This window comes from Flavobacterium sp. KS-LB2 (assembly GCF_036895565.1).
Taxonomy (GTDB): Bacteria; Bacteroidota; Bacteroidia; order Flavobacteriales; family Flavobacteriaceae; genus Flavobacterium.
Genome location: NZ_CP145904.1, coordinates 3,229,599 through 3,287,269, shown reverse-complemented (window position 1 = coordinate 3,287,269; position 57,671 = coordinate 3,229,599). Strand labels below are relative to the sequence as shown.

The 57,671-nt window shown below is 35.1% G+C and carries 47 protein-coding genes and 1 tRNA gene (2 of these 48 cut by a window edge); 24 read left to right on the top strand and 24 right to left on the bottom strand.

Annotation, left to right across the window (positions count from 1 at the left end; translation table 11 throughout):
- Both V5J73_RS14090 and V5J73_RS14085 read left to right on the top strand, forming a co-directional pair.
- Positions 1–463, top strand: the 3' portion of a protein-coding gene (locus tag V5J73_RS14090; protein WP_338646609.1) for an OmpA/MotB family protein. Its footprint begins 479 nt before the window's first position; only the last 463 of its 942 coding nucleotides appear in the window; its start codon lies off the left edge, out of view; the stop codon is at positions 461–463.
- A 238-nt stretch (positions 464–701) separates the two neighbouring features.
- Positions 702–1,739 carry an aldo/keto reductase gene (locus tag V5J73_RS14085; RefSeq protein ID WP_338646607.1) on the top strand — a complete coding sequence of 346 codons (1,038 nt, stop codon included), beginning with the start codon at positions 702–704 and terminating at the stop codon, positions 1,737–1,739.
- Positions 1,740–1,787: 48 nt separating this feature from the next.
- Here V5J73_RS14085 and V5J73_RS14080 read toward each other — a convergent pair whose 3' ends face one another.
- The 8 genes from V5J73_RS14080 to panC form a co-directional block, all read right to left on the bottom strand.
- The gene (locus V5J73_RS14080; protein WP_338646605.1) at positions 1,788–3,755 is read right to left on the bottom strand and encodes a biosynthetic peptidoglycan transglycosylase; all 1,968 of its coding nucleotides are present in this window, start codon (positions 3,753–3,755) and stop codon (positions 1,788–1,790) included.
- A 200-nt stretch (positions 3,756–3,955) separates the two neighbouring features.
- Complete coding sequence (locus tag V5J73_RS14075; protein WP_338646604.1) at positions 3,956–4,390, bottom strand: hypothetical protein; 435 nt, start codon at positions 4,388–4,390, stop codon at positions 3,956–3,958.
- A gap of 43 nt (positions 4,391–4,433) precedes the next feature.
- The gene (locus tag V5J73_RS14070; protein WP_338646603.1) at positions 4,434–4,838 is read right to left on the bottom strand and encodes a hypothetical protein; all 405 of its coding nucleotides are present in this window, start codon (positions 4,836–4,838) and stop codon (positions 4,434–4,436) included.
- Positions 4,839–4,956: 118 nt separating this feature from the next.
- Positions 4,957–5,481, bottom strand: coding sequence for a hypothetical protein (locus V5J73_RS14065; protein ID WP_338646602.1), 525 nt, complete (start codon positions 5,479–5,481; stop codon positions 4,957–4,959).
- A 15-nt stretch (positions 5,482–5,496) separates the two neighbouring features.
- Positions 5,497–6,858, bottom strand: coding sequence for a DNA repair protein RadA (gene radA, locus V5J73_RS14060; protein ID WP_338646601.1), 1,362 nt, complete (start codon positions 6,856–6,858; stop codon positions 5,497–5,499).
- Positions 6,858–8,006, bottom strand: a complete 1,149-nt coding sequence (locus tag V5J73_RS14055) for an alpha/beta hydrolase (protein WP_338646600.1) — start codon at positions 8,004–8,006, stop codon at positions 6,858–6,860. The genes radA and V5J73_RS14055 overlap by 1 nt, the downstream gene beginning before the upstream one ends.
- A 303-nt stretch (positions 8,007–8,309) precedes the next feature.
- Positions 8,310–8,660: an aspartate 1-decarboxylase gene (panD, locus tag V5J73_RS14050; RefSeq protein WP_338646599.1), complete on the bottom strand. Its 351-nt coding sequence runs from the start codon at positions 8,658–8,660 to the stop codon at positions 8,310–8,312.
- Between the two features lie 14 nt (positions 8,661–8,674).
- Positions 8,675–9,523, bottom strand: a complete 849-nt coding sequence (gene panC / locus V5J73_RS14045) for a pantoate--beta-alanine ligase (RefSeq protein WP_338646598.1) — start codon at positions 9,521–9,523, stop codon at positions 8,675–8,677.
- A gap of 108 nt (positions 9,524–9,631) precedes the next feature.
- Between panC and V5J73_RS14040 the strand changes: the two genes are divergently transcribed.
- The 7 genes from V5J73_RS14040 (at position 9,632) to V5J73_RS14010 (ending at position 20,823) form a co-directional block, all read left to right on the top strand.
- Positions 9,632–10,438: a glycogen/starch synthase gene (locus V5J73_RS14040; protein WP_338646596.1), complete on the top strand. Its 807-nt coding sequence runs from the start codon at positions 9,632–9,634 to the stop codon at positions 10,436–10,438.
- Between the two features lie 20 nt (positions 10,439–10,458).
- Positions 10,459–12,060, top strand: coding sequence for a DUF4270 domain-containing protein (locus tag V5J73_RS14035; RefSeq protein ID WP_338646595.1), 1,602 nt, complete (start codon positions 10,459–10,461; stop codon positions 12,058–12,060).
- Positions 12,061–12,066: 6 nt separating this feature from the next.
- A complete protein-coding gene (gene glmS, locus V5J73_RS14030) occupies positions 12,067–13,914 on the top strand; it encodes a glutamine--fructose-6-phosphate transaminase (isomerizing) (protein ID WP_338646594.1) in 1,848 nt (615 codons plus the stop codon).
- Positions 13,915–14,303: 389 nt separating this feature from the next.
- A complete protein-coding gene (locus V5J73_RS14025; protein ID WP_338646593.1) occupies positions 14,304–17,111 on the top strand; it encodes a TonB-dependent receptor domain-containing protein in 2,808 nt (935 codons plus the stop codon).
- A gap of 29 nt (positions 17,112–17,140) precedes the next feature.
- On the top strand, positions 17,141–18,694 hold the full coding sequence (locus tag V5J73_RS14020) for a G-D-S-L family lipolytic protein (RefSeq protein WP_338646591.1): 1,554 nt from the start codon (positions 17,141–17,143) through the stop codon (positions 18,692–18,694).
- 255 nt (positions 18,695–18,949) lie between these two features.
- Positions 18,950–20,461: a F0F1 ATP synthase subunit beta gene (gene atpD, locus V5J73_RS14015; protein ID WP_035668832.1), complete on the top strand. Its 1,512-nt coding sequence runs from the start codon at positions 18,950–18,952 to the stop codon at positions 20,459–20,461.
- Between the two features lie 80 nt (positions 20,462–20,541).
- Positions 20,542–20,823, top strand: a complete 282-nt coding sequence (locus V5J73_RS14010; RefSeq protein WP_338646590.1) for a FoF1 ATP synthase subunit delta/epsilon — start codon at positions 20,542–20,544, stop codon at positions 20,821–20,823.
- Between the two features lie 50 nt (positions 20,824–20,873).
- On the opposite strand, the gene V5J73_RS14005 is transcribed toward V5J73_RS14010, so the two are convergent.
- The 6 genes from V5J73_RS14005 to V5J73_RS13980 all read right to left on the bottom strand — a co-directional run bounded on the left by V5J73_RS14005 (position 20,874) and on the right by V5J73_RS13980 (position 26,807).
- Positions 20,874–21,416, bottom strand: coding sequence for a GNAT family N-acetyltransferase (locus V5J73_RS14005; protein WP_338646589.1), 543 nt, complete (start codon positions 21,414–21,416; stop codon positions 20,874–20,876).
- Between the two features lie 93 nt (positions 21,417–21,509).
- Positions 21,510–21,977 carry a DoxX family membrane protein gene (locus V5J73_RS14000; protein ID WP_338646588.1) on the bottom strand — a complete coding sequence of 156 codons (468 nt, stop codon included), beginning with the start codon at positions 21,975–21,977 and terminating at the stop codon, positions 21,510–21,512.
- Positions 21,978–22,100: 123 nt separating this feature from the next.
- The gene (locus V5J73_RS13995) at positions 22,101–23,657 is read right to left on the bottom strand and encodes a phosphatase PAP2 family protein (RefSeq protein WP_338646587.1); all 1,557 of its coding nucleotides are present in this window, start codon (positions 23,655–23,657) and stop codon (positions 22,101–22,103) included.
- Positions 23,647–24,570 (bottom strand): hypothetical protein, encoded by a 924-nt coding sequence (locus tag V5J73_RS13990; protein ID WP_338646586.1) that lies wholly within the window; start codon positions 24,568–24,570, stop codon positions 23,647–23,649. The genes V5J73_RS13995 and V5J73_RS13990 overlap by 11 nt, the downstream gene beginning before the upstream one ends.
- A gap of 81 nt (positions 24,571–24,651) precedes the next feature.
- Positions 24,652–25,779: a hypothetical protein gene (locus tag V5J73_RS13985; RefSeq protein ID WP_338646585.1), complete on the bottom strand. Its 1,128-nt coding sequence runs from the start codon at positions 25,777–25,779 to the stop codon at positions 24,652–24,654.
- A gap of 488 nt (positions 25,780–26,267) precedes the next feature.
- Positions 26,268–26,807: a hypothetical protein gene (locus V5J73_RS13980; RefSeq protein WP_338646584.1), complete on the bottom strand. Its 540-nt coding sequence runs from the start codon at positions 26,805–26,807 to the stop codon at positions 26,268–26,270.
- Between the two features lie 294 nt (positions 26,808–27,101).
- On the opposite strand from V5J73_RS13980, the gene V5J73_RS13975 reads away from it, so the two are divergent.
- The 5 genes from V5J73_RS13975 (at position 27,102) to V5J73_RS13955 (ending at position 32,020) form a co-directional block, all read left to right on the top strand.
- On the top strand, positions 27,102–28,241 hold the full coding sequence (locus V5J73_RS13975) for an aminotransferase class I/II-fold pyridoxal phosphate-dependent enzyme (RefSeq protein ID WP_338648626.1): 1,140 nt from the start codon (positions 27,102–27,104) through the stop codon (positions 28,239–28,241).
- Positions 28,242–28,248: 7 nt separating this feature from the next.
- The gene (locus V5J73_RS13970) at positions 28,249–28,659 is read left to right on the top strand and encodes a DUF2007 domain-containing protein (protein WP_338646583.1); all 411 of its coding nucleotides are present in this window, start codon (positions 28,249–28,251) and stop codon (positions 28,657–28,659) included.
- A 56-nt stretch (positions 28,660–28,715) separates the two neighbouring features.
- The gene (gene bioD / locus V5J73_RS13965) at positions 28,716–29,333 is read left to right on the top strand and encodes a dethiobiotin synthase (protein WP_338646581.1); all 618 of its coding nucleotides are present in this window, start codon (positions 28,716–28,718) and stop codon (positions 29,331–29,333) included.
- Between the two features lie 84 nt (positions 29,334–29,417).
- A complete protein-coding gene (gene bioA / locus V5J73_RS13960) occupies positions 29,418–30,689 on the top strand; it encodes an adenosylmethionine--8-amino-7-oxononanoate transaminase (RefSeq protein WP_338646580.1) in 1,272 nt (423 codons plus the stop codon).
- A 155-nt stretch (positions 30,690–30,844) separates the two neighbouring features.
- Positions 30,845–32,020, top strand: coding sequence for a beta-ketoacyl synthase N-terminal-like domain-containing protein (locus V5J73_RS13955; RefSeq protein WP_338646579.1), 1,176 nt, complete (start codon positions 30,845–30,847; stop codon positions 32,018–32,020).
- Between the two features lie 15 nt (positions 32,021–32,035).
- On the opposite strand, the gene V5J73_RS13950 is transcribed toward V5J73_RS13955, so the two are convergent.
- The gene (locus V5J73_RS13950) at positions 32,036–32,515 is read right to left on the bottom strand and encodes a regulatory protein RecX (protein WP_338646578.1); all 480 of its coding nucleotides are present in this window, start codon (positions 32,513–32,515) and stop codon (positions 32,036–32,038) included.
- Between the two features lie 301 nt (positions 32,516–32,816).
- Here V5J73_RS13950 and V5J73_RS13945 point away from each other — a divergent pair, with 301 nt between their 5' ends.
- The gene (locus V5J73_RS13945) at positions 32,817–35,621 is read left to right on the top strand and encodes a T9SS sorting signal type C domain-containing protein (RefSeq protein WP_338646577.1); all 2,805 of its coding nucleotides are present in this window, start codon (positions 32,817–32,819) and stop codon (positions 35,619–35,621) included.
- 224 nt (positions 35,622–35,845) lie between these two features.
- The gene (locus V5J73_RS13940) at positions 35,846–39,703 is read left to right on the top strand and encodes a T9SS sorting signal type C domain-containing protein (RefSeq protein WP_338646576.1); all 3,858 of its coding nucleotides are present in this window, start codon (positions 35,846–35,848) and stop codon (positions 39,701–39,703) included.
- A gap of 65 nt (positions 39,704–39,768) precedes the next feature.
- Here the strand turns inward: V5J73_RS13940 and bioB are convergent, their stop codons facing one another.
- The 8 genes from bioB to V5J73_RS13900 form a co-directional block, all read right to left on the bottom strand.
- Positions 39,769–40,854 (bottom strand): biotin synthase BioB, encoded by a 1,086-nt coding sequence (bioB, locus tag V5J73_RS13935; protein ID WP_338646575.1) that lies wholly within the window; start codon positions 40,852–40,854, stop codon positions 39,769–39,771.
- Positions 40,855–40,919: 65 nt separating this feature from the next.
- Positions 40,920–41,357: a hypothetical protein gene (locus V5J73_RS13930; protein WP_338646574.1), complete on the bottom strand. Its 438-nt coding sequence runs from the start codon at positions 41,355–41,357 to the stop codon at positions 40,920–40,922.
- Positions 41,358–41,490: 133 nt separating this feature from the next.
- The gene (locus V5J73_RS13925) at positions 41,491–41,940 is read right to left on the bottom strand and encodes a hypothetical protein (protein ID WP_338646573.1); all 450 of its coding nucleotides are present in this window, start codon (positions 41,938–41,940) and stop codon (positions 41,491–41,493) included.
- A gap of 116 nt (positions 41,941–42,056) precedes the next feature.
- Positions 42,057–43,010, bottom strand: a complete 954-nt coding sequence (locus tag V5J73_RS13920; protein ID WP_338646572.1) for a bifunctional riboflavin kinase/FAD synthetase — start codon at positions 43,008–43,010, stop codon at positions 42,057–42,059.
- Positions 43,011–43,106: 96 nt separating this feature from the next.
- Positions 43,107–45,149, bottom strand: coding sequence for a M43 family zinc metalloprotease (locus tag V5J73_RS13915; protein WP_338646571.1), 2,043 nt, complete (start codon positions 45,147–45,149; stop codon positions 43,107–43,109).
- 150 nt (positions 45,150–45,299) lie between these two features.
- Positions 45,300–45,926 carry an aminoacyl-tRNA hydrolase gene (gene pth, locus V5J73_RS13910; RefSeq protein ID WP_338646570.1) on the bottom strand — a complete coding sequence of 209 codons (627 nt, stop codon included), beginning with the start codon at positions 45,924–45,926 and terminating at the stop codon, positions 45,300–45,302.
- Between the two features lie 308 nt (positions 45,927–46,234).
- Positions 46,235–46,846 carry a 50S ribosomal protein L25/general stress protein Ctc gene (locus tag V5J73_RS13905; protein WP_338646569.1) on the bottom strand — a complete coding sequence of 204 codons (612 nt, stop codon included), beginning with the start codon at positions 46,844–46,846 and terminating at the stop codon, positions 46,235–46,237.
- 104 nt (positions 46,847–46,950) lie between these two features.
- Positions 46,951–47,892: a ribose-phosphate pyrophosphokinase gene (locus V5J73_RS13900; RefSeq protein ID WP_338646568.1), complete on the bottom strand. Its 942-nt coding sequence runs from the start codon at positions 47,890–47,892 to the stop codon at positions 46,951–46,953.
- A 291-nt stretch (positions 47,893–48,183) separates the two neighbouring features.
- Between V5J73_RS13900 and V5J73_RS13895 the strand changes: the two genes are divergently transcribed.
- Positions 48,184–48,263, top strand: a tRNA-Leu gene (locus V5J73_RS13895).
- 91 nt (positions 48,264–48,354) lie between these two features.
- On the opposite strand, the gene V5J73_RS13890 is transcribed toward V5J73_RS13895, so the two are convergent.
- Complete coding sequence (locus V5J73_RS13890; RefSeq protein WP_338646567.1) at positions 48,355–49,353, bottom strand: GntR family transcriptional regulator; 999 nt, start codon at positions 49,351–49,353, stop codon at positions 48,355–48,357.
- A gap of 144 nt (positions 49,354–49,497) precedes the next feature.
- Between V5J73_RS13890 and V5J73_RS13885 the strand changes: the two genes are divergently transcribed.
- The 7 genes from V5J73_RS13885 to V5J73_RS13855 all read left to right on the top strand — a co-directional run.
- Positions 49,498–50,508, top strand: a complete 1,011-nt coding sequence (locus V5J73_RS13885) for an aldose epimerase family protein (protein ID WP_338646566.1) — start codon at positions 49,498–49,500, stop codon at positions 50,506–50,508.
- Position 50,509: 1 nt separating this feature from the next.
- Complete coding sequence (locus V5J73_RS13880) at positions 50,510–51,610, top strand: glycoside hydrolase family 53 protein (RefSeq protein WP_338646565.1); 1,101 nt, start codon at positions 50,510–50,512, stop codon at positions 51,608–51,610.
- A 6-nt stretch (positions 51,611–51,616) separates the two neighbouring features.
- The gene (locus V5J73_RS13875) at positions 51,617–52,666 is read left to right on the top strand and encodes a glycoside hydrolase family 53 protein (RefSeq protein ID WP_338646564.1); all 1,050 of its coding nucleotides are present in this window, start codon (positions 51,617–51,619) and stop codon (positions 52,664–52,666) included.
- A 193-nt stretch (positions 52,667–52,859) separates the two neighbouring features.
- Positions 52,860–55,283 (top strand): DUF4982 domain-containing protein, encoded by a 2,424-nt coding sequence (locus V5J73_RS13870; RefSeq protein ID WP_338646563.1) that lies wholly within the window; start codon positions 52,860–52,862, stop codon positions 55,281–55,283.
- Positions 55,284–55,336: 53 nt separating this feature from the next.
- On the top strand, positions 55,337–56,512 hold the full coding sequence (galK, locus tag V5J73_RS13865; RefSeq protein WP_338646562.1) for a galactokinase: 1,176 nt from the start codon (positions 55,337–55,339) through the stop codon (positions 56,510–56,512).
- A 65-nt stretch (positions 56,513–56,577) separates the two neighbouring features.
- Positions 56,578–57,645 carry a UDP-glucose--hexose-1-phosphate uridylyltransferase gene (locus V5J73_RS13860; RefSeq protein WP_338646561.1) on the top strand — a complete coding sequence of 356 codons (1,068 nt, stop codon included), beginning with the start codon at positions 56,578–56,580 and terminating at the stop codon, positions 57,643–57,645.
- A gap of 3 nt (positions 57,646–57,648) precedes the next feature.
- On the top strand, positions 57,649–57,671 hold the 5' portion of the coding sequence (locus V5J73_RS13855; protein WP_338646560.1) for a sodium:solute symporter family transporter. Its footprint extends 1,648 nt past the window's final position; the window shows 23 of its 1,671 coding nt (coding positions 1–23); the start codon lies at positions 57,649–57,651; its stop codon lies off the right edge, out of view.

Sequence of the window (57,671 nt, the reverse complement as noted above, 5' to 3'; positions counted from 1 at the left end):
CTTATCTAAAGCCTTGAACAGTTTTGAAGGAAAAGGGTTGACAGTAGAACAAAAAAACGGAAAAGTGTATGTTTCTATGGAGAACAAATTACTTTTTAATTCGGGAAGTTGGGCTGTAGGTTCCGAAGGGAAGAAAGCAGTTGTAGAATTGGCAAAAGTTTTGGGCGACAACCCAGATATTTCCGTACTTATTGAAGGTCATACGGATGATGATGCGTTTACAGCTTCAGGTCCAATTGCCGATAACTGGGATTTATCAACCAAAAGAGCGACAGCAATAGTTGCTATTTTGAGTGAGAACAAAAAAATCAACAAGCAAAATCTTACTGCGGCTGGAAGAGGAGAATTCTCCCCATTAGCAAGCAATGCAACCGCTGATGGAAAAGCTAAAAACCGTAGAATAGAAATCATTCTTACGCCAAGATTAGACGAAATCGCCGAAATGTTGAATGAGATAAATTAAGGTTCAAAGGTTCAAAGATAGAAAGGTTCAGAGTTTTACTTTGGACCTTTTCTTTTACCGCTAATTCGCAAATTCTATGTTTCGATGGAAGGTTTTTTAATTGGCGAATTAGCGGTTTATTTTTTTAAATATCGAATTTAGTCTTAAATAAACGTTTCTCAATTTTCTGTTAACTGTAAATTTAAACCACAAACTAATTTTATCTTTGTTTTCGAAAATATAATATAATTTCCTTAAAATGAAATACACAACTTTACCCAATACTGATCTAAAAGTCAGCAAAATTTGCCTTGGAACCATGACTTTTGGACAACAAAACACAGAAGCTGATGGACTTGCCCAAATGGATTTTGCTTTAGAAAATGGAGTTAATTTCTTTGATACTGCCGAAATGTATTCGGTTCCGGCGCGTCAGGAAACCTATGGAAGCACTGAGAAAATCCTTGGAACTTGGTTTAAAAAAACTGGAAAGAGAGAAGAAATAGTTTTGGCGTCGAAAATTGCCGGACCAAATCCAAATTTTGGATACATGAGAGAAAAGTTAGATTTCTCACCAGCCAGTATCAAATTTGCATTGGATAATAGTTTACTGCGCTTACAAACGGATTATATTGATGTGTACCAATTGCACTGGCCAGAACGCAAAACCAATTATTTTGGACAACGCGGTTTTAAAGTACAGGATGATGCTTGGGAAGATAATATTCACAATGTGTTGGAAACATTAGACGGGTTTGTTAAAGAAGGAAAAATCAAGCATATCGGTCTTTCAAATGAAAATCCTTGGGGAATTATGCGTTTTTTAGAGGAAAGTAAATACAATAATTTACCAAGAGTGAAAACGATTCAAAATCCATATTCCTTATTAAACCGACTTTTTGAAAACGGTTCTGCCGAAGTTTGTTTGAGAGAAAATGTAGGTTTGTTGGCATATTCGCCAATGGCTTTTGGGGTTTTGTCCGGTAAATTCCTTACTGGTGAAGCGCATCCAAATGCCAGAATCAAATTGTTTCCACAATATTCTAGATACAATAGCGAGCAATCTACTGAGGCTACAAGATTGTATCAGGAAATCGCCAAAAAAAATGGATTGACTTTGACAGAGTTGTCTTTGGCATTTATAGAACAGCAACCGTTTGTAACCAGCACGATTATTGGCGCCACAACTTTGGAACAATTAAAAGAAAATATAGATACAATTCAAGTGTCACTTTCGGATGAAATTCTAAAAGCAATTGATGAAGTGCAAGCCGTTATTCCTGATCCGGCACCGTAAAGTAATAAACCCTGTCAGAGTTCAAAACTCTGATAGGGTTGTTTTTAATTAAAGATCAAATTCCTCATCAACGGCTAAAGAATCCACCTTTATTTGCGTGGAGTCTTGTACTTTGAATTTGATAAAAGATTTTGCAGGCCCCGAAATTAATATGGGTAATGACTTATAAATAGTGTCTTCTGGAGTCAAAAGTCCTCTTCGAAACATGATATTTGTTAAGAACGATTCTTGTTTTACAGCAAAATCTTTCAACATCCCTTGATCATTGAACTGATACATGAATTTCTTGGGACTTGGAATAATTCGAGCGAGATACAAGCATTCGTTCAGCGATAATTCCGAAGGTGTTTTTTGGAAATAAAACTGACTTGCTTCACCAATTCCATATACATTTGGACCCCATTCGATAATATTAAAATACACTTCTAGCATGCGTTCCTTACTTACAATCCGGTTATTTTCCAGAATGTAAACCAATAAAATTTCCTCCAGTTTGCGGGATACGGTTTTCTCTCGACTCAGAAAAGCATTCTTTACTAATTGCATGCTGATCGTGCTGGCACCGCGTGAAAACTTTTTGGTTCTTATGTTTTTGACTATGGATTGTTTGAATGCTTCGCTGATGAAACCGCGGTGCGAAAAGAAAGAAGGATCTTCTGTAGTTAAAACGGATTTTCTTAAATATGGTGAAATTTGATCTAATGGCGTATAATTTGGATTGGCTGAACCAACTAAGATAGGACGTTGCAACACATTTTTTATAAGTGCCCGATACACAAATTCGCCATTAAGTTTGTTGAGATTCGCTTCGCCGTATTTTGTAATTTTCAGATTTTCTTTCTTCAATTTACTGTCAAAAACCAGCTGATTCGGTTTGTTTTGGTTGAAGGCAAAATCCAATTTGTAATCAAAAGTACCACTGGCTTCCATTCCCTGAAAGTGGGTGAATAAACCGTCAGGTAGCGAGGTTATAAAGTCCTGCGCTTTCATTTTTGGGATAGTAACCTTGAGTTTGTAAATCGTATCTTTTTCCGTTTCGTAAGCTACGTAAGGATGAAATTTTATCTTGTTCAACTGAACTGTTGAGCTACTGTCAATCGAAATAAAATCGGAACCCAATAAGAATCGATAATCAAATTTAGCATTCTTAAGAATAACATCTTTGCTGGCAATTTTCGGGTGGTTGAGTTTTAAATTGGCAATAGCCATAAAGCCATCAATATGCAATTCGTCGCCATCTCTATCTATGTTTTGAATATTCAATCGAATAGAGTCAAAGCTTGATTTCAGGTTGAAACGCTCGTCTAAATACGGCATTTGGATGGCACCCGAATCAATATTGACGAAACGGATATCGGCTTTTTTATTTCTTGGATCAGCAAACCCTTTGATTCTCCAGCGTTGTGAAATGGTATTGGTTTGAACTTGAATAGATGTTTCTAGTTGTTTATTGACCAATCGCAGTTTTTGGAAATTAATGGTTGCTTTTTTTCCGTTATCATTGAGTCTAAAAGACAGATTGTCCAAGATCATATCCGTAGGGACTAAATTCAGTGCTTTTGAGATTATTCTGTAGGCAAACTGTGCGTAATCTCTTTTCTCGTCTCGTATTTCTGTTTGATTGTCTTTTTTTAGAAAAGCATCAAAATTTCTCACTTTCCCTTTTTTTACTAACTGGACAAAACCGTTCTTGACTTCTAAAGTTCCAAGTTGAACATCTCCCGTTATGAGATGCCATAAATTGACACTGGTTTTTAGTTTTTGAATTTTAAAAAGGGTATCGGCATTTTTTGGAACCAGAATTATTTCGGTAAGATTCAGCCCGGATAATCCGTCAAATGAAGCTTTTTTTATTGTAAAAGAGCTGTTGTAATCCACTTCCATTTCATTGGAAACTTTTGCCAGTGTTTGTTGTAAAACGGCATCTCGAAAGATATAAAAAGCAATAATTAAAGTGACAAACAATACAAAAAGTATTTTTGCTGCTAGAATTAATTTTTGTTTTCCGGTTTTCATAAACAGTTTAATAAGTAATACAATCTAAAATACAACGCGCTTGGAATCTCAGCCATAAAGAAAAGGAAAATAATACTAAAGGAAAGATTTTTATGGTTTTCTTTAGAATATTGATTGGGGAAAATGATTTTTTAAATAAAAAAACTACAACCAGTAAAGCGTTGTAGTTTCTAAAATATTGTATAGCCGCTAAATTAGTGTTATGGCTTTGGTTCTTTATACTCAAAAGGGTTATAAAAGCGTCTTACTTTTTCCACAATCTGGTTTAAGGTCATTTTATCTGCTGTTTCTACGGCTTTTAGTTTTCCGGGTTCAATTAAATGATCCGTCATTAATTTTTGTTCTAGTTTAGTTTTTGTTTGCGCCGGACCAAAAACAATAAGTTCATCCGATTTTTTGACATAAGACAGCACTGATTTTATAAAATAATCCAGCTCTTGTTTTTTTCGGTCGTCAAATTTTTTGTCACTATTGCCATGATGCACTCCTGATGAAGTTCCTTTATAACCTTCATCATTATGATGTACATTGTTTTCAACCTCAGAATCTATCTCAGTAATTTTTTCTGTATTACCATCAAGAGCTACAATTATCGCTTTTGAAGAATCTATCCAAATGCCAGTTTGTCTTTTCATGTCTTTGATTTTTTAAAATTAAAGTAGATTATTTTTTACTGTTTTATTGTAAAAGAATTGCGCTTAGTTGACTTATTAAAACGTGTTCTGATTTATTTTTTCCTGAAAAAGAAGTAGCTATAGCATTGGCAGTTTTTAGAATTAGAGCATTCATTTCTAGCGTGAACAAGTGTTGATGTTCTGCTTTGAAAATTTTAAAGTCGGGAATCACCTGTTCCAATTCCCATTCATTGGCGACAAGCCAGTCAAAAACAATTTCGATTTCATACGCAGTGTCATCGCCAAATTCATTATAGCTGTTTTCCAGCGGAAGCCATTCTGTTTTTATAATTTGTTTCAGTTTATCGATTTCTTCTTTACGAATGGTTTTGTCTATGGCCGCAATAGTATAGAACACTTTGCCTAAGTGTTCGTATAAATGAGTCATAGTTTGGTGTGAAGGTTTCATTTTTGTAAAGTATTGTAATACATAAAGTTACAAATAAATAACGAATCCTTTTTCTGATTTGTTGTTTTTTATTTAAAATAAAAAAACAGTTAAAGTTAAGCTAAGGTGGTGTAAAGATTTATTTCGTTTTTGCATCCAAAAACGACAGGAGATTGTCTATTTCCAGTTTTTGATTGGCGTATTGTAATTGAAGTTCAGAACCTTCGCCCATCCGATTATAGTATTCTAATGCTTTTTTTGCAAAGAAGCGTTTGTGAAAATCAGAAAGCTCAGGAATTTGAGGAAATATTTTGTGAAAAAGCATTTCGTAATAGGCTTGCCATTCTCTTTCATTTTTATCTTCAATCCAGTTTTCTTTCGTTTTTTGACTTACGTGAATCATTTCATGCGCCAGTAGATTGAGCATTAATGTCAGCGGATATTCGAATGTGTTTTCTGGAATTCGGATGATTTGAGGTTCTCCAAAAACGCCTTCGGTGGTCATCAAAATAAATTCTGGTTTTGCTTTTTCTCTTAATTCAAAGCCTTTAAAATTTGGATTTTCTAAACCATATTCTTCAATTAAAAATTGAGCGGCTGCAATGGTTTCTCCTAGTTCATGAAACGTATTGATAATTTGTAAGTGTTCAGGATAAGACTTCATTTTAATAGTTTTATATTATCCAAACAACTCACTCGCCACGTCTTCAATTTTGGCTACTAATCTAATTTTGATTCCAGTATTTTTCAACGCAATTTTATTGTATTTGGATACGAAAATGGTCGAAAAACCTAGTTTTTCGGCTTCTTGAATGCGTTGGTCCACGCGGTTAACCGGACGAATTTCGCCCGAAAGTCCCACTTCGCCTGCAAAACAAAAATCTTTATTGACTGCAATATCTTCATTCGAAGATAAAATGGCGGCCACAACAGCTAAATCTATCGCTGGATCATCTACTGAAATTCCTCCCGTTATGTTGAGGAAAACGTCTTTGGCGCCAAGCCTAAAACCGGCTCTTTTCTCTAATACGGCCAAAATCATATTGAGTCTTTTGGCATTATAACCTGTAGTGCTGCGTTGTGGCGTTCCATAAACTGCGGTGCTTACCAATGCTTGGATTTCAATCATCAACGGACGCATGCCTTCTAATGTGGAGGCAATCGCGGTTCCGGATAACTCCTCATTTTTATGTGAAATCAATATTTCTGAAGGATTAGAAACTTCTCGCAGACCATTGCCTAACATTTCATAAATGCCAATTTCTGCAGTAGAACCGAAACGGTTTTTTAGTGAACGTAAAATGCGATACACGTGATTTCTATCGCCTTCAAATTGCAAAACAGTGTCAACCATGTGTTCCAGGATTTTTGGACCTGCAATATTTCCGTCTTTGGTAATATGACCAATTAGAATCACGGGGATGTTGGTTTCTTTGGCAAATTTGATCAGTTCGGCTGTGGTTTCCCTGATCTGAGAAATACTTCCTGGAGTGGATTCGATATAATCCGTATGCAAGGTTTGAATGGAATCAATAATTACGATTTCCGGTTCAATCGATTCAATTTGCTTGAAGATATTTTGGGTTTTGGTTTCGGTAAGAATATAGCAATTATCACCGCTGGGCGTAATTCTTTCCGCACGCATTTTTATCTGCTTTTGACTTTCTTCACCTGAAACATATAAAGTTTTATACGGTAACTTTAAGGATATTTGAAGCAAAAGTGTACTTTTTCCAATGCCGGGTTCACCGCCTAAAAGAATCAATGAGCCAGGAACAATGCCTCCACCCAATACGCGATTGAGTTCGGAGTCAGTAGTATCCATTCGGATTTCCTGAGCCGAATCAATTTCGTTTATTCGCAACGGTTTTGGTGCTTTATTGCTGGAAGTAGTTTCGCTTTTCCAAGCTGTTTTTTCTTGTTTTTGTATAATTTCCTCCGCAATGGTGTTCCATTCTTTGCACGAATTGCATTGTCCTTGCCACTTGGCATATTGAGCGCCACAGTTTTGGCAAAAAAAAGTTGTTTTTACTTTTGACATTATTTTTTTGGTGTTTGACTGATCATGTCATCGTATTTTTCCATCATCATGTTTTTTGTAAGGTCGCCAATTTCCTCTAATTGGGAAGCGCTTTGGTAGCGTTTGGCTGCTTTTTTTAGATCTCCCATTTTTTCATACATCAAACCCAATTCATAATCGGCAAGCATTGATTTTGGATAATTTTTATTGGCAATCTCAGCTAATTTGTCTAATTCGGGGTAGGCTTTATTTTTTAGAATTGCTGCTTCTATAGCTTTGAAATCGTTGACACGAATGGGTATTTTTAAACCTAAGCTTTTGGACAAAGCGGCATATTTATTGATTAAATAATCCACATAACCGGATGGAAGTATAGCAATTTTGTCGCTGTATTCAGTAGAAGAAATAGGTTTATAAGCATCAAAAAATTGGTATAAGGCATTTGGAATCGAATACAGCACGAGCGAATAATGAGAGGCGCCTTTGAAATTATCGAACTTGTAGTTCAACATAGGATTCGTAACTTGTTTTATGTTTTCGTCCATTTTTTTTATAGATTCTTGGATTCTTTTTATGTCGCCATCTCCATTGGATTGGTAATAAAAAACAGGCTGTTTTAAATTTGAAAGTTTTTCTGGAATTTGGTTTTCCATGTCGGGAGCTAGTTCTGGACTCATTGAAATGTATCCATTGAATATGGGATTATCCTTGTACAGAAAAAAGTTTAAAAATCCTGCTGTAGTATCATGTCCAGCAATAATTCGGAATGGTGCAACGGGATATTTTTTCTCGATGTAAGGAAGTAACTCGGCACCAATAAACTCAAAGAATTTTGCCCCTTTCCCTGAAGGAACTCCATCTGCTTCGTCATAAGTGCTGTCGTCAATGCGTTCGTTATTTTTGTTTTGGCTTATGCCTACGACGATCATTTCAGGTAAATCATCCCAATAGGCACCGTAATTCAAAGCACCGTAAAAAGGATCAAATAAGTAGTCGCCATCAAGTAAAATAAGTAACGGATACTTTTTATTTTGATTTTTTTCGAAAGAAGGAGGTAAACCAATTGTGATTTCCCGGGTTTCGCCTAGTGCATTTGAATCGAATGGTATTGTAGTTTTTTGTGAAAATGCTGTAACAGAGAAGAATAAGAATAGTAGTAGTTGTTTCATAATTTGAAGCGTTTAGCAATTAAAATACATCTAAATAAGAAAGCAATATAATACTTTATTTACTTCTATTTAAGAAACACCAAAAGTTAAGGTATTGAAAGCACAGTTGTTTCTTTGGAAAATCAAATGAGATGTAGTGCGTTAAAATTACGAAATGAAAGAACATTAACATATCTGATTTGAGTTAAAAAATCAGATATGCTGTGTCTTGTGAAATGAAATACATTTGCTTTTATTTTTAAAATAGAGAATTTATCTTTTTCAAAAAAAAAGCAGATTTGTATAGGTGTATTCTTTGAGCAATTAAGTCAAAGAGTTGTCATTTTCATTAGGGAAAATAATCCAAGGTTGGAAGGTTTTAGCTTCTTCAAATTCTAGTATTGCATAAGAAATGATAATGATGATATCATCTTTTTGCACTTTTCTAGCTGCTGGACCATTTAAGGTTATGATACCTGAATTTTTTTCACCTTTGATGGCATAGGTATCAAAGCGTTCGCCATTGTTGATGTTTACGATGAATACTCTTTCTCCTTCAATGATATTGGAGGCTTCCAGTAAAGCTTCATCTATGGTAATGCTACCGATATAATTTAAATCAGCGCCAGTTACTTTTACTCGGTGTATTTTTGATTTTACGACTTGAATTTGCATGCTACAAAAGTAAATTAATTTAATGATATGGTGTCAATCAATCGAATATTATTGACAAGTACCGCAATGAAAGCACGGTATTTTTTATTTTTATTTTTTCGGGTACACGGTAAAAGTGTTGCTTCGTCAGCAATTACAAAATATTCTAATGAGAAGCGAGGATTATTGTCGAATGATTTTTGAACCCATTCTGAAATAGCGGTAGTGCTATTGGTTGCAAATTTTTCTTTTGCCACGATAAGTGTTTTGTAGATAATAGCAGCTTCTTTTCTTTCCTCTGTCGATAAGCGTTCGTTTCTGGAGCTCATGGCAAGATCGTTGGCCTCTCTAAATATAGGGCAGCCAATTACATTTACTTGTAGGTGGTTTTTAAGTACCATTTTTTTGACAATTTGCAATTGTTGAAAATCTTTTTCGCCAAAATAAGCATTTGTTGGTTCCACTATTTCAAAAAGACGTTTTACAATCGTGCCTACACCATTAAAATGTCCAGGTCTGAATTTGCCTTCCATTTGGTTTTCTAATCCATCAAAATCGAAAGATTGAGAAAGCGGTTTTCCATCATAAATATCTTCAACAGATGGTGCGTATAGAATTATATTTGGATTTAAATCAGTAAGTTTTTTTACGTCTTCTTCCAATGTTCTTGGGTATTTTGCCAGATCATCAGGATTGTTAAACTGTGTTGGATTTACAAAAATACTCACAACGGTAGAGTCGTTTTCTAGTAATGATTTTTGCATTAATGCCAAATGACCTTGATGTAAAGCGCCCATAGTAGGAACAAACCCAATAGTGGAATGGACGGTTTTTATTGATTTCAAATAGTCGATTAAAGATGCTTTTCCGTAGAAAATAGGCATGGCAGTATTATTAAAATTAAATGCAAACTTACTATTTTAGTTAATAACTGCATAAAATTTTGTAATTTTGCATGGTTTTTATTGCCAATAAATTAAGTAAATTACAATATGAAAGATAAGAGGATATTATATGTATCATCTGAAGTGGTGCCTTATCTCGCTGAAAATGAGGTCTCTTTAATGTCTTATGACGTGCCGAAAATGATTAATGATCAAGGCGGACAGATAAGAATTTTTATGCCAAGGTATGGAAATATTAACGAGAGAAGACATCAATTGCACGAAGTAATTAGACTTTCGGGGATGAATTTGGTGGTGAACGACTTGGATATGCCTTTGATTATAAAAGTGGCTTCCATTCCAAAAGAAAGAATACAAGTTTACTTTATTGATAACGATGAGTATTTCAAAAGGAAAGCCACATTTGCTGATGAAGAAGGTGTGATGTATCCTGATAATGACGAACGTGCTATTTTTTTTGCAAAAGGAGTAGTTGAAACCGTAAAAAAACTCAATTGGGTTCCTGATATTATACACGTTCATGGATGGATGGCCGCCATGTTGCCTATTTACATGAAGCATTTTTATAAAAATGAAGCATTGTTTTCAGAGACAAAGATTGTTACTTCTGTTTACGGGCAATCTTTTGATGGCACTTTAGATGTAGAGATGATTAATAAAGTCAAATTTGACGGTATTCCTGATGAAGCAATTTCGGATCTGGAAGTTCCTGACTACGAAAATATCATCAAGGCAACTATTAAACATTCGGATGCAGTCATTATTGCCTCAGAAAACCTGACTCCAAGTTTAACAAAATATATAGAATCTTCAGGAAAACCTTTTTTACCTTTCGCACCGAAAGATGCATTCGCAGAAGCGTATACTAATTTCTATAGAAACGAGGTTCTTTAAATTAAACTTTTTTATTAAATATGTACAATAATTCTTTTTTTAAGAAAATTCTGGTAGTTGCGAGTGTTGTTTTTTTATATTCTTGTGATAAAGATTATAATGAAATTGGAGGAGATTTAATTGGTGAAAACAATTTTGATCTCAAAAAAGAAACGTACGATGTTTTAGCTTATAATCAAAAAACAGGACCTATACAATCCAATGGTCTTGAGGTAAATCCTTTGGGAATTTATAATAATCCAAATTTTGGTGAAACTACAGCAAATTTTGGAACTCAATTAACTTTGTCAACCTTTATAACAACAATAAGTACGAGACCTTATATTGAAAGTGTTGTTTTGACTGTTCCTTATTATTATGATGCATCAAAAACGGTTACAAAAACAGATGGTAGTCATGAGTATGTGCTGGATTCTATATATGGACCAGACAAGGCCGAAATGAAACTAAGTGTTTTTGAGTCCGGTTATTATATGAGAGATGCAGATCCTATTGGTGGATTTTTGCAGCCTCAAAAATATTTTACAAATCAAAATGCAGAATTTGACAACATTAAAATTCCGAGTCGTTTAAACAACGATTCGAATTTGGCTCAAAACGATAAATTTTTCTTTGATCCAGCAGAGCATGTAGTAACTAGTACAGATTCAATTACTAAGGTGGTTACGACTACAAGAACTCCTCCGGGGATGCAATTGAATTTGAATAAAGGTTACTTTAAAACGAAAATAATTGATGCTGTAGCAAGTGGAAAATTAGCTTCAAATGATGTTTTTAAAGAATACTTTAGAGGGCTTTATTTTAAAATGGAGAAATCAGGAAGCAGCGCAGGAAATTTAGCAATGTTGAATTTTAAGGAAGGTAAAATCACTATAAAATATAATGAGGATTTGTCAACTACAACGGCTGGTGTGACCACAATTACACGAGTTAAGAAAACCATAGTTCTTAATATGACTGGAAATTCAGTGAGTTTATTGAATACTGATTTTGCAAATAGTGGACTTGCTTATAATGCTTTGCCAAATACTGGAAATACTACTGAAGGTGATGATAAATTGTACCTAAAAGGGGGTGAGGGGTCAGTTGCCGTAATAAGTCTTTTTGATACACCAGGCCAGTTAGAAGCGATTAGAAATAGTGGATGGTTGATTAACGAGGCAAATTTAGTTTTTCATATTGATGCAGCTACAATGGCGAGCAATTATGAGCCACAAAGGATTTATTTGTATGATTTTAATAATAATCGACCTATTGTTGATTATTATTCAGACGCTACAACAAATAGTGCTAATGCTAAGAAATCGAAAACTATTTTAGATGGTAATATAAATATAAACGCCACTAGCAAACGAGGATTAACTTATAAAATTAGGGTTACAAATCAAATAAGAAATCTTGTTAAGTATAAAGATTCAACCAATGTAAAGTTGGGATTGGTAGTTACTGAGGATATTGGAACAATAGCTTCTCATAAACTAAGAACGCCAAACGCTTTTATTTCTGGAGCTCCAAAAGCATCTGTCATGAATCCTTTAGGAACTATTTTGTTTGGTGGTAAATCAACAGTTGCGGATGATAAGAGGTTGAAGCTTGAAATTTATTATACAAAACCTAATTAAATAAATATGTGTGGAATCGTTGGTTATATCGGTTATAGAGAAGCTTATCCTATTGTAATAAAGGGATTAAAGCGTCTTGAGTATAGAGGTTATGATAGTGCTGGTGTGATGTTGTATGATGGAGAAGAATTGAAACTTTGTAAAACAAAAGGTAAGGTTTCAGATCTTGAAGATAAAGCTTCAGCAGCAATTACAACAAACGGATCTATAGGAATTGGGCATACACGTTGGGCAACGCACGGTGTTCCAAATGATGTTAATTCTCATCCCCATCTTTCTAATTCAGGCGATTTGGCAATAATTCATAATGGTATTATTGAGAATTATGCGCCTTTAAAAGAAGAGTTAATAAAACGTGGGTATATTTTTCATTCGGATACTGATACTGAGGTATTGGTAAATCTTATTGAAGAAGTACAAAAAAAAGAGCATTTAAAACTAGGGAAAGCAGTTCAAGTGGCTTTGAATCAAGTAGTGGGAGCTTATGCGATTGCTGTTTTTGATAAAAAAAATCCAGATGAAATTGTTGCTGCCAGATTAGGAAGTCCATTAGCAATTGGTGTAGGAGAAGGAGAATATTTTATTGCTTCGGACGCTTCGCCTTTTATCGAATATACTTCTAATGCGGTCTATCTTGAAGATGGTGAAATGGCAAATATTAGATTGCACAAAGCAATGAAAATTAGAAAAATCAAAGATGATTCTTTGGTTGATCCGTATATTCAAGAGCTTCAAATGAATTTAGAGCAAATTGAAAAGGGTGGGTACGATCATTTTATGCTTAAGGAAATTTATGAGCAACCAAGTGTTATAAAAGATACCTATCGCGGAAGACTTCATGCTAATGAGGGTATTATTCAAATGGCGGGAGTTGAGGATAATTTAGAAAAATTCCTTAATGCGGAGAGGATAATCATTGTAGCTTGTGGAACTTCATGGCATGCAGGTTTAGTTGCAGAGTATGTTTTTGAAGAGTTTGCACGTATTCCAGTTGAAGTAGAATATGCTTCAGAGTTTAGATATAGAAATCCAATAATAAACAGTAAAGATGTAGTTATCGCTATTTCGCAATCTGGGGAAACAGCAGATACTATGGCAGCTATAAAACTGGCTAAAGAACACGGTGCATTTGTATTTGGTGTTTGTAACGTAGTGGGTTCTTCTATTTCTAGAGAGACTCATGCAGGAGCTTATACACATGCTGGTCCTGAAATAGGTGTAGCATCTACAAAAGCATTTACAACTCAAATTACGGTTCTGACTATGATTGCTTTGCGTTTAGCAAAAGCTAAAGGAACTTTATCAAACAGTGATTTTCATACCTATTTGCAAGAATTAGAAATCATTCCTGAAAAAGTTAAAGAAGCTTTGGAGACTAACGAAAAGGCAAAAGAAATTGCTTCTACTTTTAAGGATGCTCCTAATTGTCTTTATTTAGGAAGAGGATATAACTTTCCTGTTGCTCTTGAAGGTGCTTTGAAGCTTAAAGAGATATCTTACATTCACGCTGAAGGATATCCTGCGGCTGAAATGAAACACGGGCCAATTGCATTAATTGACGAACATATGCCAGTAGTGGTTATTGCGCCAAAGCAAGGACACTATGACAAAATTGTAAGTAATATTCAGGAAATTAAATCCAGAAGTGGGAAAATTATTGCTGTAGTAACTAAAGGAGATACACAAGTGCGTGAATTAGCAGATTATGTTATTGAAATACCAGAAACATCAGACGCTTTATCGCCATTAATTACTACAATTCCTTTGCAGCTTTTGTCATATCATATAGCTGTTATGCGTGGTTGTAATGTTGATCAGCCTCGTAATCTAGCAAAATCAGTAACAGTGGAATAGTTTTTTTTGCAAAACATATTTTTTACACTATTTTAAATTATGCCTCGAAAGATTTTCTTTTGGGGCTTTTTTTTGAATATTTTTTTAGGTTTTTGACTTTTTTAAATGCTTTAAATGATTGAATAAAACGTTAAATTTTATCTCATTTATCACTTTTATCAAATATCTAATAATTAATAATTTTTTTGTGATTAATGTATTTTTTGTATGCATGCATAATGATATTATAGTATTATTACATAATTTTTAACATATAACAATAAAAAATAAATATAGAATAAGAGCTAATGAGGTAGAAAAACTGATAAATATGAATTTTTTTAGTCGCTTTTTTATTAATATCAAAAATATTTGTACTTTGGCATCATAAACCAACAAATTATAACCGAATGAGAGTGTATTTACTTTTTTTGTCATTGTTTTTTTGCAGCCTAACTTTTGCTCAAAATTCAATTTCAGGTATTGTTACAGACAGTAACAACCAACCTATTCCTGGAGCCAACATTAAAATTGTTGGAGATACTTCAGGTACTATTACTGATATCGATGGTTCTTTCGTTTTGCAATCGTCTAGAAAACCACCTTTTACCATTGAGGTTACGAGTGTTGGGTTTACATCTCAAAAAATTAATGTTTCTTCTGCTGGTCAAAAAATTTCTGTAAAGCTTTTAGACGAGGAGAATAAATTGGATGAAATCGTAGTTTCTGCTTCAAGGACTCCTGAGAGAGTTCTGGAGTCGCCAGTTACTATCGAAAGAATGGGAATTGCTGAAATTAAGAAAACAGCTTCTCCTTCTTTTTATGATGGATTGGAAAACTTAAAAGAAGTTCAAATGAATACTTCAAGTATGTCATTTAAATCTATAAATACGCGTGGATTTGCATCTGTTGCAAATACTCGTTTTATGCAATTGGTTGATGGTATGGATAATTCATCACCATTGTTAAACTTTGTTTTGGGGAATTTAATTGGAGTGTCTGAAATTGATGTACAAAGTGTTGAATTACTGCCTGGAGCTTCGTCAGCTTTATATGGTGCTAATGCATTCAATGGTATTTTATTTATGTCTAGTAGAAGTCCTTTTACAAGTCAAGGAATAACCGCTTATGCAAAATTTGGACAGACTACTCAAAAAGCAGCGGGTACTAATGATTATATTGATTATGGTGTGCGTATGGCAAAAGCATTTAACAAGTATGTTGCAGGTAAAGTTAACTTTACATACATGAGGGGTACAGAATGGCATGCTGTAAATTATGATGATAAAACGCGTGAAGGTATAGATAGAAATTCAATAGATTATGATGGTATTAATATTTATGGTGATGAAGTTGCTACTAATATAAAAGGTGTTGGTTCTGCTTTAGCGGCACAAAATTTAATACCGGCTTCTGCTGTTAATTTATTGCCTAATACGAATGTTAGCAGAACGGGATACAATGAAGTAGATTTGACAGACAATAAGGTTTCTAATACCAAAATCGATGCCTCATTGCATATACGTCCATTTGGAGATGAGAGATTAGAAGTAATTGTGCAAAGTAAATTTGGCTTTGGTAATACCGTATATCAAGGTGCTAATCGTTATTACTTGAATAATTTCTTTATGCAACAACATAAAATTGAATTCAAAGGTAAAAACTTCTTTTTAAGAGGATACACTACAACTGAAGATGGTGGTCAATCGTATGATATGTTGTTTACAGGTATTAATGTGAATAGAAAATGGAAAAGTGATGCTACTTGGTTCGGTCAATATGCAGGAGCCTATGTACAATCTACTTTAGGAGGCTTTACTCCGGAGCAATCTCATGCTCGCGCTAGAGCTACGGCAGATACTGGAAGGTTTTTGCCAGGTTCCCCTGAGTTTAAAAATGCATTCAATCAAGTGGTTAATGATCCAAGTGTTTTGACAGGTTCTAAATTAGTTGATAATTCAAGAATTTATCACTCTGATGGAAATTACAATTTTAAAGATTTGATCAAGTTTGCTGAAATCCAAGTTGGAGGTTCATACAGACAATATGAGTTGAATTCATTTGGTCGTATTTATACTGATGCAGATGGTCCAATTCGTTATGATGAATACGGAGCTTATACGCAGGTGATGAAGAAAATGATGGATGATCGTTTAAAGTTTACGGGATCTATTCGTTATGATAAAGCACAAAATTTTAAAGGAAATATTTCTCCGAGAATCTCTTTGGTGTATTCTGGAGGTCAAAATAAAAATCATAATTTCAGAGGCTCTTTCCAGACTGGTTTCAGAAACCCTTCTACTCAAGATCAATATATTGGATTCAATGTTGGAAGTGCTATTTTGTTAGGTTCCGCACCGGATAACTTAACACGATTTGTAGAAACATTGCCAATTGCTACGGCTGTCGGTCAAGCCTTTGCAGGAGGAAATACAGTAACTATTAATGGGACAAATGCTTATAATAATTCTTATACTGCTACTTCAGTTAGAGCTTTTGCAGCAGCGGCGAACCCTGCTTTATTGCAGAAAACTAACGTAGATTTAGTGAAACCAGAAGAGGTAAAGGCCATTGAATTAGGATACCGTTCTTTTATAAATAAAACATCTATCGATATCAATGGATATTATAACGTTTATAATAATTTTATTGGTAATCTAAATGTAGTTACTCCTTTGTATGGTTCTGCTATAGATGGTGGTGGATTGGCAAATCCTCAAGGGTTACAAGCGCTACATGCTTTGCAAAACGGTAATACGAGGGCTTTTCAATTGTATACTAATACTCCTTTGGAGATTGAATCACTAGGTTTTGGAGTTGGTTTGTCTAGAAAGGTTTACAAAGACTTTGAAATAGGAGCAAATTACAATTATGCTGAATTTAATTTTGATCAATCAAAAGATGCAAGTTTTGAAGCTGGTTTCAATACGCCAAAACACCGTGTAAAAGCATCTATTGGTAATGAAAAATTATTTCCGAATTTTGGATTTAATGTAAGTGGTAGATGGAATAGTGAATACTTGTGGCAGTCTTCTTTTGCTGATGGAACAATAGAATCGGCTACAGTTATAGACGTACAATTAAACTATAATTTCCCTTCTTTGAAATCAACTTTAAAAATAGGTGCTTCAAATATTGGAGGTAAAGAATATGGTCAAGTATTAGGAGCAGGTCTTATTGGACAACAATACTTTGCTTCTTGGACAATCAACCCGTAAGGAATCATTCATATTAAAATAGAATAACAATGATAAAAAATTTCAAATGGTTACTTTTTGCTTCATTAGCATTTGTAGCGTGTAATAATGAAGACGAAGTAGTAGTAGATGCAAATTCATCTGACGGACAACCTTTAACTGCAGGTACTGCAGTTGTAACTAAGTATGTAGCTTTAGGGGATTCCTACGCTGCTGGATTTAGTGATAATGCTTTGTTTAGATTAGGCCAAGAAGGTTCTTATGCTAATATCATTTCACAGCAATTTGCTTTGGCTGGAGGCGGAGAATTTAAAACGCCTTTTATGGCTGATAATGTTGGTGGACTTTTACTAGGTGGAAACGTAATCCTTGGTCAACGTTTGTTTTTTAATGGAACTGCTCCAGTTCCTGTTTCAGGAAGGCCCTCAACAGAGGTGACTACTAAATTAACAGGTCCGTTTAATAATATGGGGGTTCCCGGTGCTAAAAGTTATCATTTAGTAGCTCCAGGTTATGGCAATGTTGCAGGAGTTGCGACAGGTCAAGCTAATCCTTATTTTGCAAGATTTGCCTCAACAGCTTCAACAACAGTTTTGGCTGATGCGGTTGCGCAAGCTCCTACTTTCTTTTCGTTATGGATAGGTGGGAATGATATTTTAGGTTATGCAACCTCTGGAGGTTCAGGTGTAAATAGAACTGGGAATTTAAATCCAGCTACTTATGCAAGTAATGATATTACAGATCCAACTGTTTTTGCTAGTGCATACACAAACATAGTAAATGCAATGACGGCAAATGGTGCAAAAGGTGTTGTGGCTAATTTGCCTTACGTAACAGCGTTGCCTTATTTTACCACAGTTCCTTATAATCCGCTAACAATTTCTGTTTTGGGTGGTGGTAATGTAGCTGTCGGTCAGGGTACTGTGACGGCTTTAAATGCTCAGTTGTATGGGCCTTTAAAACAAGCGTTAACGGCTTTTGGTGCTGGTGATAGAATTAATTTAATGTCTGCTACAGTGGCTAATCCATTGTTGATAGTTGATGAAAGTTTGCCTAATTTGTCGGCTCAATTGACAGCTGCTTTTACGCCGACCCTAGGAGTAGCTACTGCAACTTTTTACGGTCAGGTTTTTGGACAAGCTAGACAAGCTACAAAAGATGATTTAGTTGTATTAGTAGCTCAAACGGTTATTGGTTCAGCACCAACAGGTATTCCAGCGCCCTTAGATAAATTTGGCATAACGTATCCTATGCAAGATAAGGATGTGTTAACTAAAGCTGAAATTGCCGAAGTAAAAGTAGCTACTGATGCTTACAATACAACTATTAAGGCGGTTGCTGATGCAAAAGGATTAGCTTTTGTAGAGTTGAAAGGTGTAACTGATCAATTGGCAAGTGGTGGCATAACGTATAATGGCTATACTACTACTTCTGCTTTTGTAACAGGAGGGATGTTTTCTCTAGATGGAGTTCATCCAAGCCCAAGAGGATACGCTATTATTGCAAACTTATTTACAGATGCTATAAATGCGAAGTATGGGTCTAACTTCAAAAATATAAATGTTGGCTTGTATCGTATTTTGTATCCAGCAACTATTCAATAATTATAATTTTATTTTTTTATAAAAACCATCCGTTTTTTGACGTGATGGTTTTTTATTTTTGAGGATATTGCTATCTTTTGTCTGTTTCTAAGTCATTTCACCATTATCGATTAAAAATATCCTTTTTTTATAAAAAAATAATTGATTTTATATTTTAAAAAATTATCTTTGCGCTCTGAAAAAAGCATTTAATCGATACGATTCGGTTGGTACTATTTCATAAACCTAAATAGCTATTTAATAAATACATAAGTAATGTCAAAAGTAATAGGAAAAGTTGCCCAAATCATTGGACCAGTAGTTGATGTAGTTTTCAACGGTAAGGATGTTGAACTTCCGAAAATTTATGATTCGTTAGAAATCACAAAAAAAGATGGTACTTTATTAGTACTTGAAGTGCAATCTCACATTGGTGAAAACACAGTACGTACCATTTCGATGGACTCAACAGATGGTTTGAGTAGAGGTTATGAAGTAGTTGGAACAGGAAACCCTATCCAAATGCCAATTGGTGCCGATGTTTACGGTCGTCTATTCAACGTAATTGGAGATGCAATTGACGGTTTAGGTAATTTACCAAAAACAGGAGAAAACGGAATGTCTATTCACAGACAAGCACCAAAATTCGAAGATTTATCTACTTCTTCTGAAGTTTTATTCACAGGTATTAAAGTAATCGATTTAATTGAGCCTTACTCAAAAGGGGGTAAAATTGGATTGTTCGGTGGTGCTGGAGTTGGTAAAACAGTATTGATTCAGGAGTTGATTAACAATATTGCAAAAGGTCACGGTGGACTTTCAGTATTCGCAGGAGTAGGAGAAAGAACACGTGAAGGTAATGACTTACTTCGTGAGATGTTAGAGTCAGGAATTATAAAATACGGTGATGAATTTATGCACTCTATGGAAAATGGAGGATGGGATTTATCTAAAGTTGACATGCCAGGAATGAGAGAGTCTAAAGCTACTTTCGTTTTCGGACAAATGAATGAGCCTCCAGGAGCTCGTGCTCGTGTAGCACTTTCTGGATTATCTATTGCAGAATATTTCCGTGATGGAGCAGGAACTGATCAAGGTAAAGATGTATTGTTCTTCGTGGATAATATCTTCCGTTTTACACAAGCAGGTTCTGAGGTTTCGGCACTTTTAGGTCGTATGCCATCTGCGGTAGGATACCAACCAACATTGGCTACTGAAATGGGTGCGATGCAAGAGCGTATTACTTCAACAAACAAAGGTTCTATTACATCTGTACAAGCGGTTTACGTTCCTGCAGATGATTTAACTGACCCGGCTCCGGCTACAACTTTTGCTCACTTAGATGCAACAACAGTATTATCTCGTAAAATTGCTGAGTTAGGTATTTATCCTGCGGTTGATCCATTGGATTCAACTTCAAGAATTCTTACTCCTCAAATTTTAGGTGATGAGCACTATGACTGTGCGCAAAGAGTAAAAGAAATTTTACAAAAATACAAACAATTACAAGATATCATCGCGATACTTGGTATGGAAGAATTATCAGAAGATGATAAATTAGCCGTTTCAAGAGCGCGTCGTGTACAACGTTTCTTATCTCAACCTTTCCACGTAGCTGAGCAGTTTACAGGATTAAAAGGGGTGTTAGTTGATATTAAAGATACTATCAAAGGATTTAATATGATTATTGACGGTGAATTAGATCACTTGCCAGAATCGGCTTTCAACCTTAAAGGTACTATTGAAGAAGCTATCGAAGCTGGAGAAAAAATGTTAGCGGAAGCTTAAAATTAGTTTAAAAGTTTAAAGTTTAAGGTTCACTCGTAACTTTAAACTTCTAAACTTTAAACTTTAAACTAAAAAGAAATATGTTATTAGAAATAGTATCACCCGAAGCAAAATTATTTTCAGCAGAAGTAACTTCAGTTACATTGCCAGGAGTTGATGGAAGCTTTCAGATTTTGAATAACCACGCGCCAATCGTTTCTATTTTAGGAAAAGGTGTTGTGAAAATTACAGCTTCTAATTTTGCTTTCGCAAAAGAAGTGGCGAGTAAATTCACGAAGCTAGATGCTCAAAATTATTCGCTGGCTATCAATTCAGGAACAATTGAAATGAAAGACAATAAAGTTATTATTTTAGCAGATTAAAGTAATAACTACAATACAAAATGAAAGCCTAACGTAATGTTAGGCTTTTTTTATGTCCAATCCCAAAGCATGATATTCCAAACAATCCCATCTTCTTGATAAGTGTCAATTATTTTGAATCCAATGGCTTCGTGTGCTTGCATGGAACGAAGGTTTATAGTAGCAACTTCAGTGATTAAATAATCAAATTCATGGTGCAGTTCCTCTTTGTAAAAATGATAAAGTCCTCGGAATATCCCCTGTTTTCTGTAGTTTTTATCTACGCAAATTTGCCCCATTACAACATAGGTGTTGTCTTTAGGTACTAATTCATCGATTCTTTCAAACATTGGAATAAGAACCTCAATTTCGTTCCTAAAGCTAGAAAGCATTACCAATGCAAAACCTACTACGATATCATTGTCTTTGGAAACAATGTGAGCGCAGGCAGAATTCATTTGTTCTAATAACGCTACGGAGTGTTGTACAGTAACAAATCCTTCTTGAAGTTTTTCTTCAGAACTTATATTCTGTGAGCTATTTTGTAATTGTAGTGTTCTGATTTGTTCCAGTTCGTCTAGAGTTGACGCTCTTTTATAAAGTATAGCTTTCATTTGATTATATTGATCACTGATTAATGAATGGTATTTTACTATCTGTAATTATAAAATTAAGGAATCTTTGATTGATTGAAATGGATTAAGATTTTATTTTTCGCTTAATTCCAAATTCATTTCGGTATAATATTTTTCATTGTATTTCCCTGCAACCACAAGAGCTCCAGAAATCAGAATCAGATTTTTGATAATGTATTGTCCAGCCAAAGTAGGACAGTAAGGAAAAGCATCAAAACAGATGGTTTTTAGAATAAAAATAGGGAAAAATGTAGCTGCCATATGCATTAACAACAATACAATGGTATAAGGAATGAGCCGTTTTATAAGTAAACCAAGACCTATAAGTACTTCGCAAATACCAAGAATTGGAATGAATATTTCAGGTTCAAACCAATAAACGGTTTGTTCTACTAATTCGCCGGCGGGACTCATGCCGAAAATTTTTAAAGCACCAAACCAAATGTAAACAACAGCGAGAGAAATCCGCATGATATTGATGCTGTGTTGCTCCATCTTGTGACTAAATCTAAAATATAAGCCTTCAAATAGTATTTTCATAATATAGTAGTTTTAGTTTTTTATAAAAAAGCCTAACAGGTTTCCAACGTCTGTTAGGCTTGAGCTGATAAAGAATTTTTAAAACAAACCATTAAAACAAAGTATCAACTTAATTATTTTATGTTATTCGGCACCATCAGTAAGGGCTCTTGCTACAGCAAAACCACCTACTTTTTCGCCTAATTCAAGTCCTTTTTCACAATCGCTTCTGTAGTGAATGCATCCAAACATTCTAGAATTTGACGCTTCTGTTGCCATGGCTTCATATGCTGCTTTTTTGGTTGGAATTATGTGCGATAAAACCGTACAAGCTGCACCGCTAAAAGTAGAGTGTCCTGATACATAGGAAGGGAAATTTGGAGTTCCTGTCAATGTTTTTATTGACGGATCTACTTGTGACGGTCTTGGATTAAAGTACGTATATTTAGCATCCCAACAGCTGATAGCAGCATCCATCATAGCAATATTTAATAAAGCAAGATTTCTTGCCCATCGTACTTCGCTATAATTTTGTGCTACAAACGAGTCTGAGGCAATTGCATTCCAGTGTCCGGGTGGCGTATAAGTTCCCACACCATCAGCCCAAAAAGTAACGATTTGCATGTTCTTTTTGGTGGCATTTTTCCCATAGCTTTTTACTTCAGCTAATTCTTTTGCAAATTGTTCTGATTTTGTAGAAGGCGGTGGAGCTGGGCGACTGGCAACAACCATTTCTGGAGTCATTAAAAATGATTTTACTTTTCCAAATAATGGTAGCATAGGTGGTCTTACGGGTAATTCCAAAGATTTCCATGGTGTTTCTCCAGTGGCAGCAGTTTGACTTTCCAGTTGAGTCCAAAGCGCTTGATTGCCTATAGCTGCTCCAGTTCCATCAGAAGCCGCTCTGGCGATAAATTTGCCTGCAATTTTTCTGCCTAAAATAATTCCTGCATCAACATCACTTCGAACATTGGCACCACTGATAATGCGATATAATTTTTGTTCCTCTGCCTTTTCTTGTATGTAAGCGATTTCTGTTGGGAACAATAATTTTAATAATTCAACCGTAACTCCTGCTAAAACAGCATCTTCAGATGGATATGATGGTAAGGTGCTTTTTGGAATTAAAACCGGTAAAGTAGCATCAACTGTAAAAGGTGCAGCTCTATTATATAGTTTTTTATAATGCCAAGTTGCAATCATCGCATCGTATTGTGCCGCACTTACATAAGCATAAGCTCTGGCTGCATATGGAGGATTTGAAAAAGGAAATTCAGGATTCGAAAATGGATTTGCCGCAGATGGTGCAGGATAAGTTCCGTCTTCATTTTGATATGGCGGACGATTGTGTCTTGCCACTAATGTTCGCATGATTTCATTCCAACGTAAAACACCTCCAGCACTCCAGTATTTTATTTTTTTTTTCTGCTCTGGCGTTATGCTTGCCTGATAGCTTTTTATTTCGTTAATTTCTCTTGTAAATGCAGCTGCGGTAGTTGCGATTGGTGCATCCAAAGAGAATTCATCCGGTGTAGTCAATAGGAATGTTTTCCAAGTTCCCGCTAATTCGTCTGTATTTGCTGGATTTAATTGAGGAAATTGTTCGTTGCGTTCTGTTAACTCATCACTACAAGAATAGTTCAACGTAAGAAACAAAACCAAAAGACTGTTATAGACTATTTTTTGTATTTTATTTTTCATTTTCTTGAGTTGTTTTTTTTAAATTAAGGATATAAAATAAACCACCATAAAAGGTATTTGATTGTCCAATATTTCTGCCCTCTGTAACAAAATTGCATCCTCCAATAATAGATAATGCCGGTATTTTCTTGAGTGTATATTTACTGTTCACGCCTACTTTTAACGCATTCATAGTGTTGCTTGGAAAAGGCATATTGTTTGTTGTAATGTCAAATCCTCCAGATTGTGTAACCCAGTTGTCCAGTATAGCTTCGGCAATTAACCTATTCGAGCGATATCCTACTCTAAAGTTTACCGAAATAACGTCAGGCATGTCAACTTCATTAGTGTAGTGCATTTCGTTTGTGTAATAGGAGTCTCTCTCAATAGTAATATTGGCTCTTTTTACATACGCTCCAGATAGCGTGGTGAAAAAATGACCTCTTTGATAATCACCCATCAATCGTAAAGACGCTGTCTTGCTTTTTAGACCAAGACTTAAAGGCAAATAATCAGCTGAATAATCAGAAACCGGAGCCGAAAGACCTCCTAAAGCATATAAAGAGTAGGTGGCTTTTCCAATTGTTTTTTCAAAAGGCATGTATTTTATTGTTAACGATAGATCTTGTAATCCTTTTTGACCTTCCATTGTTCCTGCAGAAGCTTTTGTTTCTACATAAGGAAGACTGAAAATGATATTCAATTTATCAGAAACACCATAGTTTCCATTTAAGGTAACTGATTTTGTAGTAACAGTACCCAGATTAAGATTTTCTCTTTTAAATGTTCCTTCCCAATATTCGTCCCAACTGCTATGTTGGTATACAGCTCCAAAACAAAAATTGTTTTTGCTCATCATAATGCCGTCAATCTCAGTTTGAGCATTTATAAACAAAGGTGCCAACAGCAGGCAACTCAGATAAATTTTTTTCATCAAAAAAATGGTTTTTGGTTAATGGTTTGGTGTTTTATTGTTTCAAAATATATTGTTTATATTTTGCTACTACAACTAATATTAAAATCTGGTCGATATACCAATGTTAATGGTATAATCAGCAAATGCTGCATCACCTTGAACATGAGTACCTGTTGTTACAGAATTTTCTTTGTCGGTTACACTTTGCGTACGGTTGCGAACCACTGCAAACGGTACTGATGCAAACAGGATAACTTTTTTATATTCATAGTTTACGGAAGGTTCTACAGACCAGATGTATCCCGGACGACGGAAGTCTCCGCTTCCACCAACAAGGTCATAAACGGGAATCCCTTCTAATCGAGCACCAGCAGCTACAGACAAACCTTTTACTTGATTGACAGCATAATTAAAACCAGCTCTAAACATGTATTGATCTGGCACACTCATAATCGCTTCGTTAGCAAGTCGTGATGCTAGTGTTTCTCTGTAGGTTCTCGTTCCGTTTTGTTCACGTGGATTTATCAAATAATAGAAATTACCGTAAACTCCAAAGTTTTCTATGAAGTTGTAAAAGGTGTTTACTTCAAATGTAAATCCGGTACCGCCGTCTCCTAACTGGATAGATTGATCTACAGGACGCAACTCTTTTGTTCCGTTTGGACCTACATTGTAAAAATAATCTTTGTAGTTATAATCACCGGTTGGTAATTTTATCCCTAATCCTAGTTGTATGTTTCCTTTGGTGCTTTTTGCCGGGTCTAAAATCCATCTATAAGCTGCAAATCTAATATCGCCAATACCAAATGAACTTGTTGAATTTCGTTCTCTTTTTACATAAGTGCCGTTTACCAAGCCATGTTCGTACAACGAAGAGCGAACATTGTTTGAAATAGGAAGATCGACCATAACGGACCAACGGTTATTTAATATTCTGGTGAGTGAAAGATTGAAAACGGAGGTGTAATTGATAACTTCTGTTTTTTGCACTAATCTGTCTTTGTTTTCCTCTGTTCCAGAAAAGTGTCTGAATGATCTAAAATAGCGTCCGCTACTGGCAAATTGCCATCCAGAAACGTTAGTGCTGTCAGCATGAATCGACATGCAACTTGTCGCATTACCTTTGATAGCGACACATCCTTGTGCTGATATGTTTTGGGTGTTAAAAGCAATTGTGAGGAATAGGATAAAAATACAAACGGATTGTATAACGGATAAATTTTTCAAGTTTTTGGTTTTTTAGAATGGTTAATTGTATAAAAAGGTTAACAACAACTTCTTCCTAAAAGAAGGTCGGTGTTAAAAATAATAATGGTTGTTTGATTGTTAGTGTCGCTTAAAAACAAGATTTACTGTTGGCTTTCGCCAAATAATTTCTTTGGATTTACAAGGCGAAATGGATAGATTAAAGGTTGTCTTTGAAATAAAGAACTGTTTTATAAATCCATTTTTGAATTTGTAAATCAATCTAAGTCATGATTCTGAAAGCTAGTTGTACAAAATATACCAGAATAGAAATGCAAAATAGGCCTATGAAATCATTCAAAAAAAGATGAATTCAGAAAATACAAAAGACTATTTTGCATTTTTAACGGGCATAATTTCTATTAAAAGAATGTAATAAATGTACAGCTTTAGCCAAAAGCAATCGTGAAGTATCTTGGTTTTACAAATGCCAGATAAAAGCGAATGATTCCACTAAAAAGAAAGAAGATTTAAACGAAATCGGGTGGTGAATACGATACTGAAATGTATCCGGAATCTAACGCCTGGTTTGGCGTAATAATAGATTGAGTTGAATTTAGGACTGTTTCTAGAGAAAAATCCATGCAAACAGCATTATTTGGAATATAATCTTTAATAAAAGACTTCATGAGTTTTTTCATTGGAGATTCTTTTGAGGAAGATCCATTGAATAACTGATTGTCAACAATATCTTTTAAATCTTGACTGATTGCATCTTGATGTGAATTGCGCAGGTAGTATAGACTTAGTATGTTGTTTTGAATTCTTTTCTTGAATATGTGATAACTTTTATTGTTGATCACTACATCTTCATTTACATACTCAAAATCGGTGTCTTCGATAAAGGAGTATAAGGTGGCATTTAATTGGATTACTTGAAACTCTGAATCGTGTTTTTTCTCCATAGAAGATACCCACGCTTGCTCTTCTTGATAAGCAAACATTAGGTAGTATCCCATCACGTTGTAAAACAACGATACTATTAAAAAAAGTGATGCAATTCGTTTCATATTCGTCGAAAGTAAAAAACAATTGCACAGCTTAACACCTTCAATATTAATTTTAAGTTTTTTTTAACATAAATTTATGAAAATTTCAAATCGAAACCGTTTTCGTAAAAATTTGTATGTTTTCTTTTCAGTCCTGTTTTTAAATTGTTAATTTTTAAAGAATCATATTTTGTAAATACTGAAAAATGATGCTGAATTAAAATTACAGTTTTAAAAATCTTTAATTTGAGCAAATCCGTAAACAAAAATGATCCAAAATTCATAAACCAAAAAAGATGCTTATTTTTGTTGACTATGAAACATTTTCCAGAAAATCTATCCGTTAAACTTGAAATTCGAAAGCAGCATAACGCATTACGAAAATTACCGCTATCTATTAAAAGCATTGATTTTTCTTCTAATGATTATTTGGGTTTCTCTAAGTCAGAAATTATTTTTGAGGAGACACATCAGTATTTAATTGATAATTCCATAATTCAAAACGGAGCAACTGGTTCCCGATTATTATCAGGAAATCATAAATTGTATCAAGAAACAGAAGCTTTTATTGCTGGTTTTCATGAAGCAGAAACAGCATTAATTTTCAATTCGGGTTACGATGCCAATGTTGGTTTTTTTAGTTCTGTTCCACAAAAAGGAGATTTGATTCTGTATGATGAATTGTGTCATGCTTCTATTCGCGACGGAATTCAACTATCGAATGCTAAAGCGTATAAATTCAACCATAATGATTTTGAAGATTTAGAAAAGTTAATTTTACGCAATCCGAACAACACTATTTATATCGTTACCGAATCTGTTTTTTCGATGGATGGTGATTGTCCAAATCTAGAAGAATTGGTTTCGGTTTCAACTAAGCATCAGTGTTATCTTGTTGTTGATGAAGCGCATGCTTTGGGCGTTTTTGGTTCAACAGGCGAAGGATTTGTTCAAATGCTGGGACTGCAAGATAACGTTTTTGCCCGCATCATGACTTTCGGTAAAGGATTGGGTAGTCATGGAGCCGTCATTTTAGGTTCGGTTGAATTGAAGGATTATTTAGTGAATTTTGCGCGAAGTTTTATTTATACCACAGGGCTTTCGCCACATTCCGTTGCTACGATTTTGATTGCTTACCAGCAATTAAAAAAAGATTCGGTTTCAATTTTAAAATTAAGAGAAAACATCATTTATTTCAATCAAGAAAAGAATATGTTGGGCTTAAAACCACTTTTTGTTCGAAGTAAATCAGCGATACAATCTGCAATTATTCCAGGAAATGAAAAAGTAAAAACTATCGCCAACCAACTGCAGGAAAAAGGATTTGATGTGAAAGCGATCCTTTCACCAACTGTTCCAGAAGGCCAGGAACGTTTGCGTTTTTGTTTACACAGTTATAATTCTCATGAGGAAATTTCGGAAATCTTACGATTGTTGAGTACTTTTGTTTTTTAAATAAATTATGGAAGAAAGCACTTTTCAAAAAATAGCGATTTTTCAATATTCCTCTGAGGCAATCATCTTCAAAGGGAAATTAGAATCCGAAGGTGTTGAAGTATTTATGCGCGATAATAATATGGTAGATTCAAATCCATTGTACAGTAATGCTGTTGGAGGTGTCAAGCTTTTTGTTCAAAATAATGATTTTGAAAAAGCGACCGATATTTTTTCAAACATTAGTCAGTATTCATTAGATGATAACGAAAAATTGAGAAAATGTCCAAAATGTGGTGCAGAACAAATAGACATGGTAACTTCTATCAAAGATTTAAGATCATTTTTGGTGTTTCTTTTTTCCGTTTTTTTAATTGCAATGCCATTTTATTCTAAGTATAAATACAAATGTGATAATTGCAAATTTGAATTTAAATAAATTTTTAAAAAATCCGTGACAATCAGTTCAATCTGTGTCATCCGTGTGCCAAACTTATGAAACTATTTATAACAGGAATTGGAACCGATGTTGGCAAAACCATCGCGTCAGCCATTATTACAGAAGCTTTAGAAGCTGATTATTGGAAACCTGTTCAAGCAGGCGATTTACAAAACTCCGACAGTCATAAAGTCAAATCATTTTTGTCTAATGAAAAAACAGTGATTCATCCCAATAGCTATGCTTTGAACACGCCTGCAAGTCCACATCTTGCAGCTGAATTGGACGGAATTGTGATTGATTTAAAGAAAATTATTGAACCCAAAACAGAAAATCATTTGGTTGTTGAAGGTGCGGGAGGTGTTTTCGTACCATTAAATGATACTGATTGTGTGATTGATTTAATCCAAAAGGATTATAAAGTGATTGTGGTTTCGCGACATTATTTAGGAAGCATCAATCATACATTATTGACAGTTGAAGCCTTGCAAAATAGAAAAATTGCAGTTGCGGGAATAGTTTTCTCCGGTGATGAAAATAAAGCTACTGAGGAAATAATTTTAAGTAAAACTGGCATAAAGAGTATTGGAAGAATAGAACAAGAACCCTATTTTGACCAAAATGTAATTAAAGAATACGCAGACCGATTTAGAGAAAATCTATTCAGTTTATAAAAATTGAGAATCAAGAAGAAAGAATCAAGACTTGTTTTTATGTTTTTCTCGCTTCTTGTAGCTTGCTTCTTTTATCTTTGCAAAATGAACTTAACAGAAAGAGACGGTCAATATCTTTGGCATCCGTATACCCAACACAAAACAGCAGCGTTGCCAATTGCCATTAAAAAAGGGAAAGGCGCTTTGCTTTGGGACGAAAATAATAAGGAATATATTGATGCAATCGCCTCTTGGTGGGTGAATCCTTACGGACATTCCAACACATTTATTGCAGATGCAATTTACAAACAACTCACGACTTTAGAACATGTGTTATTTGGTGGATTTACACATGAACCCGCTATTTTGGTAGCAGAGAAATTGATGGAAATTTTACCAAAAAACCAACAAAAAATATTCTTTTCTGATAATGGCTCTACGGCTGTTGAAGTTGCGATTAAGGTCGCTTTACAGTATTTTTTCAATAAAGGAGAAAAGAGAACTACGATAATTGCTTTCGAAAATGCTTTTCATGGCGATACTTTTGGTGCTATGGCAGCAAGCGGAATCTCGTTTTTTATAGAAGCTTTTCAAGGAATGTTTATTGATGTGGTTCGGATTCCAGTTCCCGTTAAAGGACAGGAGCAGGAAAGTTATGATGCTTTACAATCTGTTATAAAAAACAACAATTGTGCGGGTTTTATTTTTGAGCCATTGGTTCAAGGAGCCGCAGGAATGGTGATGTACGAACCGGAATCATTAGATAAATTAATGCGAATTTGTCAGGAGAATAATGTCTTAACTATTGCGGATGAAGTGATGACAGGCTTTGGCAAAACCGGAAAAACTTTTGCAACGGATTATTTGGTGGAAAAACCAGACATGATGTGTCTGTCCAAAGCATTGACCGGAGGAACTATTCCTATGGCGATTACGACTTTTACTCAGGATTTATTCGATGCTTTTTATGATGACGACATTAACAAAGCATTGTTTCATGGACACACCTTTACAGCTAATCCAACAGGTTGTGCGGCGGCTTTGGCTAGTTTGGAGTTGTTGGAAACGGATGAAATGAAAGCTAATATTAGTAGAGTGAATAAACGTCATTTGGAATTTCAAGAACATATAAAAATTCATCCAAAAGTAGTTACAACTCGTGTATTGGGAGTCATTTTTGCTTTAGAAATAAAAACCGAAAGTTCAGCCAGTTACTATGGAACACTGCGTAATAAACTCTATGATTTCTTTATCGAAAATGGTGTGATTCTGCGTCCAGTGGGTAATATTGTTTACATTTTGCCTCCTTATATTATTACCGATGAGCAGTTGCAAAAAGTGTATCAAGTAGTCGAAAATGCTTTAGAAATAGTTTAATTTTGCCTCCAAAGTTATTATACAAAGATTCACAAAGAAAACGCAGCGACTCACAACGAAAGAGGATTAAAAATTTTCTTTTGTAATAGTAAGATGTAGCGCATCTTCGAGTTTTCTTTTTGAATTTTCGCGAAACAAAATAAAAAATTATCCACTTGCAACAACAAATAATCTCCATAACCGCTATAGCTTCCATTTCACCTTTAGGAAATACACCTGAGGCTATTTGGGAAAAATATCTTGATGAAAATCATTGTTTTACGGAACATGTTTTAGACCATAAGAAAACGTTTGTTGCTAAGCTGGACAGTGATTCTGAACAAGTGGTTGCCGACTTAACAGCATCAGACAGCAAATACAAATTCCTAGATAAATCAGTTTTGTATGCCATGGCGGCTTCGCGAAAAGCGATGCAAAATGCGGGTTGGACACAAAATGATATTTTTGGAATTAACATTGGTTCGTCTCGTGGTGCGACAGATTTATTTGAAAAGCATTATCAAGAATATTTAAAAACTGGAAAAGCACAAACATTGTCTTCGCCAACGACTACTTTGGGGAATATTTCCTCTTGGGTCGCCCATGATTTACAAAGTTCCGGCCCTGAAATATCGCATTCTATCACGTGTTCAACCGCTTTACACTCAGTATTAAATGGAGTGGCTTGGCTTAGAGCGGGAATGGCTGATAAGTTTTTAGTGGGTGGTAGTGAAGCGCCATTAACGGATTTTACGATTGCCCAAATGCGTGCACTGAAAATTTATTCTAATGTCAATAATTATCATCCTGAGCTTGTCGAATGGCCAAATCGTGCACTCGATTTAGATAAAAAGCAAAACACGATGATTCTTGGCGAAGGTGCCGGAGTTTGTTGTCTCGAAATAGGGAAAAAAGCAAATTCCTTGGCTTACATTGAAGGAATTGGTTATGCTACTGAGGTTTTGGAACATAATATTTCTATTTCTGCGGAAGCAACTTGCTTCCAAAAATCAATGAAAATGGCGTTGCAAAATACTGATTCATCTGAAGTTGATGTCATTGTGATGCATGCACCAGGAACCATAAAAGGTGATTTGACAGAATATAAAGCGATTGAAAAAATCTTTGGCGAAAGCCTGCCTTTATTGACTACTAATAAATGGAAAATCGGCCACACATTTGGTGCTTCAGGAATATTGAGTATGGAATTTGCAATACTGATGATGCAACACAATAGGTTCGTTGGCGTTCCTTTTGCGAAAGCACAAATTCAAACCAAACCAATCAGAAAAGTATTGATTAACGCCGTAGGTTTTGGTGGAAATGCGGTGAGTGTGCTTTTGAGTTTGTAATTTTTTGTAATTATTTTATTCTTCTTTTAAATTCTCCAGCTCTTTCACTTTTTCATAAACTAAATTGCTCTCGAATCCCTTGCGTAATAAATAATCACAGCATTTTTTTCGTTTCTTTAGATTATTGGTTTCCAAAATGGATTCCCAGTTTCTTTCTGCCAGCGTATGAAAAGTCGATAAATATTCTTCAGTAGAGATTTCTTTTAGTGCCAAATTAATATTGTACTGCGTGATTTTTCGAAATTTCAATTCGTTTACAATTCTTATTTTTCCCCAAAACTTGATGCGGTGTTTTCCTCGCGCGAAACTGCAGGCAAAACGACTTTCATTCAGATAATTATCTTTGATCAGGTGTGCTAAAATAGTGTCGATTTCATCAGAATCCATTTTCATGCTTCGTAACTTCTGTACGACTTCTTCATGACAGCGCTCTTGATAAGCGCAATAATGCTCTATTTTATGGATGGCCTCTTTTATGGAATAAACGGGATTCATGGTTTGATTTTAAGCTGGAAATTTAAGTATTTATAAACGGTAAAATGAAATTGTTTAGTGTAAAAAATAATAGTTCTTACTAATTGCATCCTATTTTACTGTCTAAAGACTATAAATTATTTTATAACTTGAAGATTTTCAAATTCTTTCAAAATGGTATTACAACGACTAAAAAGGCATATTGACGACTTTATTGTGTTTCTAAAATTTGTTTTTTTTAATTTGTTTTAAAGTAAGTTTTTTCTTTTGGAATAACCTACAATAAAATAGATTTTGCCGCCAAATTGATATAAATATTTTTATGAAAATACTTTTACCTAAGCCTACGTTTTTTAGTGTTGTTTTTTTGTTTTTGAGTTTGTTTTTTGCGAACATTTTATGTGCGCAAATTACGGGGGATTATCGTTCTGTAGGAATAGGAAATTGGACTGCTCTTTCAAGTTGGCAATATTATAATGGCACTGCGTGGGTTACTCCTTCAGGAACTTCTCCTCAAGGATATCCTGGACAGTTTGCAGGTACGGGTACCGTAACAATTAGAAATGGAAGTAACATAACCATTAATACTTCTACTCCAAATAATTTTTCTTCATTGGTTGTTGGAGAGGGGACTTCTGGGGTTTTAACAGTAGGTGCTGACATTAATGTATTAACTTTAAACGTGAAAATTAATGCATCAGCTTTAGTTAAATTTTCAGGAAATAATGAAATACGTTTTCCGTCAAATACAAGTATATTAATTAATGCTCCTGGTAAATTTGATGATGATGGAACTTGTAACAACAATGTTGCTGTTTATTTAGGGTCTGTTAAATTTGCAGTATGTAAAGGTGCAGGTAATTCTGAATATACATTCGATCAAGTTAATACATCTGGTGGTACATTAGTAGCTAATGTTAGCTCAATTTCTCCAGTTTGTCAAAATAGCACTATTAATTTATTTGGCTCTTATTCGGGAATAGCAGGAAAAACAATTTCAGAAGGTTCAACTTCAGGAGTAAATTATTCTTGGTCAATCAAGGATCCAAATAATGTTATTACTACAAGCTCTTCCCAAAATCCAAATTTTACAGCGAGCTTGTCAGGAAATTACTCAGTTACGCTTACGTGTGAAACCTATTTTGGGAGCGCTTTATTTACTAATTCAAAAACAATCTCAGTAGTTGTTAATGCTATACCGGCTGTACCAGTAAAAGAATCAATTAAACATCCAGATTGTTTAGTAGCAACGGGTAGTGTAGTTTTAAGCGGTTTACCGTTAGGGACTTGGACAATAACTGCAAATCCTGCAACAGCCGGTTTAACTGGATTAATAGGTTCAGGTGCTACTACAACTGTTGCAGGCTTGGCTCAAGGTGCTAGTTATACTTTCTCTGTGTCTAATGGCACTTGTACATCAACGCCTACTGCTTCAGTTATTGTTAATAGTATAGTAACGACTACTTCATCCGACGGAGTTAATTGGTCAAGTCCTCCTACATTATTAACAGTGGGTATTATTACAGCGCCAACAGCAGCACCCATCTCTTTGACGACAAATACGGAACTTTGTTCTTGCACGGTAAGTGCCAGTACAAATTTAACTGTCAATTCTGGAATAACACTAAAACTTCAAGATAAACTTACTGTAAATGGAACCTTAACTTTCGAGAACAATTCAAGTTTGGTACAAATTAATGATAATGCTAATAATACAGGTAATATAACTTACAGGAGAAGTAGTTCTACAAGTAGAGAGACAGATTATACCTATTGGTCTTCACCGGTTGCAGGGCAAATTTTGAAAAATGTTTCTATTAAAACCCCTTCTGAATTTTTTTATTCATTTAACGCAGCTGCAGATGATTGGAATCAAGAAGATTCTGCTAATGTAATGGCAGTAGGTCGAGGGTACATCATTAGAGGTCCTTATTATGCCACAACGCCACCTCCAGGGTTTCATGAAGCTCCTTTTCAAGGGGTTCCAAATAATGGTCCCATTAATGTTGCCATTCCTTCTTCAGTAGGAGAAACATCGAATCTTATAGGTAATCCTTATCCATCCGCTTTAGATACAGATTTGTTTTTAAAAACAAATAGTTCGGTTTTAGAAGGAACCCTTTATTTTTGGACTCATAATACAGCAATAGGTATTGGTGTTAGTAATCCAGGGACTGGAGTTTATGCCTATTCGTCTGATGATTATGCTACTTATAATCTAACTGGCGGAACAGCAACAAGAATTGGTAATTTTGTAGGGGCAGTAGAACAAACATCAAATAAACCTAATGGTAAGATTGCTGCTGGTCAAGGATTTTTCACTACGGGTAAAGCAACTGGTGGAGATGTCATATATAATAACAAGATGCGTGTTTCTGGAGGTACTTTAGGTGTAAATAATTCTCAATTTTTCAAGACGAATAATACAAAATCAAAGACAACAAGTTCAGTCGAGAAACATCGTGTTTGGCTTAATTTAACTAATGCTCAAGGAGCTTTCAAACAGATGTTAGTTGGATATATTACTGATGCTACTAACGGGTATGATAATGCTTTTGATGGACAAAGTTTTGATGGGAATGAGTTTGTAGATTTTTATAGTATTAATGATAATAAAAACTTGACAATACAAGGAAGAGCATTGCCATTTGATAAAAACGATGAAATAGTATTGGGGTATAGTTCAACTATTGAGGGTGCTTTTTCAATAAGTATTGATCAAGTGGATGGAATATTAGTTTCTGAAGATGTTTTTATTGAAGATAAAACCACCAATACTATTAAAAACCTTAATAAAGGAGCGTATAATTTTTCAACAAAAGCAGGGTCTTTTAACGATCGTTTTGTACTTCGTTATACTGATAAAACTCTGGGAACTGATGACTTTGATAAAACAGGAAATCAGGTTTTAATTTCTAAAGATAAAAATGAATTAAAAATAAAGTCAGAAGCTGAAAGTATAGAACGAATCACAGTTTTTGATTTACTTGGAAAGAAAGTCTTTGATAAAGAAACTGTAAACAGTAATGAATTTAGTATTTCAAATGGCACTTTGAATAAACAAATAGTAATAATCAAAGTGATATTGACCAACGGAAATATAATCTCTAAAAAAGTCATTTATTAGAAATAATATAATGATTTCATAACGGTATTGAAAATCCCATCCTTGTTTCGTTCAGGATGGGATTTTTTATATAATTAAAAACGATTTTTTTTCAGGCTAAATATCACTAAATGTGGGTATTGTGAGGAGCGATCATTGTCTTTATATTTATAGATATTATTAATCTACGCTGAAATTATGAGCGGTGTCTCATTTTAGAATAGCGGCTTAAAATCTATCCAAATTTGAAAACAACAGTAATTTACTTTGCGATACTATTTGGCCTTTTGTTTCATAATAAGGCATATTCTCAACAAGGAAAATCAGATGCAACATTTAATGTTTATGATGATGGTTTACAAGGGGACGGTTTTGATAATACTGTTAGAACGGTCTCTTTGCAAACAGATAGCAAATTGATTGTAGGAGGTGATTATTTGAATTTTAACGGTGCAATAACTACGTATTTATGTAGGTTATTTCAAGATGGGTCTAAAGATACTTCATTTAATCTAGGCACAAGTTTTAATGGTAAAGTGTATTGTTCTTTAATACAGCCAGACGGCAAGATAATTTTAGGAGGTTCCTTTACAACCTTTAATGGAATAAGTGCAAACCGATTAATTCGATTGAATAGTGATGGCTCCATTGATACTACATTCAATACTCTGGTAGCTGCAAGTAGTGGAATAGTGTATGGACTAGCTTTGCAAACTAATGGTAGCGTGGTTATTGTAGGTAGCTTTACTAAATACAATGGAATCACAGCTAATCGAGTATCCCGAATTTTACCTAATGGAAATTTAGATGCTGGCTTTATCACTGGATCCGCGGCTAATGGAGTAGTAGAAGAAGTCCAATTTCAGTCTGATGGGAAGATAGTTTTAGCGGGTTCATTTGATTCTTTCAATGGGATTAGTAACAGTAAAATAATTAGGTTAAATACAGATGGAAGTCGTGATGCTACATTTGTCGTTGGCTCAGGTTTTAATGCTAGCGTATCAGCTCTTGCTTTACAAACTGATGGAAAAATTATAGCAGGTGGTGATTTTGTAACCTATAACGGAATTCTAGCAAATAAAATAGTTCGTCTGAATATTGATGGTTCTATTGATATCAGTTTTCTCTCTGGCTTGGGATTTAATACTGGTGTTGTAGAGGTTATTAAACTAAATTCGGCTGGAGCTATCATGGTTGGAGGTTCTTTTACGGGTACTTATAATGGAGTCGATGTAAATCGATTGACGTTTTTGAGCTCTAATGGAGTTTTAGACCCAGTATTTGATATTGGTGCAGGCCCATTTTCTGCATCAGTTCTGGATGTTACTAATGCACCTGATGGTTCTTGGTATGTTGGAGGTTCTTTCTCGATTTTTGATTCACAAAATCAAGGGCGACTAGCTAAAGTTGATCCTATTGGAAGTTTAGATATTGGGTATCTTACTGCTGGAGTAGGTTTTGATAATTCAGTTTTGAAGGTACTTTCCTTATCAGACAACAAAACTATGGCTTTTGGCAGTTTTACTAAGTTCAACGGAACTATTTGTAACAGAATTTCACGTTTGTCTGAGGATGGTTCAATTGACTCTTCATTTAATTTGTCTGGTGCTGGCGCAAATAATACTGTTAGAAGTGCAGTTATACAAACAGATAATAAAATGGTTTTAGCAGGAGCTTTTACTACCTACAATGGCGTAATTGCAAACAGAATAACCAGAATTCTTCCTGACGGGCTTTTAGATCCAACGTTTATCATTGGATTAGGTGCGAATAATCAAATTTATTCACTTGCATTACAACCTGATGGAAAAATAATTATTGCGGGGAATTTTACCAGTTACAATGGGGTTCTGGTAAATAGAATTGCTAGGTTATTGCCTAATGGAATTCTTGATATCACTTTCAATATTGGTTTGGGAGCTGACGCTATTGTCGAAGCGGTGTTGTTGCAACCAGATGGGAAAATAATTTTAGGTGGGCGTTTTGCTACTTTTAATGGTGTTTCTTATAATCGAATGATTCGTTTGAATACTGATGGAAGCATTGATTCCGGTTTTTCTATAGGCATTGGTTTTGATAAGAATGTATACACAATGGCACTACAGTCAGATAATAAACTGATTGTTGGAGGTACATTTTTAAGCTATGGAGGTGCTTCCGCAAAAAGAATTCTGAGGCTGAATAGTAATGGTAGTCTTGATTCTACTTTTATGTCTGGCCTAGGTTTTAGTAATGGAGAAATTAGAACAATTTTGGTTCAACCGGATGATAGGATTTTACTTGGCGGAACTTTTTCAGGAACTTATAATGGAATAGTAGTAAAAAGGATGCTGAGAGTACTCTCTTCGGGAGTTTATGACACTACTTTTTCAGTAAACTTAAATGGTACGCTGTTTAGTACTTGTTTTACTCCAAATAATAAAATAATAATTGGAGGAAGTTTTAATTCTGTTTCAGGGATAACAAAGCATCGTGTGGCCCGACTTAAACTGTGTACAAATAGTTCTGTTTGGAACGGGATTGCATGGAGCAATGGATTACCTTCTGTTGAAAGAACATTAATTTTTAATGGTAATTATGCCTCACTGTCGTCCGTAAATTCCTGTTCATGTTCTATCAGCGCAGGAACTACCGTTACTATTCCAGATGGAAATACTTTGGGATTAGTTTTTGATTATTCGGGGTCAGGTACGTTAGTTTTAGAGAACAATGCGGCACTTTATCAGTCTGAAGAGCAAGTTACGAATACGGGAGTTATTCAGCTAAAAAGAAAAACGACACCAATTCTCAAAACAGATTATACATATTGGTCTTCTCCGGTTTCAAATCAAAAATTGATTGATGTATCTCCTAATACACCTTCGGACAAGTTTTATTCTTTTGACGCTTCATTAGATTCATGGTTCAATGAGGCTTCAACTGCACCAATGACAGTTGGCAGAGGATATATTATCCGTGGTCCAGATTCTTTTTCGGGTATAGTTAGAGGGTTCCATGAAGCAGTGTTTGTTGGTGTTCCAAACAACGGATTAGTGTCAATTCCAATTGGTACTTCAGATACGTCGAATCTTATTGGGAATCCATATCCTTCAGCGATTGATGCCAATTTATTTATAAATGCGAATAATGGAATTTTAGAAGGGACCATTTACTTTTGGACGCACAATACCGCTATTACTAATAATGTGTATACTTCGGATGATTATGCGGTTTATAATTATTTGGGAGGCGTTGGTACGAGTGCATCTTTAAGTTCGGGAGTTAATAATACAAAACCAAACGGAACTATTGCTTCAGCTCAAGCTTTTTTTGTCACGGGTATTAATGGTGGTGGAGTTGCAAAATTTAATAATAGTATGCGAATGATTGGGCAGAATTCAAGTTTTTTTAAATTAAATGCGACTAAAAAAACAAAAACAAATGACATAGAGAGACATCGTATTTGGTTAGATTTATATAATAGCGAAGGTGCTTTCAAACAAATATTATTGGGTTATGCAACCGGTGCAACTGATGATTTTGATAGTTTGTTTGATGGAGAAAGTTTTAATGGCAATGAATATCTAGATTTTTACAGTATTATTCAAGATAAGAACTTAGTGATTCAAGGTAGGGCTTTGCCATTTGAAGAAACTGATGAGGTTAAGTTAGGCTATAGCACTACCATAGCAGGTGTTTTTACGATTAAAATAGATCAAGCAGATGAATTATTAGCACGACAAAATGTTTTTGTTGAAGATAAATCCAGCAACAGAATTGTTAATTTAAAGAATGAGAATCTCACTTTTAATACTGCTATTGGGGTTTTTAATGATCGTTTCGTATTGCGTTTTATGGATAAAACGTTAGATTTGGATGAATTTGAAAAAGATAAAGAATCAGTTGTAGTATTCAATGAAAACAGACAATTACAGGTAAATTCTACTAAAGAATTCATCGATGAGATTGCTATATATGATTTGGCAGGAAGAAAAATATATGAAAAAAATAACATAAACGAAATTGATTTTTCGTTACTTAACTTAGTTTCAAATAATCAACCATTATTGATTAATATAGTTTTACAAAATGGGCATTCAGTGGTGAGAAAGGTGATTTATTAAAACACAGGGATAAAAAAACCACCTGCTTTGAACAGGTGGTTTGTATGTTGATTTGGAATCAATGTTTATTTTTCTTTACCGGATGCTTCAAGATTCCTTTCAATAGTATGTCCTGGTCTTGACCATTTTGGTTTTTCACCAAGTGGTGCAAATTGTGAATCTTCGGCTTCAACGGTTTGTGGTTGAGAAATTTTTGTGAATGGTTTTTGTGGATTTAAACCTAACATTTCGAACATTTTCATGTCTTCATTTACATCAGGATTGGGTGTAGTAAGCAATTTATCTCCTGCAAAAATAGAATTGGCACCAGCAAAGAAGCACATTGCTTGACCTTCACGGCTCATATTCATTCTTCCTGCTGATAAACGTACTTGAGTTTCTGGCATGATGATTCTTGTGGTGGCTACCATTCGAATCATTTCCCAGATTTCTACCGGTTTTTCTTCTTCCATCGGAGTTCCTTCAACAGCTACCAATGCATTGATTGGCACAGATTCTGGTTGTGGGTTCAATGTAGAAAGCGCTACTAGCATTCCCGCCCTGTCTTCAATGCTTTCTCCCATTCCGATAATTCCTCCGCTACAAACAGTAACATTCGTTTTACGAACATTCTCTATGGTTTGCAAACGGTCTTCAAATCCTCGTGTTGAAATTACCTCTTTATAATATTCTTCTGAAGTGTCTAAATTATGGTTGTAGGCGTATAAACCAGCTTCTGCTAATCGGTGTGCTTGGTTTTCGGTAATCATACCAAGAGTACAGCACACTTCCATATCCAGTTTGTTTATGGTACGAACCATTTCAAGAACTTGGTCAAATTCAGGACCGTCTTTTACATTTCTCCAAGCTGCTCCCATACACACACGGGAAGATCCGCTAGATTTTGCACGTAAAGCTTGCGCTTTTACTTGACTTACCGACATTAAATCATTACCTTCAATTTCAGTATGGTAACGGGCGGCTTGTGGGCAATAGCCACAGTCCTCAGGACATCCACCAGTTTTTATGGATAATAAAGTCGAAACTTGAACCACGTTTGGATCATGGTGTTCTCTATGTATTGAAGCTGCTTCAAAAAGCAAATCCATCATAGGTTTATTATATATTGCGATAACTTCGTCTTTCGTCCAATTGTGTTTTGTAATACTCATCGATGCGATTTTTTGATGCATCAAAAGTAGTTAAATTGTTCTAAAGAAGCAACGCAATAGCTAAGTTAATCAGTTATGTGACGGTTGTTCCAATATAACATCAGTAACATGGTAACAATAACTGATGAAGCGATTCCCTCAAAAAGTAAACAGATGGAATATGTATTCACTGATGGGTTTCCGCCAAATAAGAATGTTTCTGGTAAGGATTTTACATAGGAATCTCCGCCATTTATATAGCTGTACGCTATTAATCCTATGATGCTCAAAAACACGCCAATTAGAGAAGTAATCATAGCCGAAATCGCATTGTCAACAAAGTTTTTTTTGCCTTCTTTTATATTCATTTCAATTGTTCTATTCACACCATAAAACACAAAAAACACATTCAAAAGGCGTAAATAAAATAAATCAGCATAACCCAGAGCATTCATGAGTAAAAAATAGGCTCCAATTCCAATGAAAATAATTCCTCCGTTTAATAACTCTCTTGGTAGTTTCATATAATTCGTTTTAAAGATTAAAAACAAGTTTCATTACGTAACAGTGTTTACGAAGCGTGAATTGGAAATATTTTTTTTAAATCTAAAGTGTTTTGCAAGAATAATTATTTTATTCTTCATCAAATAGGTTGAGTCAATTTTGGTGCTTGTCTGAAGCGTATTTGGTGTCCCAATATAACATTAGCATAAATGTAACAATAACAGCTGATACAATTCCTTCAAATAATAAGGAAATTGAATAGGTCATCACGGAAGGATCTCCGCCAAATAAAAGGGTTTTTGATAAAGAACTTACATAGGCGTCACCTCCTTTTGAAAAGCTGTAGATTATAAGTCCAATTATGCTTAAAAATATTCCTGTAAGTGAAGTGATTAATGCTGAAACAGCATTGGAAACCAATATGGTTTTGCCTTCGGCAAAATTTGATTTTAAGGTTTTCTGGGTTCCGTAAAATACAAATAACACGTTAATCAGACGTAAATAGTACAAATTGGCAAGACCTAATGCTTCCATTAATAAGAAATAAAACCCAATTCCAATGAAAATGATAAGTCCGTTTAATAGTTCTTTAGGGAGTTTCATATGGCCAGTTTTAAAATTAAAAAAAATACACCTTTATGATAAACAGGATATTACAATCAAATTTACAGAAAAATTGGCAATGTTTGATTAAAAACACAAAAGATTTTTAGTCAGAATTAAACTTTATTCAAGTAGCTCCATGCCGTTTTTTTGTCTATTTCAAGTTGTGCTTTTAGGAGGTTTACGGATTCAAATTTTTGTTCTGAACGAATTCTATATAGTATTGAAACACTAATTTTTTGATTGTATAAATCAGCATTAAAATCAAAATAATGAATTTCAATAGACTGTTGTTGCCCATCCACAGTAGGATTAAATCCAATGTTCATCATGCCAAAAACGGTTAGTCCATCAATTGTGCTTTTGACAATATAAACTCCATTTTGAGGAATCAGTTTGTAGTTTTCTTTGATTTTTAAGTTGGCTGTTGGAAAACCAATAGTTCTTCCTAATTGTTTGCCTTTGATTATAGTTCCAGTTAGAAAGTAATCGTAACCTAAATATTCATTGGCCAAAGCCATATTTCCTTCTAATAGTGCATTTCTTATTTTTGTAGAACTTACTGATATGTCGTTGATTTCTTGAACGGATATTTGTTCTACTTCAAAACCATATTCTTTACCAAAAGCGATAAGGTCGTCAATATTTGCCGTTCGATTTCTCCCAAATCGGTGGTCGTGGCCAATAATTATTTTTTGAATGTGAAAGCGATCTACGAGAATGGTACTTACAAACTCTTCAGCAGTTAGCCTCGAAAAAGTTTCGTCAAACGGGTGGATAACAAGGTTTTCAACACCAATTTTTTCTAGCAAATCTATTTTTTCATCTATGGTATTGAGCAGCTTTATGTCAGAATGTTCTTGCAGTACCATCCTAGGATGTGGAAAGAAAGTAAGAACCAAACTTTCATATTGCTGATTTTCAGTCTCTGATTCCGAAATGTCGGGACGCGATTGGGTTATTTTTTTCAGTATTTTTTTATGCCCAATATGTACTCCGTCAAAAGTGCCTAAGGTTAGAATCGTTTTTTTTGTGGAGCTGAAATCGTTTATAGAATAGAAAATCTTCAAAGCAAGTGTTTTATAATAATGCAAATTTAAGGTATCCAATCGATATAACTAAAAAAGGATTGAAAACTTCAATCCTTTTTAGTTCATTTCATGTTTTTATTTTTTAATAAACCGAATTGTATTTGTTTCAGATTGATTATTTGATAATTTTAAAAAATAAATACCCTGTGTTAAATTGGAAACATTCACACTAAGGTCTTGTTCTGATTCGATTTTTTTTGATTTTATTATTTGACCTAAGCTGTTTATAATAGTGTAAGCCTCTGGAGAATCCAATTTATTTTCAATAACTATGTTCAATAGATTAGACGTAGGATTTGGATAGAGATAAACTGAATTTAAGTTTTTAACCTCATTAGTTGATAGTGCATTGATGCTAAATTTTGTTGTTTCACCTCCTCCAAAAGCATCTCCTGAAGCAATAATGTCACCTCCCGGAGTATTTAAAACATAAGATCCTGCTCCGTATTCACAACAAATACCGTCACCTTGACTGTCAAATATTGAAAAAGTATAACAGTCATTACTTGGGAGGTTAAAACTAGTGGATATTAGTGCTGGAAGTGGTCCGGTTACATCATCGGTATCAGTGTAGGGTCCGCCTTCATACAATATGACTCCAGCTGTATTTGTTAGTTTCCATGTAGTTTCTGTGCCGTAGTGGTCTAGTTGTAGTGAGAAGTTTACGGTATTGGATGAATAGTTTAAACTGTTTTCAATGTTAAAATTAATTGTACTGCTGTTATTAGAGGCATTTTGGTCAGTTGTTCCATTTACGCTGATTATAGTACAGCTAAAATTATGGTTTCCAGCTGTAGTTGTTAAGCTGTTTAATGTGATGTTTTGAGATTGATTACTGGCAAGGCTTCCAGTCCAATTGTACGTTTGTAAATTTTGATTGTCAACTCCATAGCGAATAGATGCTTGAGTTAAAGTAGCGGTTCCTTTGTTTGTTATTTTTATTTGTGGCGAGAAATTGCTACTGCAGTTAATATTTAGATTTACAATCATAGTCGAGGCATCATTTGCAAAGGTTGTCCCTGGAACAAGTGCGTCAGAAGTTTTTAATGAAGCTCTACGGATAGAATTATTCATAACGGTTATCATACGTGCTTTTTGATCCGCTGTAAAAATGTTCATGCAAGCATCATTAGTATAGTCCATGTAATTTTCAACCATATCAAGCCCAGTTGATAAGGGACAGGAATCAACTCCTACTGGACATCCTTCATTTTCTTTTCCTGCATTTGGAGTGTCTGCGCAAAAATCATCTACAGTACAATCCCCATCTCCCCAAATATGTCTTAGTCCGAGCCAATGTCCTACTTCGTGCGAGGCAGTTCTGCCTTTGTCGTAATTTGCCAAATATGTTCCTCCTGGAAAGTAGCTTGATGAGCCAAAAAACGCATAACCAATAACCACGCCATCTGTATTAGCTGGGCCTTCATCAGGATTTATTCCGGGTAAGCCAGATGCGTTTGGAAATTGTGCATATCCTAAAAGATTATTCCCCGTGAATTTAACGACCCAAATATTAAGATATTTTTCAGGATCCCATTGTGTTTGAGGTTTTACAAAGGAATTAATTTCATCAGTTGACCAGCTTTCTTGTCCTAAGTCTACTCGGTTTATCCCATTGGATAAAATTCCGGATGGATCACGTTTTGCCAAAGCGAATTCAATTTCAACATCAGCTCCTACTGGATTCGTATTAAAACCCGGAGTACCTGATTTTTTTCTAAAATCCTCGTTTAACACCTGTATTTGCGAAATAACTTGTTCGTCAAATATGTTTTCTTCGGCTCCTATGATATTTCCATTATGAATGACGTGAACTACAACAGGAATTGTTATGACTGCGTTTTGTCTTAACCCTTTAGAGGTGTTTTTTATTTTTTCTTTTTCAATTATAATTTTTGGAGTAATCCATTGCTCAAATTCTGAAGTTGACAGTCTACTTGGGTTTTTGGACTTTAAATATTCTTCGTATTCTGTAGTTGCACAACGAATTAGAGAGCCTTCTTTGATTATTTTCTTTTTACCAAAAAGGATAACTTCAGTTGAATTATTTACTTGAGCAAACGAATAATTGACTGAAAAAAAAAGGGAGAGTAGGAGTATAAAAGTAATTTTTTTCATCTATCGTTTGTTAATTGCCTTTACAATTTGGGGCGTAAAGTGTTGTTTTTTCTTAGAAATTAAAAAATATTCATTAAAATTAATTATTATTATTGTCTAATACAAATTAATTTAAATCCCATTTAATTAATATTCAGTCATATACTGATTTTATTTTCCGTTAAAGGTAGTCATCGTGTTTTCTAAACCGGCTGTTCCAAATGATTTTATAATCTCTGAAGCTAGTTCTAATCGTTCCGGGAGCGCTTCTTTTTCAGTTGTATCCCATTCGCCAAGTACATAGTCTACTTGTTTTCCTTTTTTGAATTCATCGCTGATTCCAAAACGAAATCTAGTATAGTTTTGTGTATTCAAGATTAGATTGATGTTCTTTAATCCGTTGTGTCCACCATCGCTTCCTTTTGGTTTGATGCGGATGGTTCCAAAGGAAAGATTTAAGTCATCTGTGATAACAAAAATGTTTTCCAAAGGAATTTTTTCCTTGTCCATCCAGTATTGAACGGCTTTTCCGCTAAGGTTCATATATGTATTGGGTTTTAAAAGCAAAAAAGTTCTTCCTTTGAATTTGTATTCCGCTAGAGCACCCAGTTTTACGGTTTCAAAAGAAATTCCCTCTTTTCGAGCTAAAAAATCAAGTATTTTAAAACCAATATTGTGTCTTGTGTTTACATATTCGGCTCCAATGTTGCCTAATCCAACGATTAAATATTTTTTCATATTGGGAATGTTATCTTCTGTTTTTGCATTAGAAAACAGTTTATTGAACCAATTTATCATGCTGCAAAAGTAAACTTAATTCGGTTAATTATTGTACAAGTTTTAGTCGTAATTCTTTTGTTTAAATAGAACATACGTTTTAAATTGTAAAGTAGTTTTCTGTTGCATACTAAATGTCTCAGCTAGCCCCGATTGTAAGGGAAATCCTTTTTGTAAGCCTGTTGGCAGTCAAAAAGATTGTACTGCAAAGCGGGACAAAAAGTGTTGCGAAATGATATACGGCTGCTTCTAACGTATAAAAAAGTAAAAATTAAACAAAAAAAGCGCCAGTTGTATAACTGACGCTTTCTGGTATGATTGAAAAAATATTATTTTTTCTTTCCTTTTGCAGGAGCTTTTGCTGCTTTTGCTGCTTCTTGAGCTGCTTTCATAGCCGCACGAGAAATCTTCACTTGACAAATTACTGTATTGTCTGGGTGCATGATTTTGAAGTTTGGTGTAGGTACTTTTGTAACGTACAATTTGTTACCCATGTCAAGAGGAGTAATGTCAGCTTCAACAAAATCTGGAAGATCTTTAGGAAGTGCTCTTACTTTTAATTTACGGTTGTTTAAACGTAAATCTCCACCTGCCATAACTCCTTTAGAGTTACCAACGATTTTTACTGGAACTTCCATAGTGATTTCTTTGTCGTCAAAGATTTGAAAGAAGTCAATATGTAAAATCTTGTCAGACACTGGGTGAACTTGAATGTCTTGTAAAATAGCGTTAAATGATTTTCCTTTTCCAAGATCGATCTCAACTGTGTGAGCGTTTGGAGTGTAAACCAAGTTTTTGAAAGCCATAACTTCTGCTGAGAAATGAACTGCCTGATTTCCTCCGTATAATACGCAAGGAACCAATCCAGCATTACGTAGGGCTTTAGTTGCTACTTTACCCACGCTTTCTCTTTCTGATCCTTTAATTGTAATCGATTTCATTGTAAAAAAAATATAGTTATTAAATAATATTACTTGTTAATTGCTTTAAGTAGTAGAACATTAAGGATGTCGACTTTATGACTTTTGACTTTAAGACTTGGGTATTACATTATAAACTTCCCGCTAATGGAATTGTTGTGGTGCACCATGTGCATAACTTCAGCAAAAAGTGGTGCACAACTCAACACTTTTATTTTGTTTGATTCTTTCTTCAACGGAATAGAATCGGTAACTATTAATTCGCTCAATTTTGAGTTTTCTATTTTCTCGTATGCCTCACCAGATAAAATCGCGTGGGTGCAAATTGCTCGTACACTCAAAGCTCCTTTTTCGATCATTAAATCTGCGGCTTTCGCCAAAGTGCCTCCGGTATCAATCATGTCATCTACTAAGATTACATTTCTACCTTTAACTTCACCAATTAATTCCATGGTGTCAATCACATTAGCCGCTTTTCTCTGTTTGTAGCAGATAACCACATCTGAATTTAAAAATTTAGAATAGGCATAAGCTCTTTTAGAACCTCCCATATCTGGGGATGCAATAGTCAAATTATCTAAACCTAAACTTTCTACATACGGTAAAAAGATAGTTGAAGCAAAAAGATGATCCACCGGTTTTTCAAAGAATCCTTGAATTTGATCAGCATGCAAATCCATTGTCATTACTCGTGTAGCCCCAGCACTTTCTAGCAATTTAGCTGTCAGTTTTGCTCCTATCGGAACTCTTGGCTTGTCTTTTCTGTCTTGTCGCGCCCATCCAAAATAAGGAATAACCGCAGTTATATGTCTTGCCGAAGCACGTTTTGCGGCGTCAATCATTAATAACAATTCCATCAAATTATCTGCATTTGGAAAAGTCGAACAAACAATAAAAACGCGTAATCCTCTGATAGACTCTTCGTATGAAGGCTGAAATTCACCATCGCTATATTTAGACATGGTAACTTTTCCTAACGGGATTCCGTATTGCGCTGCTATTTTTTCTGCAAGATAGACACTTTGTGAACAAGCAAATATTTTAGCTTCTGGTTCTAGGTGTGACATTTAATTTGTTGTTTTATTCCGTTGCACTCCATACAGTTTGGCTATGTCATTTGTCTACAGCTTTATGTTTGTATTTGCCTCGGATGTAGTTAGTTGTGTGTGTGTTGTTTTAACGAGGTGCAAATTTATAAAATTTATTCAACTCTGAAAGGAAAAAATTAAGTATTTTTAGTAGAACATTTAATATTATTTTTTACATTTGCACCGTGTTAAAGGAATTGATGGTTGATTTAAACACAATCACATCTTTTATTGCGTTGAAATAACTGTTGTTGTTTCATGTCTAGCTAAGCCCGGATGGCGGAATTGGTAGACGCGCTGGTCTCAAACACCTGTGGGAAACCGTGCCGGTTCGACTCCGGCTCCGGGTACTTAAAAACCCCGTAATCAATTGATTACGGGGTTTTTTATTTTCTATTCGTGATTGCTCAAGTATTTTATCTAACGGATACCTATTTTCTTTTACAAAGAATTCCTAATAATCAAAGCGCTTTTATTTTCAATTTGTTCTTTTTTGCCTTTTAAAATCATCTCTGCCAACACCTTTCCCATGACTTCAAAATTTGTCGAGATGGTTGTGATTCCGTTTTCGACTACTTTTTTAAGCGGAGTTTCATTGTACGAAATAATCCCGTAATCACTGCCTAATTGTAACTTCTGAAGTTTTGCTTTTTCGATAACACGCACTAAATCCCTGTCACTCGGAATGATGTAAACTTCTCCTTTTTGTATCTCCCGATTCTTGAATTCAGTGATGATTTCATAATCGAAATCGAAGTCTTTGCAGAAATTCTCAAAACCTATTTTCATATCCAGCGGTTCGCGGAATCCCGGGAAAATCATTATCAGTTTTTCGTATTTGTTCAATTTGGATTTTCCTTTCAACAAACCATCATAAATGTCTATTACGAAATTTTGATACACTGCCGGAAACGATTTTAGGTCGGGATTAGTTTGGTCTAATATGTATACTTCATTAACTGGTAGGGTTTTTATCAATGCGGCAGCTTCGGCTAAATTGGTCGGCATGATAATGTATTTGGTGTAATTGCCGTTACTGTCATTAATCAGTTTTTGGAAAACGGGAGCATTAAAATGATGAAAGAAAATGTCTACCTGAACATTTGTGCCAATGTTCTCCAGAAATGAATTGTACAAGTCTTCCTTGAAAATATTCAATTCGTCAAAAAGTAAAAATATCCTTTGTTTTATGGTGACTTCAACGCTTTTTATATAATATCCTTTACCCGGAATGGCATAAATTATTCCTCTTTTCTTCAATTCTTCATAGGCTTGCAAAACCGTGTCTCGGGACAAGGAGAATTCGAGACAGACTTTGTTTACGGAGGGAAGTTTGTCCCCTTTTTGCAGATTTTCGTCTTCTATTGCCTTCTCTACAGAACTAATTATTTGTCTGTATTTAGGAACCCCAAGGTTGTTTTGAATCGAAATTATTTTCATGCAGCAGTGAATTTCTTGGCAATATACAAAAACTGGTAGGTACTGGTATGTTGATGATGACAATTATTTTACTTTTGGTTTTTCACATTTCATAATTAAACCATGAAAATAAAACACATATCACATTTTAAAACCAATTCTGTAATGGAATCATTTGGTTTGATGCCAGATAGGGAAGAGGTTTCTGTATGCGAACTTTCAAACAAGAATGGCATGCAAATGAAAGTGATGGGTTATGGTGCTACACTTACTTCCTTAAAAGTTCCATTAAAAAATGGAGATCTGGTAGATGTGGTTTTAGGTTTTGACACTTTAGAGACCTACATGCAGTCCTTTAATTTAGAAAGCGCGCCTTATATGGGCGCAACCGTAGGACGATTTGCCGGAAGAATAAATGAAGGTGAATTTAAACTGAACGGAAAATTAATTTCCCTCAACAAAAATAACAATGGGAATTCGCTGCATGGTGGCACTGTTGGCTTTAGCCAAAAAAATTGGAAATTAAAAAAATACAGTGAAGGAAAAAACCCTTCAGTAACTTTTACGTGTGTAAGTGCGGATGGTGAGGAGCATTTTCCTGGTGAACTGTCGGTTGATTTGACTTATATGCTCTCAGACGAGAATGAATTAATCATAGAATACATTGCCAGCACAACAGAAGATACTATTGTAAACTTAACGCACCATAGTTATTTCAATCTTGATGGCCATCAATCCAGCGTTGCAAATCAGGAAATGCGTGTTAATTCTCAACGAATATTAGAAACCACAGCTTCAGGGATTCCAACAGGACGGTTTCTTAATGTTGCTAATTGTCCTTATGATTTCACTGCGGCGAGAACCTGTCCGTCAAAAATTGACACTACTTTTATTTTAAATAAGGAAAATGAATACGCAGCATCTCTATTTAATAGTGACAAAACTTTGAAAATGTCTGTTTATACGAATCAGCCCGCAGTTCACATCTATGTTGGCGGCAATTGCTTTAATGCAATAAAGGGGAAAGAAAATGCTAGTTATCATCCCACAAGTGGCATTTGTTTTGAAACCCAAAATTTCCCTGATGTGCCCAATCATGAACATTTTCCATCTTCTGTTTTGAGAAAAGGAGAGTTATATTATCATAAAACCATTTACAAATTTCAATCTTTTTAAGATGAAAAAAAACATCCTAATTTCGGGATTTTTAACTCTTTTCGTATTTCTAATTTCCTGTTCTACTAATAATGAGACAGGTGAAAATCCAGCAGTGGAACCGCCGGTTGCCGCAGATTCTTTTATTAGAGCTGCTGATCTTTCTTTTTTACCGGAAATAGAAACATCAGGTGTGGTTTTATACAACAGTAACAACCAAGTAGAAGATATGATAACAACTCTTAAAAATACTGGTTGTAACACGGTGAGAATCCGCCTTTGGAAAAATCCAGCAAATGGACGTTCTGGAATGGCCGAAGTTAAAGCGCTTTCGCAACGCGTGAAACAAGCTGGGCTGAAAGTTTGGTTAACAGTACATTACTCGGATACTTGGGCTGATCCTGCGGTTCAAACTACGCCAGCTGAATGGAAAAATTTATCGTTTACCGATTTAAAAACGGCCGTCGCCAATTATACTTCAACAATACTCACTGAAATCAATCCGGATATTATCCAGATTGGGAACGAAATTAATAGCGGATTCCTTTGGCCACAAGGAAATTTAATCAATCAGGAAGTACAAAGTATTTCTTTATTGGCAACTGCTAGCGCAACTATTCGCGGCAAGGCACCAAACACCAAAATCATGATTCATTATGCAGGTGTGAAAGCTTCGGATACGAATTGGTTTTTTAACAAAATTAAAAGTGTAGATTACGATTACATTGGGCTGTCGTATTATCCCATTTGGCACGAAAAAGATTTAGAAGTTGTAAAAACTGCCATCAATACGTTAGGAAAAACATACAATAAAAAAGTGATTATTGCTGAAACTGCTTATCCTTTTACGTTAGGATACAATGATTGGACAAATAATATAGTGGGTTTAGATTCGCAACTCGTTTCGGGCTATCCAGCGACTCCTGATGGACAAAAAAACTTTGTTTTGGCAATAAAAACACTCGTTAAAGAGTCAGAGTACGGTTTGGGATTTGCGTATTGGGGAGGCGAATGGATTTCTTTCAAAGGCAATCAGGCTGCAAATGGCTCCACTTTTGAAAACCAGGCTTTTTATGATTTTAATAATAGAGCATTACCTGTTTTGCAAGCGTTTAATAAATAAGAAAATATGAAAAATTTACCAATGTATTTCCGATTCGTTTTGATGTCTTTAATGGTTTCAGTACTTTTTTCTTGCAGTACATCAAAAAATCTGCAATCAACAGCTAAGAATTCTTTTTCAAAAGGAGCAGATGTAGGATGGTTGCCGCAAATGGAAGCCACAGGATATAAATTTTATGATACCGATGGTACCGAAAAAGACTGTTTGCAGTTACTGAAAGATAGAGGAATGAATACTATTCGTCTAAGAGTTTGGGTCAATCCAAATGATGATAAAGCGAGTGGACATTGCAGCAAGGAAGAAACTGTTGTCATGGCTTTGCGTGCACAAAAAATGGGAATGCGCATCATGATTGATCTTCATTATAGCGATTCATGGGCTGATCCTGCTAAACAATTCAAACCAAAAGCATGGGAAAATCATACTTTTCCGGAATTAATGAAGGATGTGTATGACCATAATTTTGATGTTTTGAGTGCATTGAAATCTGCAGGAGTTACTCCTGAATGGGTTCAGGTTGGGAATGAAATTCCAGGCGGAATGATGTGGCCAGAAGGAAGCACCAAAAATTGGAATCAGTTGGCGCAATTACTCAATAAAGGCTATGAAGCAACAAAAGCCATCGATCCTAAAATCAAAGTAATTGTTCATCTTGACGAAGGAAATAACAATGAAAAATTCCGCTGGTTTTTTGATAATGCTACAGTAAATAATGTAAAGTACGATGTGATTGGATTGTCTTATTACCCTTTTTGGATCAAGAAAGATTACACGGAAACTATTTCGGATTTAGCGTATAATCTAAACGATATGGTTGCCAGATACAACAAAGAAGTGATGGTTGTGGAAGTTGGTGGTGAATATGACAAAGTACAAAACACCTATGAAATGTTAGCAGCAACAATCAAAGCGGTAAAAGCTGTGCCTAATAATAAAGGACTTGGCGTGATATATTGGGAACCGCAGGGAGAAAAAAGTTGGAGCGGTTATTCCTTGAGCGCTTGGCAATCTGACGGGAAACCAACAATGGCTTTAGACGCGTTTAAAGAATTGTAAACATATAAGTCATTTAAGTGTTTAAAATCAGTTGGCTTATGTCAAAGGTATAAGGGGAGTATAGACCGAAATTATTTTTTACAAAGCCATCAGATAGTACTTAAATGCACTAGGATTTTAACTTTAATAACTCAAATTAAAAGCTTAAATGACTTATGTGTTTCAAAAAAATAAATTCTAATTTATTATAAAAATGAAGAAATTGATATGTTTTCTTGTTGTGATTTTAGCATGTACACAAGTTGCCTTGTCTCAATCACGAGAAGTTAAAGTGCTAAAGACCAATTGGAAATTTCAAAAAGGCGATTTTGAAGCGGCGCATAAAGTAAATTTTAATGATTCGAAATGGGAATCTGTAACCGTTCCGCATGATTGGGCCATTTATGGACCTTTTGATAAAAATGTAGACATACAAAAAGTTGCCATTGTTCAAAACGGAGAAAAAGTTGCCACCGAAAAAACAGGACGAACTGGGGCTTTGCCTCATATAGGAACTGCCTGGTACCGCAATACATTCACCTTGCCTAAAGATGTAAAAGCTAAAAAAATAATTTTACTTTTTGAAGGTGCAATGAGCGAACCTCAAGTGTATTTAAACGGAAAAAAAGTTGGAGAATGGGCGTATGGCTACAGTTATTTTTATTTTGATGTTTCCCAATTTATACAAGAAGGAGCCAACACATTATCAGTAAAACTAATCAATAAAGAATTTGCATCTCGTTGGTATCCAGGTGCAGGTTTGTATCGAAATGTAAGTGTTATTATAAAAAACAACGAAAGTATTGACCAATGGGGTCAGTTTGTAACGACACCTTTTATCAGTGAAGAAGTTGCTAAAGTTAATATCAAGACTAAAGTCTCCGGCGAAAATACTCGTTTAGTCACCACTATTTTTGATGCAGAAGGACATAAACTCAATTCAGAGGAGTCAGTTGTACAATTCGGAAAAGAATTTGATCAAAATATAAAAGTAGAAAAACCTAAATTGTGGAGTCCTGAAACCCCTTATTTGTATAAAGCGGTTTCCCAATTATATGTTGGAAAAGAACTGAAAGACGAGATATCAACACGTTTTGGAATTCGGGAAATAAAATATGAGGCCAATAAAGGCTTTAGCCTAAATGGAAAGATAACCAAATTCAAAGGGGTTTGTCTGCACCACGATTTGGGTCCACTTGGAGTGGCGGTGAACAAAGCAGCGCTGCGCAGGCAAATGCAGATTTTAAAAGATATGGGGTGCAATGCCATTCGAAGTTCGCATAACATGCCGTCATTTGAACAATTAGAATTGGCTGATGAAATGGGATTTTTATTTCTGGCCGAAAGTTTTGATGAATGGGCTAAGCCAAAGGTAGAAAATGGTTACCATCGATTTTTTGAAGAATATGCCGAGAAGGATATTGTGAATTTGGTGCAAGCAACCAGAAATCATCCTTCAATAGTGATGTGGAGTTCTGGTAACGAAGTCCCTGATCAGTGGGGTGAAGAGGGAGTGAAAAGAGCCAAATGGTTGCAAGAACTATTCCATAGAGAAGATCCAACACGTCCCGTAACGGTAGGAATGGATCAAGTAAAAGCAACTATCGAGTCGGGTTTTGGCGCTTTATTAGATGTGCCAGGTTTGAATTATCGCGTGCATTTATATGACGAGGCTCAAAAAAAATTCCCTCAAGGTTTTATTTTGGGTTCCGAAACGGCTTCCACAGTAAGTTCACGTGGGATTTACAAATTTCCTGTTGTGCAGGAAAAAATGAAGCAATACCCTGATTTTCAATCTTCGTCTTATGATTTAGAAGCTTGTAGTTGGTCAAATGTTCCCGATGAAGATTTTGTGCTGCAAGATGATAAACCTTGGGTAATTGGCGAATTTGTGTGGACCGGTTTTGATTATCTAGGCGAGCCAACACCTTATGATGAAAGTTGGCCGTCTCGTAGTTCGTATTTTGGTATCAATGATTTAGCAGGTTTGCCTAAAGATCGTTTTTATTTGTACCGTAGTCGTTGGAATCCTAGTGAAAAGACCTTGCATATTTTGCCACATTGGAACTGGGAAGGTCGCGAAGGACAAACAACTCCTGTTTTTGTTTACACCAATTATAACAGTGCAGAACTTTTTATCAATGGCAAAAGCATGGGTGTGCAGAAAAAAAACAATAGCACACCGCAAAATCGCTACCGTTTGATGTGGATGGATGTAAAGTACGAGCCTGGAACGGTAAAAGTGGTGGCATTTGATGATAACGGAAAAGCAGTTGCCGAAGAGCAAATTCATACCGCTGAAAAACCGCACCGTATTGTGCTTCAAGCAGATCGTACAACAATCGCTGCTGATGGCGATGATATTTCATTTGTAACCGTACAAGTGGTTGACAAAAATGGAATTCCTTGCCCAACGGCAACAAATCAACTAAAATTTAAGGTGTCAGGAGCAGCAACTTACAGAGCTGCTTGTAATGGTGATGCTACCTCGCTTGAAATGTTTCATAAGGATTCAATGAAGCTTTTTAGCGGAAAACTGGTGGTTTTAGTACAATCAAAAGCAAGTGCTGGAACAGCCAAATTAGAGGTAAGTGGAGCAGGTTTGAAAAGCGGTTTTATCGATTTGCTTGTCAAATAATTAATCCAAGTAAAAGGCGTAGCAGGCCAATAATACAATAAAATAAGAAGTTTATGAATGATGTAGTGATACAAAAAACGAGTGCTTTTTTTCAGGAAAAATTTGGTTCGACTCCAGAAAAAGTAGTGCTTTCTCCAGGTCGAATTAATATCATCGGAGAGCATATTGATTATAATGATGGCTATGTTTTGCCCGCTGCCATTGATAAGATTATTTGCTTTGCTTTTTCCAAAAACAATTCGAACGAATCTAATATTATAGCCTTGGATTTGAATGAAGAAATGGTAGTTGACCTTACGGCAAAAGTTAGGCTGAGCGAAGTGGTTTGGACAAATTACCTTTTAGGTGTGGTCAAACAACTGCAAGATAATGGATTTAATTTCGAAGGTTTCAATTGTGTATTTAGCAGTACTATTCCGGTTGGTTCCGGTTTGTCTTCATCGGCTGCTTTAGAATGCGGATTTTTATACGGTATCAATGCGCTTTTCCAGTTGCAAATAAAACCTGTCGATATCGCGCTTATGGGCCAAAAAGCTGAGCATTGGGTTGGAATTAATTGTGGTATCATGGACCAGTTTTCGAGTGTAATGGGACTCGAAAATCAAGTGATTAAAATTGATTGTAAAACTTTAGAATTCGAATATCACAAAGCCGATTTTAATGAATATGCACTCATTTTGTTTGATTCAAATGTTAAACATTCGTTGATGACTTCAGCTTACAATCAAAGAAGACAGCAATGTGAGGAAGGTTTAGCGATTTTAAAAAATAATTTCCCCGAAATTAGTAGTTTTAGAGATTGTAGTTTGGAACAGGTGCAACAACTGCAAAATGTGATGAGTCCTAATGTTTTTAAAAGATGCTCCTTTGTGGTGAAAGAAATCCAACGCGTAGCTTTAGCTTGTGCTGCGCTAGATCAAGGTGCTATTGAAACGTTGGGGCAGCTGATGTTTGAAACGCACGCAGGATTGTCAAAAGAATACGAAGTAAGTTGTGATGAGTTAGATTACTTAGTTGATTTTGTCAAAAATGAAAAAGCAGTAGTAGGTTCTCGTTTGATGGGAGGTGGTTTTGGCGGTTGCACCATTAATTTGATTAAAAAAGGAGAAGAAGAGACAATAAAATCGAAATTAGTACAAGGTTACAAAACAGCTTTTGGAATTGACTTAAAGATTTATGATGTTAAAATCGGAAACGGAACAAGTTTATACGAAACAATTGTTTCTTAATTTTGAAAAGAACAGCTATCTAAAATTACATCTCACAGTTTGAGATTAAAATTATAACATAAAGAATGAAGAATTTTGACATAAACGAAGATCCACACAGACGCTTTAATCCATTAATTAACGAATGGGTTTTGGTGTCGCCGCATCGCTCTAAACGCCCGTGGCAAGGGCAAAATGAAACTATTGCAACTCAAGAATTACCCAAATACGATCCTACTTGTTATTTGTGTCCCGGAAACCTTCGTGCCAACGGAGAACAAAACCCAAATTATGAAAAAGCATTTGTTTTTGAGAACGACTTTGCTGCTTTAAAACAAGAAGAAATCAATTTTGAAGAAGATCAAAACGAGCGATTTTTTAAAGCCAGACCAGAAAGAGGAATTTCGAGAGTAGTTTGTTTTTCGCCTAAGCATCATTTGACCTTGCCCGAAATGGAGGTGCATGAAATTGAAAATATAATCCAAACTTGGCAACACGAGTACAAAGATCTTGGTGCTGTGCCGTACATTAATCATGTGCAGATTTTTGAAAACAAAGGCAGTGTTATGGGGTGCAGTAATCCGCATCCGCATGGGCAAATTTGGGCGCAATCGTCTTTGCCAACACAGGTAGAAAAAACGCAGGTTAGTTTAAAGAAATATTGGGACCAATACCAGAGCACCCTTTTACAAGATTATGTGCAGGAAGAGTTGCGTTCTCAGGAACGAATAGTGATAGAAAACGACAATTTTGTGGCTTTAGTTCCCTTTTGGGCAATTTGGCCGTATGAAACGATGATTATTAGTAAGCAAAATGTCAATAAAATAACTAATTTTACCAAAGCCGAAGTCGCTGATTTTGCGCTAATACTGAAACAGTTGACAACCAAATATGATAATCTTTTCGAAACTTCTTTTCCGTATTCGTCAGGAATACATCAGTCGCCAACAGATGGGGATGCGCATCAGGAATGGCATTTTCACATGCATTTTTACCCACCATTGTTGCGCTCAGCTACGGTTAAAAAATTTATGGTAGGATACGAAATGATGGGCGAATCGCAACGCGACATCACACCGGAGAAAAGCGCGGCCATTTTGAGAGCATTACCAATAATTCACTATAAAACCAACCAAAAACCAAAAACTATCTAACCAATGCAAACATTAGCAACCCAAGA

What these genes read in the sequence shown, in the direction of transcription:
- V5J73_RS13875 (WP_338646564.1), top strand. Translation starts at nt 51,617, where the DNA reads ATGAAAAATTTACCAATGTATTTCCGATTCGTTTTGATGTCTTTAATG.
- V5J73_RS13900 (WP_338646568.1), bottom strand. Translation starts at nt 47,892, where the DNA reads ATGTCACACCTAGAACCAGAAGCTAAAATATTTGCTTGTTCACAAAGT.
- V5J73_RS13950 (WP_338646578.1), bottom strand. Translation starts at nt 32,515, where the DNA reads ATGAATCCCGTTTATTCCATAAAAGAGGCCATCCATAAAATAGAGCAT.
- V5J73_RS14080 (WP_338646605.1), bottom strand. Translation starts at nt 3,755, where the DNA reads ATGAAAACCGGAAAACAAAAATTAATTCTAGCAGCAAAAATACTTTTT.
- V5J73_RS14065 (WP_338646602.1), bottom strand. Translation starts at nt 5,481, where the DNA reads ATGAAGTCTTATCCTGAACACTTACAAATTATCAATACGTTTCATGAA.
- V5J73_RS14010 (WP_338646590.1), top strand. Translation starts at nt 20,542, where the DNA reads ATGTTATTAGAAATAGTATCACCCGAAGCAAAATTATTTTCAGCAGAA.
- V5J73_RS13990 (WP_338646586.1), bottom strand. Translation starts at nt 24,570, where the DNA reads ATGAAAAAAATTTATCTGAGTTGCCTGCTGTTGGCACCTTTGTTTATA.
- V5J73_RS13925 (WP_338646573.1), bottom strand. Translation starts at nt 41,940, where the DNA reads ATGAAACTCCCTAAAGAACTATTAAACGGACTTATCATTTTCATTGGA.
- V5J73_RS13905 (WP_338646569.1), bottom strand. Translation starts at nt 46,846, where the DNA reads ATGAAATCGATTACAATTAAAGGATCAGAAAGAGAAAGCGTGGGTAAA.
- galK (WP_338646562.1), top strand. Translation starts at nt 55,337, where the DNA reads ATGAATGATGTAGTGATACAAAAAACGAGTGCTTTTTTTCAGGAAAAA.
- V5J73_RS13975 (WP_338648626.1), top strand. Translation starts at nt 27,102, where the DNA reads ATGAAACATTTTCCAGAAAATCTATCCGTTAAACTTGAAATTCGAAAG.
- glmS (WP_338646594.1), top strand. Translation starts at nt 12,067, where the DNA reads ATGTGTGGAATCGTTGGTTATATCGGTTATAGAGAAGCTTATCCTATT.
- V5J73_RS14000 (WP_338646588.1), bottom strand. Translation starts at nt 21,977, where the DNA reads ATGAAAATACTATTTGAAGGCTTATATTTTAGATTTAGTCACAAGATG.
- bioA (WP_338646580.1), top strand. Translation starts at nt 29,418, where the DNA reads ATGAACTTAACAGAAAGAGACGGTCAATATCTTTGGCATCCGTATACC.
- V5J73_RS14075 (WP_338646604.1), bottom strand. Translation starts at nt 4,390, where the DNA reads ATGAAAAGACAAACTGGCATTTGGATAGATTCTTCAAAAGCGATAATT.
- panC (WP_338646598.1), bottom strand. Translation starts at nt 9,523, where the DNA reads ATGCCTATTTTCTACGGAAAAGCATCTTTAATCGACTATTTGAAATCA.
- V5J73_RS13995 (WP_338646587.1), bottom strand. Translation starts at nt 23,657, where the DNA reads ATGAAAAATAAAATACAAAAAATAGTCTATAACAGTCTTTTGGTTTTG.
- V5J73_RS14035 (WP_338646595.1), top strand. Translation starts at nt 10,459, where the DNA reads ATGTACAATAATTCTTTTTTTAAGAAAATTCTGGTAGTTGCGAGTGTT.
- V5J73_RS14085 (WP_338646607.1), top strand. Translation starts at nt 702, where the DNA reads ATGAAATACACAACTTTACCCAATACTGATCTAAAAGTCAGCAAAATT.
- panD (WP_338646599.1), bottom strand. Translation starts at nt 8,660, where the DNA reads ATGCAAATTCAAGTCGTAAAATCAAAAATACACCGAGTAAAAGTAACT.
- V5J73_RS14005 (WP_338646589.1), bottom strand. Translation starts at nt 21,416, where the DNA reads ATGAAAGCTATACTTTATAAAAGAGCGTCAACTCTAGACGAACTGGAA.
- bioB (WP_338646575.1), bottom strand. Translation starts at nt 40,854, where the DNA reads ATGAGTATTACAAAACACAATTGGACGAAAGACGAAGTTATCGCAATA.
- V5J73_RS14070 (WP_338646603.1), bottom strand. Translation starts at nt 4,838, where the DNA reads ATGAAACCTTCACACCAAACTATGACTCATTTATACGAACACTTAGGC.
- bioD (WP_338646581.1), top strand. Translation starts at nt 28,716, where the DNA reads ATGAAACTATTTATAACAGGAATTGGAACCGATGTTGGCAAAACCATC.
- V5J73_RS13970 (WP_338646583.1), top strand. Translation starts at nt 28,249, where the DNA reads ATGGAAGAAAGCACTTTTCAAAAAATAGCGATTTTTCAATATTCCTCT.
- V5J73_RS13880 (WP_338646565.1), top strand. Translation starts at nt 50,510, where the DNA reads ATGAAAAAAAACATCCTAATTTCGGGATTTTTAACTCTTTTCGTATTT.
- V5J73_RS13890 (WP_338646567.1), bottom strand. Translation starts at nt 49,353, where the DNA reads ATGAAAATAATTTCGATTCAAAACAACCTTGGGGTTCCTAAATACAGA.
- V5J73_RS13885 (WP_338646566.1), top strand. Translation starts at nt 49,498, where the DNA reads ATGGAATCATTTGGTTTGATGCCAGATAGGGAAGAGGTTTCTGTATGC.
- atpD (WP_035668832.1), top strand. Translation starts at nt 18,950, where the DNA reads ATGTCAAAAGTAATAGGAAAAGTTGCCCAAATCATTGGACCAGTAGTT.
- V5J73_RS14025 (WP_338646593.1), top strand. Translation starts at nt 14,304, where the DNA reads ATGAGAGTGTATTTACTTTTTTTGTCATTGTTTTTTTGCAGCCTAACT.
- V5J73_RS13930 (WP_338646574.1), bottom strand. Translation starts at nt 41,357, where the DNA reads ATGAAACTACCAAGAGAGTTATTAAACGGAGGAATTATTTTCATTGGA.
- pth (WP_338646570.1), bottom strand. Translation starts at nt 45,926, where the DNA reads ATGATAAATTGGTTCAATAAACTGTTTTCTAATGCAAAAACAGAAGAT.
- V5J73_RS14055 (WP_338646600.1), bottom strand. Translation starts at nt 8,006, where the DNA reads ATGAAACAACTACTACTATTCTTATTCTTCTCTGTTACAGCATTTTCA.
- V5J73_RS13870 (WP_338646563.1), top strand. Translation starts at nt 52,860, where the DNA reads ATGAAGAAATTGATATGTTTTCTTGTTGTGATTTTAGCATGTACACAA.
- V5J73_RS13860 (WP_338646561.1), top strand. Translation starts at nt 56,578, where the DNA reads ATGAAGAATTTTGACATAAACGAAGATCCACACAGACGCTTTAATCCA.
- V5J73_RS13945 (WP_338646577.1), top strand. Translation starts at nt 32,817, where the DNA reads ATGAAAATACTTTTACCTAAGCCTACGTTTTTTAGTGTTGTTTTTTTG.
- V5J73_RS13980 (WP_338646584.1), bottom strand. Translation starts at nt 26,807, where the DNA reads ATGAAACGAATTGCATCACTTTTTTTAATAGTATCGTTGTTTTACAAC.
- radA (WP_338646601.1), bottom strand. Translation starts at nt 6,858, where the DNA reads ATGTCAAAAGTAAAAACAACTTTTTTTTGCCAAAACTGTGGCGCTCAA.
- V5J73_RS14020 (WP_338646591.1), top strand. Translation starts at nt 17,141, where the DNA reads ATGATAAAAAATTTCAAATGGTTACTTTTTGCTTCATTAGCATTTGTA.
- V5J73_RS13915 (WP_338646571.1), bottom strand. Translation starts at nt 45,149, where the DNA reads ATGAAAAAAATTACTTTTATACTCCTACTCTCCCTTTTTTTTTCAGTC.
- V5J73_RS14040 (WP_338646596.1), top strand. Translation starts at nt 9,632, where the DNA reads ATGAAAGATAAGAGGATATTATATGTATCATCTGAAGTGGTGCCTTAT.